This is a genomic window from Brevibacterium renqingii (genome assembly GCF_017808105.1).
Lineage (GTDB): Bacteria > Actinomycetota > Actinomycetes > Actinomycetales > Brevibacteriaceae > Brevibacterium > Brevibacterium renqingii.
In genome coordinates, this window is sequence record NZ_JADBHF010000001.1 from 57,297 (window position 1) to 114,967 (window position 57,671).

49 protein-coding genes, 3 tRNA genes and 1 pseudogene (2 of these 53 cut by a window edge) are annotated in these 57,671 nt (G+C 66.7%); 31 read left to right on the plus strand and 22 right to left on the minus strand.

The annotated features are described in order from the left end of the window. Positions 1-826, plus strand: the 3' portion of a protein-coding gene (locus IHE57_RS00250; protein ID WP_209370023.1) for a PhzF family phenazine biosynthesis protein. Its footprint begins 14 nt before the window's first position; 826 of the gene's 840 nt are visible here — the last part of the coding sequence; its start codon lies beyond the left edge, outside the window; the stop codon is at positions 824-826. An 8-nt stretch (positions 827-834) separates the two neighbouring features. Continuing rightward, positions 835-1,764 (plus strand): methyltransferase family protein, encoded by a 930-nt coding sequence (locus IHE57_RS00255; protein ID WP_366933805.1) that lies wholly within the window; start codon positions 835-837, stop codon positions 1,762-1,764. 16 nt (positions 1,765-1,780) lie between these two features. On the opposite strand, the gene IHE57_RS00260 is transcribed toward IHE57_RS00255, so the two are convergent. Together IHE57_RS00260 and IHE57_RS00265 are read right to left on the minus strand one after the other, a co-directional pair. Next, complete coding sequence (locus tag IHE57_RS00260) at positions 1,781-2,248, minus strand: VanZ family protein (protein WP_209324480.1); 468 nt, start codon at positions 2,246-2,248, stop codon at positions 1,781-1,783. Between the two features lie 91 nt (positions 2,249-2,339). Further along, complete coding sequence (locus tag IHE57_RS00265; RefSeq protein WP_209370027.1) at positions 2,340-4,136, minus strand: bifunctional 3'-5' exonuclease/DNA polymerase; 1,797 nt, start codon at positions 4,134-4,136, stop codon at positions 2,340-2,342. 91 nt (positions 4,137-4,227) lie between these two features. Between IHE57_RS00265 and IHE57_RS00270 the strand changes: the two genes are divergently transcribed. From IHE57_RS00270 to IHE57_RS00300, 7 genes are all read left to right on the plus strand, one after another. Further along, positions 4,228-5,598 (plus strand): FAD-binding oxidoreductase, encoded by a 1,371-nt coding sequence (locus tag IHE57_RS00270; RefSeq protein WP_209324478.1) that lies wholly within the window; start codon positions 4,228-4,230, stop codon positions 5,596-5,598. A 143-nt stretch (positions 5,599-5,741) separates the two neighbouring features. Then, complete coding sequence (gene mvk, locus IHE57_RS00275; RefSeq protein WP_209370029.1) at positions 5,742-6,713, plus strand: mevalonate kinase; 972 nt, start codon at positions 5,742-5,744, stop codon at positions 6,711-6,713. After that, positions 6,710-7,684, plus strand: coding sequence for a diphosphomevalonate decarboxylase (gene mvaD / locus IHE57_RS00280; protein WP_209370031.1), 975 nt, complete (start codon positions 6,710-6,712; stop codon positions 7,682-7,684). Before mvk ends, mvaD begins: the two co-directional genes overlap by 4 nt. Further along, positions 7,681-8,775 (plus strand): phosphomevalonate kinase, encoded by a 1,095-nt coding sequence (locus IHE57_RS00285; protein ID WP_209370033.1) that lies wholly within the window; start codon positions 7,681-7,683, stop codon positions 8,773-8,775. The genes mvaD and IHE57_RS00285 overlap by 4 nt, the downstream gene beginning before the upstream one ends. After that, complete coding sequence (gene fni / locus IHE57_RS00290) at positions 8,765-9,910, plus strand: type 2 isopentenyl-diphosphate Delta-isomerase (RefSeq protein ID WP_209324474.1); 1,146 nt, start codon at positions 8,765-8,767, stop codon at positions 9,908-9,910. Before IHE57_RS00285 ends, fni begins: the two co-directional genes overlap by 11 nt. Continuing rightward, complete coding sequence (locus tag IHE57_RS00295) at positions 9,907-10,974, plus strand: hydroxymethylglutaryl-coenzyme A reductase family protein (protein ID WP_209324473.1); 1,068 nt, start codon at positions 9,907-9,909, stop codon at positions 10,972-10,974. Before fni ends, IHE57_RS00295 begins: the two co-directional genes overlap by 4 nt. Beyond that, a complete protein-coding gene (locus IHE57_RS00300) occupies positions 10,971-12,185 on the plus strand; it encodes a hydroxymethylglutaryl-CoA synthase family protein (RefSeq protein WP_209324472.1) in 1,215 nt (404 codons plus the stop codon). The genes IHE57_RS00295 and IHE57_RS00300 overlap by 4 nt, the downstream gene beginning before the upstream one ends. Before the next feature lie 115 nt (positions 12,186-12,300). Here the strand turns inward: IHE57_RS00300 and IHE57_RS00305 are convergent. Beyond that, a tRNA-Leu gene (locus tag IHE57_RS00305) sits at positions 12,301-12,384 on the minus strand. A 307-nt stretch (positions 12,385-12,691) separates the two neighbouring features. Between IHE57_RS00305 and IHE57_RS00310 the strand changes: the two genes are divergently transcribed. The 8 genes and pseudogenes from IHE57_RS00310 (at position 12,692) to pknB (ending at position 22,379) form a co-directional block, all read left to right on the plus strand. Continuing rightward, positions 12,692-13,564 carry a DUF3662 and FHA domain-containing protein gene (locus IHE57_RS00310; RefSeq protein WP_209324471.1) on the plus strand — a complete coding sequence of 291 codons (873 nt, stop codon included), beginning with the start codon at positions 12,692-12,694 and terminating at the stop codon, positions 13,562-13,564. Further along, entirely contained in the window at positions 13,561-14,067 is a 507-nt protein-coding gene (locus IHE57_RS00315) for an FHA domain-containing protein FhaB/FipA (protein ID WP_209324470.1), read from the plus strand. Before IHE57_RS00310 ends, IHE57_RS00315 begins: the two co-directional genes overlap by 4 nt. After that, a complete protein-coding gene (locus IHE57_RS00320; RefSeq protein ID WP_209370035.1) occupies positions 14,064-15,488 on the plus strand; it encodes a PP2C family protein-serine/threonine phosphatase in 1,425 nt (474 codons plus the stop codon). The genes IHE57_RS00315 and IHE57_RS00320 overlap by 4 nt, the downstream gene beginning before the upstream one ends. Beyond that, positions 15,488-17,032: an FtsW/RodA/SpoVE family cell cycle protein gene (locus tag IHE57_RS00325; RefSeq protein ID WP_209370037.1), complete on the plus strand. Its 1,545-nt coding sequence runs from the start codon at positions 15,488-15,490 to the stop codon at positions 17,030-17,032. Before IHE57_RS00320 ends, IHE57_RS00325 begins: the two co-directional genes overlap by 1 nt. After that, positions 17,029-18,498: a peptidoglycan D,D-transpeptidase FtsI family protein gene (locus IHE57_RS00330; protein ID WP_209324467.1), complete on the plus strand. Its 1,470-nt coding sequence runs from the start codon at positions 17,029-17,031 to the stop codon at positions 18,496-18,498. The genes IHE57_RS00325 and IHE57_RS00330 overlap by 4 nt, the downstream gene beginning before the upstream one ends. Continuing rightward, a pseudogene (locus IHE57_RS16825) lies at positions 18,495-19,262 on the plus strand (serine/threonine-protein kinase); the annotation flags it as partial. The gene IHE57_RS00330 and the pseudogene IHE57_RS16825, both read left to right, overlap by 4 nt. 498 nt (positions 19,263-19,760) lie before the next feature. After that, positions 19,761-20,366: a hypothetical protein gene (locus IHE57_RS16830; protein WP_436627475.1), complete on the plus strand. Its 606-nt coding sequence runs from the start codon at positions 19,761-19,763 to the stop codon at positions 20,364-20,366. Positions 20,367-20,465: 99 nt separating this feature from the next. Then, entirely contained in the window at positions 20,466-22,379 is a 1,914-nt protein-coding gene (gene pknB / locus IHE57_RS00340; protein WP_209370041.1) for a Stk1 family PASTA domain-containing Ser/Thr kinase, read from the plus strand. A gap of 36 nt (positions 22,380-22,415) precedes the next feature. Here the strand turns inward: pknB and IHE57_RS00345 are convergent, their stop codons facing one another. From IHE57_RS00345 to IHE57_RS00360, 4 genes are all read right to left on the minus strand, one after another. Next, entirely contained in the window at positions 22,416-22,928 is a 513-nt protein-coding gene (locus IHE57_RS00345; protein ID WP_209324464.1) for a GyrI-like domain-containing protein, read from the minus strand. 79 nt (positions 22,929-23,007) lie between these two features. Next, positions 23,008-23,652: an anthranilate synthase component II gene (locus IHE57_RS00350; RefSeq protein ID WP_209370043.1), complete on the minus strand. Its 645-nt coding sequence runs from the start codon at positions 23,650-23,652 to the stop codon at positions 23,008-23,010. Then, positions 23,649-23,816 (minus strand): hypothetical protein, encoded by a 168-nt coding sequence (locus IHE57_RS00355; protein ID WP_166968632.1) that lies wholly within the window; start codon positions 23,814-23,816, stop codon positions 23,649-23,651. The genes IHE57_RS00350 and IHE57_RS00355 overlap by 4 nt, the downstream gene beginning before the upstream one ends. Position 23,817: 1 nt before the next feature. Continuing rightward, the gene (locus tag IHE57_RS00360) at positions 23,818-24,612 is read right to left on the minus strand and encodes a class E sortase (RefSeq protein ID WP_366933806.1); all 795 of its coding nucleotides are present in this window, start codon (positions 24,610-24,612) and stop codon (positions 23,818-23,820) included. Between the two features lie 497 nt (positions 24,613-25,109). On the opposite strand from IHE57_RS00360, the gene IHE57_RS00365 reads away from it, so the two are divergent. After that, a complete protein-coding gene (locus tag IHE57_RS00365; protein ID WP_209370045.1) occupies positions 25,110-25,745 on the plus strand; it encodes a cell division protein CrgA in 636 nt (211 codons plus the stop codon). Positions 25,746-25,987: 242 nt separating this feature from the next. Here the strand turns inward: IHE57_RS00365 and IHE57_RS00370 are convergent, their stop codons facing one another. Continuing rightward, a complete protein-coding gene (locus tag IHE57_RS00370; RefSeq protein ID WP_209370047.1) occupies positions 25,988-26,701 on the minus strand; it encodes a rhomboid family intramembrane serine protease in 714 nt (237 codons plus the stop codon). A gap of 30 nt (positions 26,702-26,731) precedes the next feature. After that, positions 26,732-27,274 (minus strand): peptidylprolyl isomerase, encoded by a 543-nt coding sequence (locus tag IHE57_RS00375; protein ID WP_209324460.1) that lies wholly within the window; start codon positions 27,272-27,274, stop codon positions 26,732-26,734. A gap of 174 nt (positions 27,275-27,448) precedes the next feature. Here IHE57_RS00375 and IHE57_RS00380 point away from each other — a divergent pair, with 174 nt between their 5' ends. Next, positions 27,449-28,213, plus strand: a complete 765-nt coding sequence (locus tag IHE57_RS00380; RefSeq protein ID WP_246475775.1) for a hypothetical protein — start codon at positions 27,449-27,451, stop codon at positions 28,211-28,213. A gap of 82 nt (positions 28,214-28,295) precedes the next feature. Here the strand turns inward: IHE57_RS00380 and IHE57_RS00385 are convergent, their stop codons facing one another. Further along, a complete protein-coding gene (locus IHE57_RS00385) occupies positions 28,296-29,588 on the minus strand; it encodes an MFS transporter (protein ID WP_366933807.1) in 1,293 nt (430 codons plus the stop codon). Further along, entirely contained in the window at positions 29,585-31,324 is a 1,740-nt protein-coding gene (gene argS / locus IHE57_RS00390; protein ID WP_209370049.1) for an arginine--tRNA ligase, read from the minus strand. Before argS ends, IHE57_RS00385 begins: the two co-directional genes overlap by 4 nt. 88 nt (positions 31,325-31,412) lie before the next feature. Between argS and IHE57_RS00395 the strand changes: the two genes are divergently transcribed. Beyond that, a complete protein-coding gene (locus tag IHE57_RS00395; protein ID WP_366933808.1) occupies positions 31,413-34,694 on the plus strand; it encodes a S41 family peptidase in 3,282 nt (1,093 codons plus the stop codon). Positions 34,695-34,817: 123 nt separating this feature from the next. Here IHE57_RS00395 and IHE57_RS00400 read toward each other — a convergent pair whose 3' ends face one another. After that, entirely contained in the window at positions 34,818-36,875 is a 2,058-nt protein-coding gene (locus tag IHE57_RS00400) for an HNH endonuclease signature motif containing protein (RefSeq protein WP_209370053.1), read from the minus strand. 229 nt (positions 36,876-37,104) lie between these two features. On the opposite strand from IHE57_RS00400, the gene IHE57_RS00405 reads away from it, so the two are divergent. The 3 genes from IHE57_RS00405 (at position 37,105) to IHE57_RS00415 (ending at position 39,559) form a co-directional block, all read left to right on the plus strand. Next, a complete protein-coding gene (locus IHE57_RS00405; RefSeq protein ID WP_209370054.1) occupies positions 37,105-37,494 on the plus strand; it encodes a DUF488 domain-containing protein in 390 nt (129 codons plus the stop codon). After that, complete coding sequence (locus IHE57_RS00410) at positions 37,491-38,024, plus strand: DinB family protein (protein ID WP_209370056.1); 534 nt, start codon at positions 37,491-37,493, stop codon at positions 38,022-38,024. The genes IHE57_RS00405 and IHE57_RS00410 overlap by 4 nt, the downstream gene beginning before the upstream one ends. Positions 38,025-38,185: 161 nt before the next feature. Then, positions 38,186-39,559, plus strand: a complete 1,374-nt coding sequence (locus IHE57_RS00415; protein WP_209370058.1) for an NAD-dependent succinate-semialdehyde dehydrogenase — start codon at positions 38,186-38,188, stop codon at positions 39,557-39,559. Between the two features lie 78 nt (positions 39,560-39,637). Here the strand turns inward: IHE57_RS00415 and IHE57_RS00420 are convergent, their stop codons facing one another. The 10 genes from IHE57_RS00420 to dnaA all read right to left on the minus strand — a co-directional run bounded on the left by IHE57_RS00420 (position 39,638) and on the right by dnaA (position 52,582). Continuing rightward, positions 39,638-41,077 (minus strand): MDR family MFS transporter, encoded by a 1,440-nt coding sequence (locus tag IHE57_RS00420; protein ID WP_209370546.1) that lies wholly within the window; start codon positions 41,075-41,077, stop codon positions 39,638-39,640. A 322-nt stretch (positions 41,078-41,399) separates the two neighbouring features. After that, positions 41,400-41,472: transfer RNA gene (locus IHE57_RS00425), tRNA-Ala, on the minus strand. Between the two features lie 170 nt (positions 41,473-41,642). Further along, positions 41,643-41,716: transfer RNA gene (locus IHE57_RS00430), tRNA-Ile, on the minus strand. A gap of 112 nt (positions 41,717-41,828) precedes the next feature. After that, entirely contained in the window at positions 41,829-42,626 is a 798-nt protein-coding gene (locus IHE57_RS16630) for a DUF3566 domain-containing protein (RefSeq protein ID WP_343071823.1), read from the minus strand. Beyond that, positions 42,623-45,178 carry a DNA gyrase subunit A gene (gene gyrA, locus IHE57_RS00440; RefSeq protein ID WP_209370060.1) on the minus strand — a complete coding sequence of 852 codons (2,556 nt, stop codon included), beginning with the start codon at positions 45,176-45,178 and terminating at the stop codon, positions 42,623-42,625. The genes IHE57_RS16630 and gyrA overlap by 4 nt, the downstream gene beginning before the upstream one ends. Positions 45,179-45,284: 106 nt before the next feature. Next, on the minus strand, positions 45,285-47,282 hold the full coding sequence (gyrB, locus tag IHE57_RS00445; protein WP_209370062.1) for a DNA topoisomerase (ATP-hydrolyzing) subunit B: 1,998 nt from the start codon (positions 47,280-47,282) through the stop codon (positions 45,285-45,287). A gap of 235 nt (positions 47,283-47,517) precedes the next feature. Then, positions 47,518-48,030, minus strand: a complete 513-nt coding sequence (locus IHE57_RS00450; RefSeq protein WP_209324450.1) for a DciA family protein — start codon at positions 48,028-48,030, stop codon at positions 47,518-47,520. Then, complete coding sequence (gene recF / locus IHE57_RS00455; RefSeq protein ID WP_209324449.1) at positions 48,027-49,163, minus strand: DNA replication/repair protein RecF; 1,137 nt, start codon at positions 49,161-49,163, stop codon at positions 48,027-48,029. The genes IHE57_RS00450 and recF overlap by 4 nt, the downstream gene beginning before the upstream one ends. Then, positions 49,164-50,303, minus strand: coding sequence for a DNA polymerase III subunit beta (gene dnaN / locus IHE57_RS00460; protein WP_209370064.1), 1,140 nt, complete (start codon positions 50,301-50,303; stop codon positions 49,164-49,166). Between the two features lie 548 nt (positions 50,304-50,851). Further along, a complete protein-coding gene (gene dnaA / locus IHE57_RS00465) occupies positions 50,852-52,582 on the minus strand; it encodes a chromosomal replication initiator protein DnaA (RefSeq protein WP_209324447.1) in 1,731 nt (576 codons plus the stop codon). A gap of 440 nt (positions 52,583-53,022) precedes the next feature. On the opposite strand from dnaA, the gene rpmH reads away from it, so the two are divergent. The 8 genes from rpmH to IHE57_RS00505 all read left to right on the plus strand — a co-directional run. Then, positions 53,023-53,160, plus strand: a complete 138-nt coding sequence (gene rpmH / locus IHE57_RS00470; RefSeq protein ID WP_166975345.1) for a 50S ribosomal protein L34 — start codon at positions 53,023-53,025, stop codon at positions 53,158-53,160. Positions 53,161-53,162: 2 nt separating this feature from the next. Then, positions 53,163-53,528 (plus strand): ribonuclease P protein component, encoded by a 366-nt coding sequence (gene rnpA, locus IHE57_RS00475; protein WP_209324446.1) that lies wholly within the window; start codon positions 53,163-53,165, stop codon positions 53,526-53,528. After that, complete coding sequence (gene yidD / locus IHE57_RS16230) at positions 53,512-53,868, plus strand: membrane protein insertion efficiency factor YidD (RefSeq protein ID WP_366933809.1); 357 nt, start codon at positions 53,512-53,514, stop codon at positions 53,866-53,868. Before rnpA ends, yidD begins: the two co-directional genes overlap by 17 nt. Positions 53,869-54,003: 135 nt before the next feature. Beyond that, positions 54,004-54,957, plus strand: a complete 954-nt coding sequence (gene yidC / locus IHE57_RS00485) for a membrane protein insertase YidC (protein ID WP_209324444.1) — start codon at positions 54,004-54,006, stop codon at positions 54,955-54,957. Between the two features lie 8 nt (positions 54,958-54,965). Next, positions 54,966-55,511, plus strand: coding sequence for a Jag family protein (locus tag IHE57_RS00490; protein ID WP_209324443.1), 546 nt, complete (start codon positions 54,966-54,968; stop codon positions 55,509-55,511). Next, a complete protein-coding gene (rsmG, locus tag IHE57_RS00495) occupies positions 55,504-56,166 on the plus strand; it encodes a 16S rRNA (guanine(527)-N(7))-methyltransferase RsmG (RefSeq protein WP_209370067.1) in 663 nt (220 codons plus the stop codon). Before IHE57_RS00490 ends, rsmG begins: the two co-directional genes overlap by 8 nt. 66 nt (positions 56,167-56,232) lie before the next feature. After that, the gene (locus IHE57_RS00500; RefSeq protein ID WP_246475774.1) at positions 56,233-57,129 is read left to right on the plus strand and encodes a ParA family protein; all 897 of its coding nucleotides are present in this window, start codon (positions 56,233-56,235) and stop codon (positions 57,127-57,129) included. Continuing rightward, a protein-coding gene (locus tag IHE57_RS00505) for a ParB/RepB/Spo0J family partition protein (protein WP_366933810.1) crosses the window boundary here: on the plus strand, positions 57,122-57,671 show its 5' portion. 1,370 nt of this gene lie beyond the right edge of the window; the window shows 550 of its 1,920 coding nt (coding positions 1-550); the start codon lies at positions 57,122-57,124; its stop codon lies beyond the right edge, outside the window. The genes IHE57_RS00500 and IHE57_RS00505 overlap by 8 nt, the downstream gene beginning before the upstream one ends.

Here is a 57,671-nt window from a genome sequence, read left to right on the forward strand (position 1 = left end):
AGCATTCGCCCAAGTCGACGTCTTCTCCAGCGAGCCCTACCGCGGCAATCCCGTCGCCGTCGTCCTCGACGCCGAAGGGCTCAGCGACACAGAGATGGCCGCAATCGCGAACTGGACGAATCTGTCGGAGACGACGTTCGTCCTCCCTCCCACCGACCCGGGCGCCGATTACCGCCTGCGCATCTTCACCCCGTCCCGGGAGCTCCCCTTCGCCGGCCACCCCACGCTCGGTTCGGCGGCGGCCTGGCTCGATGCCGGCGGAGTGCCGCTGAGCGACGGCGAGATCGTCCAGGAGTGCGGGGCCGGACTCGTCCGCCTGCGCCGAGGCGGGGCCACCCTCTCCTTCGCCGCTCCCGAACGGCTGCGCACAGGTGACCTCGACGAGGCCTACGTGAGTGAGATCGCCGACGCACTCGGGGTCGAGCGCACGGACATCCTCGGCCACCAATGGGTCGACAACGGCCCCGGATGGGCCGCTGTGCGGCTGGCCAGCGCAGCCCAGGTCCTGGCTCTCGAACCGGATTTCTCCGCCATCGCCGACACGAAGCTCGGCGTCCTCGGCGCCCACCCCGACGGCTCCGAACACGAATACGAGATCCGCGCCTTCGTGCCCGGAGTCGGCGTCGCCGAGGACCCGGTCACCGGCAGCCTCAACGCCTCTGTGGCCCAGTGGCTCATCGGAGCCGGCCTCGCCCCGACCTCCTACACTGCCACCCAGGGCACCGCGCTGGGCCGGTGCGGAGTCGTCTCGATCTCGGCCGAGGAGGACGAGATCTGGGTCGGCGGCGCCACGACCGTGTGCTTCCGCGGGACGGCGTTCGCATGAGCCGGCATGTGACGAGCGTGAACAAGCCCAAGAAGCGGCTGCGGATCTTCCACGGCCGCATGTACTTCGCACTCCAGGCCCTCGCGGGAGCCGCCTGGTGGCTCGGCATCAGCACGATTCCCGCGCTGCAGACGGCCACGCTGGGCGGCATCGACCCGCTGCTCATCGCGTTCGTCGACATCCCGCTCTTCGTCATCGCCTCGGCGCTGGCCGCCCTCGACCTCCGCTGGGCCGTGTGGATCGCCACGGGCTGGACAGTGCTCGTCGCGCTCGGCATGGTCATCTACGCCACCGCCACCACGGAGGCCGGTCTCGGGGCCGTGCTCATGGTGCTCGCCGCCGTCGGCAGCGTCCTCTTCGGCGCTCTCGTGCTGCTCGGGCGCATCCCCTCCGAGTGGATCCTCATCGGCCCCTTCGCCTTCCACAGCTCGAACACGCGTGTGCGCTCCCACCTCCTGCTGCGCACGACGATCCAGGTCGTCATCTTCTGGGGCGTGTTCCTCATCATCGTGCCCGTGATCATCAATGCCTTCGAGGACCGGTGGAACCTCTCCTACAAGTTCCCGATCCTGCTGGCCGTCGCGGGCTTCGCCCTGCTCGCCTTCTCCAGCGTGATCGGCGTGTGGTCGGCCCGGACGATCGCGAACTTCGGCTCCGGCACCCCGCTGCCCGCGCAGATGGCCCACCATCTGGTCTCCCGCGGCCCCTACGCCTTCGTCCGCAATCCCATGGCCGTCGCCGGCCTCGCCCAGGGCGTCTCGATGGGTCTGCTCATCGGCTCCTGGCTGGTCGTCGTCTATGCGCTCATCGGTTCGCTGCTGTGGAACTGGCTCATCCGCCCCCACGAGGAGGCCGATCTGCTCGAACGCTTCGGCGAGGAGTACCGGGAGTACGCCGGGAGCGTGGGCTGCTGGTGGCCGCGACTGGCCCGTTCCTGACGGCCCACCTGACGACTCACCTGACGACGCGGTCGGCCGAGCCCGCATCCTCGCGCGGCGGGAAGGCCGCCATGACGAGCAGGGCGAGAACCGCGCCCAGGCCCGCACCGATCGTGTTCGTCACGAAATCGCTGAGAGTGGCGAAGCGCGTCTGCGTGAACACGGTGCCCTGGACGCCTTCGATGACGCCGGAGAAGGCGGACCCGATGACCCAGCCCCACCACCAGCGCTTTCTGCCCAGGTGCAGGGCGAGCAGCAGCCCGAAGGGGACGAACATGCCGACATTGGCCAGCATCTCGACCCGCTCATAGCTCAGCCACTGGGTGAGCCGGTGGGAGGCGAGGAAGGCCAGCAGCCGACCGATGAAGCTCTCGGGGCTCGTGTCGAGCTGCCGCGGCGTCAGCGTCACGAGGCCGATGAAGATCGTGTAGAAGATCAGCAGCACGAGCGGAGCGTCGCCGAAGCGGTGATCATGCTCCCTCATAGGATCTCCTTGTGCTCGAACTCGGAAGGCCGGGCCGCATCGTCCAGCAGGCCAGTCTATTCCATGCGCGCTGCCGCATGCGCGTACGAGTTCAGCCCTTGATCGCCCTCTCACCGATGCTCAGATCGAGCGGGAAGTCGACAGGGGCGTTCCCGAAGAGGAGCCTGCCCGCCGAGGCGGCCGCCTCCCTGATCGCGGCGGCCGCCTCCTCGGCCTGTTCGGCCGGAGCATGGACGATGACCTCGTCGTGGAGGAAGAAGACGAGATGCGCCCGCGAAGAGAACACCGGCCCCGAGGCGGTCGCCGGCCGGGCATCGACGGCGGGCAGTCGGGCCAGGCGCAGCCGCAGATCGGCCAACCAGGCCAGCGCCCATTCGGCCGCGGTGCCCTGGACGACGAAATTGCGGGTGAATCGTCCCTGGTCTCCGGCGGCACGTCGGGCCCTCTGCTCATCGGCGCCGCTCGCATCGAAGCGGTTCGCCGCCCTCTGCAGGCGCTGCCAGCCCTCGCTCGGCACCGGGGAGGTCCGCCCCAGCCAGGTGGACACGACTCCCCCGCGCAGGCCCACCTCGGCGGCGGAGTCGACCAGCTGCATGGCAGCGGGGAAGTTCGTGCGCAGGCGGGGCACGAGCGCTCCGGCCTCACCGGTCGTCGACCCGTACATCGCTGCGAGCACGGCGATCTTCGCCTCGGCCCGTGTGGCCACGATCCCGGCCTCGACGAGCCCCGAGTAGAGGTCTCGGCCGCGCCCGGCCGCCGCCATCGCCGAATCGCCGGACATGGCGGCGAGCGCCCGGGGTTCGAGCTGGGCGACATCGGCGGCCACGAGCCGCCAGCCTTCGTCGGCGCGCAGCGCCGGGCGCAGCTGCCGCGGGATCTGCAGGGCCCCGCCCCCGCTGGCCGCCCACCGTCCGGTGACGACCCCGCCGGGCACGTAGACGGGACGGTAGCGGCCGTCTGCAACCCATTCGTCGAGCCAGCGCCAGCCGTTGGCGAACAGCAGCCTCGCCATCTTCTTGTACTTAAGCAGCGGTGCGATCGCCGGATGATCGCTGCCGGCCAGCTCCCATTTCGAGGTCGAGGCGACGTTGATGCCGGCATTGCGCAGGGCCGCCAGCAGACGGTTCGGGGAATCGAGATCGGCCCGCGGGTCCTCGAGTGCGGCACGCACCTGTTCGGCCACGGCGAGCATCTTCGCCGGCTTCCCATCGCGCAGCGGCCGGGGACCGAGGGCGTCCGTGAGGATCCGGTCGTGTGCGACCTCGTCCCAGGGGACTCCGGCTGCGCGCATCTCAGCGGCCACGAGTCCGCCCGCCGATTCCGCGGCCAGCAGCAGCCGCAGCCGCCCGGGATCGCTCGCGGTGTCCACGGCGGCCCGCTGTCGAGCGGATTCGGCCAGCGCCGCCGCGATGTCATGCGGCACCTGCCGGACATGGCCGCGACCGGAATCGACCTCGAAGAGCGCAGCGGCCCCTGCGTCGGCGCTGTCGTCCGCGGGTGCCGCGTCCCACTCCTCGGCGGCGCGGATCGGCCCGGGAGCGGTGACGAGTTCGGAGCGAGCGAGGATCGCGTGCGCCAGCCGCAGGTCATGGCAGCGTCCGATGCTCACCCCCGCCGCCAGCAGAGTCGGATACCACTTCGGGGTGTCGCTGAAGATCCACCTCGGCCCGGAGGCATTCGCCCGGCCTCCCCCAGCCCCGACGCTCGCGGCCGCATCCTCACGGTCACAGGCGAACTCGGGCAGGTCCGCCTCGGCGAGGTCGAATCGACCGATCTCCGCACCTGTCCTATCGAGGTCGACGATGCCGATCCGAGACCCCTCGATCCCGGAGCCGGGAATGGTCCCGAGCACGCAGGCGGCGGGCGGCTGGTCGGGGGCGACGGTCATGAGTTCAGACTACGCCGTGAGCTCCCGAGGGCTGGTAATGTCGGGAGCGGACTCCGGGTGCCGAACTCCGCGCGAAAGGCTCGATCACAACATGGATGTTGTCTCCTCCCTCACCTCCGCCCTGCCGGCCTCGGCAGTCATCACCGATCCCGATTCGATGGACGCCTACCGCTGGGATCGGGCGAACGATCCCGACGCCGGAGTGCCGCTGGCGGTGGTCCGAGCGAATTCGACCGAAGAGGTGCAGACGGTGGTCCGCATCGCCGCCGAGGCGAAGGTTCCGATCGTGCCCCGCGGAGCCGGCTCCGGACTCTCGGGCGGCAGCTCGGCGATCTCCGGGGGCATCGTGCTCTCCCTCGATCGGATGCGCGAGATCAGCATCGATCCGATCACCCGGATGGCCGTCGTCCAGCCCGGCGCGTTCAACGCCGAGGTCAAGGCCGCCGCGGCCGAGCACGGCCTGTGGTACCCGCCGGACCCCTCCTCCTTCGAGTTCTGCTCGATCGGCGGCAACATCGCCACGAACGCGGGCGGCCTGTGCTGCGTGAAATACGGGGTGACCACGGACTATGTGCTCGGTATGACCGTCGTCCTCGCCGACGGCCGGGCGGTCGAGCTCGGCGGCCCCCGGCTCAAGGACGTTGCGGGCCTGCCCCTGACGAAGCTCTTCGTCGGCAGCGAGGGCACGCTCGGTGTGATCACCGAGGTGACCCTGCGCCTCATCCCCGCCCAGCTGCCGCCGACGACCGTGGTCGCGATGTTCCGCAGGCTCGACGACGCCACGAAGGCCGTGCTCGACATCGCCCGCGAGATGCGGCCCTCGATGCTCGAATTCATGGACCGCGCCTCGATCAACGCCGTCGAAGACGAACTGCGCATGGGTCTCGACCGTGAGGCCGAGGCGATGCTCGTCATGCAGTCCGACGAGCCCGGCGAGCATTCGGGGGTGCAGGCGGCCCGGCTGCAGGAGATCTGCTCGCTCAACACGGCCTCCGAGTGCTATCTCACAGAGGACCCCGATGAGGGTGAGGCCTTCGTCACCGCCCGCCGCATCGCGATCCCCGCGGTGGAGAAGAAGGGCGCGCTGCTGCTCGAGGACGTCGGGGTGCCGCTGCCGAAGCTCGGCGACCTGGTGCTCGGCATCGAGAGGATCGCCGCCGAACGCGAGGTGACGATCGCCGTCATCGCCCATGCCGGCGACGGCAACACCCATCCCCTGCTCGTCCTCGATCCGAAGGACGAAGAGCAGCAGAAGCGTGCGCAGATCGCCTACGGCGAGGTCATGGACCTGGCCACCGGCCTCGGCGGCACGATCACCGGCGAGCACGGCGTCGGCCGACTCAAGGCCCCTTGGCTCGCGCCCTACCTCGGCGAGGACGTCATGGAGCTCAACCACCGGATCAAGCAGGCCCTCGATCCCGACAACATCTTCAACCCCGGGTCGGTGTACACAGGACTGTGAGAGAGCGTCCGCACCCGCAGATCATGTGATCTTCCTCGCCGCGCGGGGGTCCGAGCCGAGACCGAGGTCACCTCGTCTTCGGGATGGGCCGGGGTACGGCATATGATGGTGGAATCATTCCACAGACCCCGAAACGCTTCTGCATGCACAATTCCTCTCAGACCGATCCGCCTCCGACCGCTGCGGGCACCGCCCAGGGCTTCGCCCATGCGAAGGCGATCCTGTTCGGCGAACACGCAGTCGTCTACGGCTCGCCCGCCGTGGCCGTGCCGCTGCACGGGCTCGGGGTGCAGGCCGATATCCGCCGGTCACCCGCTCAGGAGACCCGGATCGAGAGCCAGCTCTTCTCCGGCACCGCCCAGACCGCACCCGAACCGATGGGGCCCGTCGTCGCGGGTCTGAGAGCCGCCCTCTCGGCCGTCGACGACCCCGACGCCGAGGTGGAGCTGCTCATCCGCTCAGCGATCCCGCACAGCCGGGGACTGGGGTCGAGCGCGGCCGTGGCCACCGCCGTCGCCCGAGCCGTGGCGAACCTCGAAGCCACCGTCTTCGCCGAGGAGACCCTCCACGAGATCGTGCAGGCCGCCGAGGCCGTCGCGCACGGCCGGCCCAGCGGCATCGACGCCTGGGCCGTGGCCAAGCCCGCCCCGATCCGGTTCCAGACCGGGTGCGCCGAGACCATCGACGTGGGCGAGCGGCTCGTCTTCGTCCTCGCGGACTCCGGCCATCACGGCTCCACCGCCGAGGCGGTCGGAGGGGTCCGTGCCCGCCGCGATGCGGATCCCTCGCGCATCGGGGCGACCATCAGCCGGCTGGCCGAACTCACCGATGCCGCCGTCGACGACATCCGCTCCGGCGATCGGGTCACGATCGGCTCGCGCATGCTCGAGGCCCACGGTCTGCTCGGCGGCCTCGGGGTCTCGACCCCGACCTTGGACGCCCTCGTCGACGCAGCCACCGCGGCCGGAGCCCATGGTGCCAAGCTCACCGGCGGCGGCCTCGGCGGCTGCGTGCTGGCTCTGGCCGATGACGACGAAGCCGCCGAGGAGCTGGCGGAGGCGCTGCGCGCCGCGGGAGCACCGCGCACCTGGACGACGGAGGTCAGACCGACATGAGAACGACGACGGCGCGGGCCTACCCGAACATCGCCCTGGTCAAGTACTGGGGCAAAGCCGATGAGGACCTGATCCTGCCCGCAGCCGGCAGCCTCTCGCTGACCCTCGACGAGTTCGCGACGACGACCACGGTCACCCCGGCCCCGGGCGCCGAGGCTGATGTCCTCGAACTCGACGGCGGCCTCGCCGATGCCGGTCAGACCGCACGCATCTCGGATTTCCTCGACCACGTGCGCGTCCTGGCCGGACGTGATGACCGGGTCCTCGTCCGTTCCCGCAATTCGGTGCCCACCGGCGCCGGCCTGGCCTCCTCGGCCTCGGGATTCGCGGCTCTGGCCACCGCCGCGGCCGCAGCCTTCGACCTCGACCTCGGCAGCCGCGACCTCAGCCGGCTGGCCCGCCTCGGCTCCGGCTCCGCCTGCCGCTCCATCGCCGAGGGCATGGCCGTCTGGCATGCCGGCGACGACGCGTCCTCCTTCGCCGAATCCGTCGCCGCCCCGGACATGCGGATGATCATCGTCACTGTCGACCGGGCGCGCAAGGCAGTGTCCTCCCGCGAGGCGATGCGGCTGACGGCCGCCACCTCCCCGTTCTACCCCGGCTGGGTGTCCTCGACCGAGGACTACCTGCAGCAGATGCTCGCCGCCTGCCGCGCGGGCGACTTCACCCGCATCGGCGAGATCACCGAATCCCACGCCCTGCGCATGCACGGGCTCATCCAGTCCACCGTGCCCCCGATCCGCTTCCTCAATCCGACCAGCCATGCGATCTTCGATGCCGTGGCCGAGGCGCGCGAGCAGGGGCTCGAGGCCTATTCCACCGCCGATGCCGGCCCGAACGTCGCCGTCATCGTCCGGCCCCATGAGGCCGAGGCGCTGGCGGGCAGGCTCACCGCGTTCGGCGATGTGCGCATCGTCGGCCCCGGGCCCGGCGCCCACCTGCTCACCGCGGACGAAGGCGGCCGGGCATGATCGTCACCCGGGCGCCCGGAAAGCTGTTCATCGCCGGTGAGTACGCCGTCGTCTCTCCGGCGGAGCCGGCCGTGCTCGTGGCCGTCGACCGGTGCATCACGGTGCGGCTGACCGAGAGCGAGAACGCCGGACGCATCCATTCCTCCGAATACGGTCGAGCCCCGCTGGTGTGGCGGCGGGAGCAGGGCGGCGAGGCCATCGTCGTCGAGCACCGGCCCGCCGACTACGTGCTCTCGGCGATCTCGACCGTCGAGGAGCTGTGCGCCTCCCGCGGCGCCTCCCCCCGCTACTTCGATCTCGACATCTCCAGCGAACTCGACGACGCCGACGGCCGGAAGTTCGGGCTCGGATCCTCGGCTGCGGTGACCGTGGCCACCGTGGCCGCCCTCGACGAGTTCTACGCCCTCGGCCTCAGCGCCGCCGAACGCTTCAAGCTCGCCCTGCTCGCGACCATCGCGATCGCCCCCAACGCCTCGGGCGGGGATCTGGCCGCGAGCACCTTCGGCGGCTGGATCCGCTACTCCTCCCCCGACCGTGCGGCGCTGCGCGCCCATCGCGAGGCCCATGGGGTCGCCTCGGCGCTCGAGTGCAGCGAATGGGCGGGCTCCGGGGTCAGGCGGATCACCCCGCCGGAGTCCCTGCGGCTGCTCGTCGGCTGGACGGGATCACCGGCCTCGACCGAGCACCTCGTCAAACGCGTGCACACACCGGGCGAGGCCAAACCGCGCCCCTTCACCTCCTTCGCCGCCGAGTCCCGCAGCCTCGTCGACGACCTCGTGGCCGCCTGCGACGCCGACGATCCCGAGAAGGCGCTCGAGACCATCCGTGCGGCCCGCACGCTGCTCCAGCGCCTCGGCGAATCCTCCGGCAGCCTCATCGAGACCGAGGCGCTGGAGCACCTGTGCGAGATCGCCGAGGCCCACGGTGCGGCCGCGAAGCCCTCGGGCGCCGGCGGCGGGGACTGCGGCATCGCCCTGACCCGGGAGGTCTCCGGCACCACAGAGGCCATCCTGACCGGCTGGGCCGCCCACGGCATCCGGCACCTCGGCCTCGGCACCCACCGAGAGGAAGGCGATATCGATGAGTTCTGAGACCCCTGGGGCCTCGACCTCCCGCGCCGCGCGCAAGGACGACCATGTGCGCCTGGCCTCGGCCCAGCAGACCGAGGGGCCGCGGCGCACGGACTTCGACGACCTCGAGTTCGTCCACCACGCCCTGGACGGCACCAGTCCCGAGAGGGTGGACCTGTCCGTGACCCTCGGTGACTGGACCTGGCCGACCCCCTTCTACGTCAACGGCATGACCGGCGGCACCGAGACGACCGCGAAGATCAACCGGGATCTGGCCATCGCCGCCGCCGAGACGGGCCTGCCCATGGCCTGCGGTTCGATGAGCGTGGCCCTCGACGACGACCAGGCCGCGAAGGGCTTCACCGTCATCCGTGAGGAGAACCCGAACGGCTTCGTCATGGGCAATCTCGGTGCCGGTCGCAGCGCCGAGGACGCCCGCCGTGCCGTCGAGCTGCTGGGCGCCGATGCCCTGCAGATCCACGTCAACCCCGTGCAGGAGACCGCGATGCCCGAGGGCACCCGGGACTTCTCCGAATGGCTCGGCGGCCTCGCCGAGATCGTCGCGGCCTGCCCTGTGCCGGTCATCGTCAAGGAGGTCGGCTTCGGGCTCAGCCGCCGCACGCTGACGCGGCTGTCCGAGATCGGCGTCGGATTCGCCGATGTCTCCGGTGCCGGCGGCACGGACTTCCTGCGCATCGAGAACGATCGGGCCGGCGCACACGACTTCTCGATGCTCACCGGCTTCGGACAGTCGGCCCTGGCCTGCCTGCTCGACGCCCCACCCGCCTGGACCAACCCACCCGCCGGAACCGCCGACAGCGAACCGGCCCCCGTGCTGCTCGCCTCCGGCGGGGTCCGCAACCCCTATGACGTCGTCAAGGCGCTGGCCTGCGGGGCCCGGGCCGTCGGAGTCGCCGGCACCTTCCTGCAGACCGTGCTCGATCATGGTCCGGCGGGGCTCGTCGAGCTCATCCGCACCTGGCAGACTCAGACGAGGGCGCTGTTCGCCCTGCTCGGTGCGCAGCGGTCCACCGATCTCACGGGCACGGATCTGCTCGTGCGGGGCCGCCTCGGCGAGTTCTGCCGCCTGCGCGGAATCGACGTCGTCGCCCTGGCGCACCGCACCGATGTCCATTCGAGGAGGAATCAGCAGTGAATCAGCAGACCACGATCACCGGGATCCCGACCACCTGGGTCGGTCCCCTGCGGGTCAGCGGCGAAGCGCTGGTCCCGGCGGGCACCCACACCGAGGTGGCCGTGCCCCTGGCGACCTACGAGACCCCGCTGTGGCCCTCCGTCGGTCGAGGAGCCTCGATCTCACGCGAGATCGACGGCGGCATCCGCACCGTCATCGTCGATGAGCGGATGACCCGGTCCGTCCTCTTCGTGGCCGAATCGGCCATCGGCGCCGAGGCGGCCGCCCAGACGATCCGCCACCGTATGCCGGAACTCGAGGAGCTCGTGGCCGCCGGCAGCGCCCATGCCCGGCTCATCGAGATCCACCCGGAGATCGTGGGCAATCTGCTCTTCGTCCGCTTCGCCTTCCGGACCAACGACGCTTCGGGCCACAATATGGTCACCCAGGCCTCGGACACGCTCATGGAGCGCATCCTGTCCTGGAAGCTCGGACTCGACTACGGATCGGTCTCGGGCAACTACTGCTCGGACAAGAAAGCCACCGCGGTCAACGGGATCCTCGGACGCGGACGCAATGTCGTCGCCGAGATCCTGCTGCCCCACGAGGTCGTCGAGCGCCGCCTGCGCTCGAGCGCGGAGAAGATGGCCGAGATCGTCATCCGCAAGAACCTCGTCGGCTCGACCATCGCCGGTGCCCTGCGCTCGGCGAACGCACACTATGCGAACATGCTGCTCGCCTTCTATCTGGCCACCGGCCAGGACGCGGCGAACATCGTCGAGGGCTCCCAGGGCATCACCTATGCGGAGAACCGTCCCGAGGGACTGTACTTCTCGACCACGCTGCCCCACCTCATCGTCGGCACCGTCGGCAACGGCAAGGACCTGCCGCACGTGGACGAGGCGCTGGAGCGGCTGGGCTGCCGCGACGACCGCGAGCCGGGGGCCAACTCCCGCCGCCTGGCCGCGCTCATGGCCGCCACCGTGCTCTGCGGCGAGCTGTCCCTGCTCGCCGCGCAGACGAATCCCGGCGAGCTCATGGCCACCCACATCGAGATGGAACGCAGAGAGGACGGCGAGGCATGAGTGCGATCGGCATCGACGACATCGAGTTGGCCACCACCCATCATGTGGTCAGGCTCGAGGACTTCGCCGAGGCGAACGGGACCGATCCGGACAAGTTCCGCCTCGGCCTCGGCCAGGACGAGTTCAGCGTCCCGGCCCCCGACGAGGACATCGTCACCATGGCCGCGGCCGCGGCCGCACCGATCGTCGAGCGCTGCGGCACCGAGGGTCTGCGGACCCTCATCGTCGCCACGGAGTCGGGCACCGATCAGTCGAAGGCCGCGGGAATGGCCGTGCACAGACTGCTCGGGCTGCCTTCGCGCATGCGCGTCGTCGAGATGAAGGAAGCCTGCTATTCGGCCACGGCGGCCCTGCAGGCTGCCGTCGGCATCGTCACCCGCTCGCCCGACCAGCGCGTGCTCGTCATCGCCGCGGACGTCGCCCGCTATGAGCTCGACTCCCCCGGTGAGCCCACGCAGGGAGCCGGGGCCGTGGCGATGCTCGTGACCGCCGAACCGCGGCTGCTCGAGATCGAGCCGCTCTCGGGTCTGAACTCGGCAGATGTCGACGACTTCTGGCGGCCGAACGATTCGACCACGGCGATCGTCGACGGCGCGCTGTCCGTCACCGCCTACCTCGATGCGCTGACCGGCGCCTGGACGGATCTGCAGGAGCAGGGAGGACCGGCCATCGATGAGATCGACCGCATCCTCTACCACCAGCCGTTCACGAAGATGGCGAAGAAGGCCCAGCTCCACCTCGCGGGACTGACAGGAGTCGAACTCGACGACCGGATCGTCGCGAGCCCCGCAGACTCAGCAGGCGAAGGACCTGCAGGCGAAGGCCCGCGGGACACGGGGCTGGCGACGAGCACCCTGTACAACCGCCGCCTCGGCAATTCGTACACGGCCTCGCTCTACGCCGGCCTGTGCTCACTGCTCGACCACGACGAGGATCTCGCGGGCAAGCGCATCGGGCTCTTCAGCTACGGATCGGGCAGCGTCGGCGAATTCCTCACCGGACGCGTCGTGCCCGGCTATGAGCGGCACGGACGTGTGCAGGCCGTGACCGAGGCCCTCGATGCGCGGGTGCCGCTGTCGATGACCGACTACCGCGCACTCCACGCGGCCGAGCTGCCCAGCTCCGAGGACCACACGACGCCGCGCGTGAGCACCGGAGAATTCCGCTTCGCCGGCATCCGCGGACGCGCCCGCCTCTACGAACGCGCCTGAAGCGGCGCCGGCAGCGCAAGGCGTCGACCGCGCGCCGGCAGCCGCTGGCAGCCGGGCACGAAGAAGCCCCTCATCCGACTTTCTCAGGTCCGGATGAGGGGCTTCTCGTTCGCTGTGCGCGAGGGGGGACTTGAACCCCCACGACCTTGCGGCCACTGGCACCTGAAGCCAGCGCGTCTACCAATTCCGCCACTCGCGCGAACAGAGAAGACTCTAGCATCCGTGCGGGCGAAACATGAAACCGAAGACCGCGAAACCGCCCAAACGTGTCGACCCTCACATCTCGGCAGGCTCCACGCCCCCGCCGTCTTCCCTGGACGCGGGCCGGGAATCCGAGCACAGCTTGGCCCCGAGAACACGCGTGACGTGAGTTGAGAGCCTCACCGCGTTAGGATTGGGTGTTGATGTGCCCAGACTGTGCTCGGCCGGGACCGCCTGGTCAGGGACCACAGCGATGCGTGGCGAACGGTTCGTCTACGAACGGCAACACCTGATGAGGAGGTGCCATGGGGATACTCGATCGCTTCGAGAAGGGGCTGGAGAACGTCGTCAACGGCGCCTTCGCCAAGGCCTTCCGCTCACAGGTCGAACCCGTCGAACTCGCCGGCGCGCTGCGTCGCGAGGCCGACAACAAGGCCGCCGTGGTCTCCCGCGGCCGCACGCTGACGGCCAATCACTACGTCATCGAGCTCTCCCCGACCGATCATGAGCGCCTCTCCGGACTCGAGTCCGAGCTGCGCTCCGACCTGAGACAGGTCATCGGCGATCACGCCGTCGAGCAGGCCTACAGCTTCGTCGGCCCCGTGTCCGTCGAATTCGCCCTCGCCGACGACCTCGACACGGGCATGTACCGCGTCGTGTCCTCGACCGAGCGCCCCGACGGCTCCCCGGCCGCGCAGCCGGCCAACCGCGGCGGCTACGACCCCGTCTCCCGGGCCAATCCGATCGTCGGCGAGTCACCGAACTCCGGGGCCCGACCCGCGGCGCCGCGCCGCAGCGCCGAACCGGCCCGACCGGCCACCTCCTCACGCCCGAATCCCACTGTCCGCCCGGCCGCGCACGAACCGCCGCCGCGCAGCCGCACCATCGAGGCCAGCGTGAGCATCGACGGTCGCACGCAGATGCTGCGTCAGGGGACGAACACCTTCGGCCGCTCCTCGTCGAGCTCTGACTTCGTCATCGACGATCCGGGCGTCTCCCGCCGCCACTTCGAGATCATCGTCGAAGGCGACCACGCCGTGGCCAATGACCTCGGTTCGACGAACGGCACGCTCCTGCACGGACGCAAGCTCACCTCAGCGAACCTGGCCGATGGCGACGTCCTGCTCGCCGGTGAGGCCGAAGTCCACTATCACGAGAGCGAGCGGGACGCCCAGTGAGCGAATTCACCGTCACCGTCTTCCGGTTGGCCTTCTTCGTCCTCCTCTGGCTCTTCGTGTTCGGAGTCGCCGGGGTGCTGCGCCGGGACATCTTCGGTCCCAGACGCGGCCGCAAGTCCCGCCGAGGCGGCTCCAAGTCCGCCCCCGCACCGGCCTCCCGACCGGCTCCCGCGCCGCGCCAGGCCCCGGCGGCCGCCCCCATCGCGCACGCCCACCCGGGCACCATCCGCGTCACCGACGGCCCTCTTGCCGGCACCTCGCTCATGCTCTCCGGGGCGCCCGTGACCTTCGGCCGGGCACCGGACAACACGATCGTCATCAATGACGACTTCGCCTCCAGCCACCACGCCCGGATCTCCGCGCAGAACGGAGCCTGGCTGCTCGAGGACCTCGGCTCGACGAACGGCACCATCGTCGACGGCTCACCCATGACCGGCCCCGTGCGACTGCGCATCGGCACACGGATCACCATCGGACACACGACCCTGGAGACCCGATCGTGACGACCGACGGAACCATCACCCTCCGCTCGGCAGCCCGGTCCCACACCGGGCTGGTGCGTAAGAACAACCAGGACTCCGGCTATGCGGGTCCGAACTTCCTCCTCATCGCCGACGGCATGGGCGGGCACGCCGGCGGAGACGTCGCCTCGGCGATCACGGTGGCCAGGCTCGCCGAGCTCGACCGCGAACCCGGCGGCGAGGACTCCCTCGAACTGCTGCGCACCTCGATCCTCGAGGCCAATGATCGGATCTGCCGCGGAGTCGGCGAGCAGCCGGAGCTCGCGGGCATGGGCACAACGGTCACCGCGGTGCTGCGCGCGCCGGGCAACCGCTTCGCCCTGGCCCATATCGGCGACTCGCGCGGCTATGTGCTCCGCGACGGCCGACTCCAGCCCATCACCCACGATCACACGTTCGTGCAGATGCTCGTCGACGAGGGCAGGATCACGGCCGAAGAGGCCGAGACCCACCCGCAGCGATCCGTGGTCATGAAGGTCCTCGGCGATGTCGGCGCCTCTCCCGACCTCGACCTGTCCCTGCGTGAGGCCCAGATCGGCGACCGCTGGATGCTCTGCTCCGACGGTCTGACCGGGTTCGCCGACCTCGATGACATCACCCGAGTGCTCACCGAGGTGTCCGACCCAGACGAGGCCTGTCGTCAGCTCATCGACCTCGCCCTGGCCGGCGGCGGCGCCGACAACGTCACCGTCGTCGTCGGCGACGTGCTCGAAGGCGAGGTCGAGACCCCCGCCGGCGTCTCCGTCGGTTCCGTCCATCTCAACCCCCGCTATGCCGCGATCGGGGAGAACACCGAGGCCGAGTCCCCAGCCGACACCGAGACGCATTACGGCGACGGGGATGTGCCCACCGACACCGTGCCGCTGCAGGCCGTGTCCGGAGACGATGATCCGAAGGCCCGCGACGGCGCCACTCAGCCGCTGCGGACCGGGCCCGGCGACGAAGAGGAGGAGGACGACCTCGACGAAGAGGTCGGCAAAAGATCCTTCCTCGGGTGGATCATCACGGGGCTGGTCATCATCGCGTTGGCCGTCGGAGGATTCTTCGCCTACAACTATGTGAGCAGCCAGTACTACGTGGCCGCCGATGAGGGCAAGGTCTCGCTCTACCGCGGCATCGACACGACGCTCGGCCCGATCGAGCTCAGCCGTCTCGAGGACACCACGGACATCGAGGTCGGAAGCCTCAACAGCTATTCGCAGGACCGCCTGCGCGGGTCCATCCCCGCCGGTTCGCGGGACGAGGCCGATCGCATCATCGACAACCTGCGCAAGGAATCCGAGCGCTCCAGCGGCGTCTCGGGCAATGTCGAGGACTCGACGAGCCCGACCGACCCGGCGCCGTCCCCTCCGAGCTCGACCTCCGCCGACCCCAGTGACGCCATCACCCGGGAGTCGCAGTGATGTCCCAGGCTCCCTCCCAGGTCGCGCGCCCCAGAACCTACCGGCTGGCCGAGCTCGGCCTCATGATTCTCGCTATCGCCGTCGCCACCAGCGCCTATGCCCTCGTCGGCCTCGGTGTCGAGGACACGGTCCCGGCCAACGTCTACGGTTACGCGGGCTGGCTGGCGGCCCTGGGCCTCGTCCTCCACATCATCGTGTGGATCAAGGCGAAGTACGCCGATCCCGTGCTCGTGCCCATCGCGGTGCTGCTCAACGGACTCGGCCTGGCCATGATCTACCGGGTCGATCTCGGGCGCGACGAGTACCAGGGCTCGGCCATGACCCAGCTGGTCTGGATGACGCTCGGTGTGGGTCTGGCCATCGCGGTGATCTTCGTCGTCAAGGACCACCGCTGGCTGCGCCGCTACACCTTCGTCTCCGGTTTCGCGGCTCTCCTCTTCCTCCTGCTGCCGCTGGTTCCGGGTCTCGGCAAGACGGTCAACGGCGCCCGCATCTGGATCGGCGTCGGCCCCATGTCCTTCCAGCCCGGCGAGATCGCGAAGATCCTGCTCGCCATCTTCTTCGCCGGCTACCTCGTCAGCTACAAGGACCAGCTCGTGGCCGCCGGACCGAAGATCCTGGGCATCCGGTTCCCCCGCCTGCGCGACTTCGGTCCCATCGTCATCGCCTGGGTCGCCAGTGTCGGCATCCTCGTGTTCGAACGCGACCTCGGCACCTCGCTCTTGTTCTTCGGCCTGTTCGTGGCCATGCTCTATGTGGCCACCTCGAAGGTCTCGTGGATCATCCTCGGCCTCGGCTTCTTCTCGGCCGGCGCCGTCGCCGCGACGTTCATCTTCTCCCATGTGGGCCAGCGTGTGTCCGGTTGGCTCAATGCGCTCAGCCCCGAGGAGTACAACAAGACCCCGGGCGGCTCCTACCAGCTGGTCCAGGGGCTGTTCGGGATGTCCAACGGCGGACTCGTCGGCACCGGCTTCGGTGAGGGCCGCCCGAATATGGTTCCCTATGCGGAATCCGACTTCATCTACGCGAGCTTCGGCGAGGAGATCGGCCTGACCGGCCTCTTCGTCATCCTGCTGTGCTACCTCTTCATCTTCCAGCGCGGCATCCGCACCGCCCAGCAGCTGCGCGACGGCTTCGGCACTCTGCTGGCCACCGGGCTGTCCTTCACGATCGCCCTGCAGGTCTTCGTCGTCGTCGGCGGCGTCACCCGCCTCATCCCGCTGACGGGTCTGACCACGCCGTTCCTCGCGCAGGGCGGTTCCTCGCTGATCGCGAACTGGATGATCATCGCCCTGCTGCTGCGCATCTCGGACAACGCCCGCCGTCCCGTCGAGGACTTCCACACGGGCGTGCTCAAGATCACCGAGGATCCGGAGCCCGGCTCCGCCGGTGCCTCCGTTCAGGCGCACAACACTGACGAACGGACGCGCAGATCCGAGGAGCCCGCGCGCAGATCCGAGGAGGAGGCGCCGACCACGACCCTCGGTCCCGCCGATGAGGACGCACCGACTGACTACCTGGGACCTGCCGGAGGTGAACGATGAAGAAGCCATTGACACATATCGCGGTCGTCGGATTCGTCATGTTCGCGCTCCTGTTCGGATCGACGAGCTGGGTGCAGTACGTCACCGCGGATTCGCTCAACCACAATCCGCTCAACAACCGTCAGGTCCTCGATCAGCTCGCCCGCGACCGCGGTCCGATCCTCGTCGACGGCACTCCGATCGCCTATTCGGAGCCCGTCGACGACAAGTACAAGTACCAGCGCAAGTACGGCTCCGAGGGTCTCGATCCGCGCGCCTATGCTTCGCTCACCGGCTACTATTCGGTCGTTTCCGGCGCCTCGGGCATGGAGCGCGCTGCCGGGGACTACCTCTCCGGCGACTCCGACGCCCTGTTCTATGACAAGGTCGGCAGCTTCTTCACGGGCGAGCAGCCGCGAGGTGCGGCCGTGGAGCTGACGATCGACCCGAAGGTGCAGAAAGCGGCCTGGGACGGCCTGGGCAACCAGAACGGTGCGGCCGTGGCGATCAATCCGAAGACCGGGAAGATCCTGGCTATGGCCTCGACCCCCGGCTGGGACCCGAACGCCTTGGCCAGCCATGACACCGACGAGGCACGCTCGGCCTTCGAGAACCTCGAATCCGCCGAGGGCAAACCCGCCTACAACCGAGCCATCGGCGGCAACCTCTACCCGCCGGGATCGACCTTCAAGGTCCTCGTGGCCGCGGCCGCCCTCGAGTCCGGTGACTACACACCGGATTCCAACCTCAACGGCCCGGCGGCACTGGACATGCCGCAGACGAACCTGCAGATCAAGAACTCCCATCCGGGAGCCTGCCGCAACGGCGGCAAGCCGACCCTGGCCGATTCGCTCGCCGAATCCTGCAACACCTCCTTCGCCTCACTCGGCATGGACCTCGGCGAGGACACGATCCGCAAGCAGGCGGAGAAGTTCGGCTTCGGCAAGGAGCTCGAGATTCCGCTCAATGTCACTCCCTCGACGTTCCCGACCGACCTCGATCCGCCGCAGCTCGCGTACTCGGCCATCGGTCAGTACGACGTCAAGGCCACCCCGCTGCAGATGGCGATGATGACCGCGGGCATCGCCAACGGCGGGAAGATGATGAAGCCCCAGCTCGTCGACCGGGTGCTCAACGCGAACACCCTCGAACCGATCTCCGAGACGCGCCCGAAGGAGCTCTCCCGCCCAGTCTCCGGCGACACGGCCGAGCAGCTCACCCAGATGATGACCGGGGTCGTCGACAACGGCACCGCCTCGGTGGCGAAGATCGACGGCATGAAGGTCGCCGCGAAGACCGGCACCGCCCAGCACGCGAAGGGCGCGGCACCCCACGCCTGGTTCATCTCCTTCGCCCCGTCCGACGATCCCGAGGTGGCGGTCGCGGTTGTGGTCGAGAACGGCGGAAACGCGGGCAGCGAAGCTTATGGAGCGACGGTCGCCGGGCCGATCGCCAAGAACATGATGGAAGCGGTGGTCGAGAAATGAGACCCGTTGAAGGCACCCTGTTGGGCAACCGATACAAGCTCACCTCCCGAATCGCCGTCGGCGGCATGGGCGAGGTCTGGAAGGGTGTGGACTCCGTGCTCGGCCGTGAGGTCGCGGCGAAGATCCTCAAGGACGAATACCTCTCCGAATCGACGTTCCTCGCCCGCTTCCGCGCCGAGGCGCAGAACATGGGGCGGGTCTCCGATCCCGGCATCGCCGGAGTCTACGACTACGGCGACGAACAGGGCTCGCCCTACCTGGTCATGGAGTACGTTCCCGGTGAGGCGCTGTCGGCCATCATCGAACGCAGCGCGCCACTGTCAGAGACCGATACGCTGAGCATCGTCTCGCAGGCCGCGCAGGCGCTGGGGGCCGCGCACAAGGTCGGGGTCATCCACCGCGACATCAAGCCCGGCAACATCCTCATGACCCCGGACTTCCGGGTCAAGATCACGGACTTCGGCATCGCCCGGGTCACCGATCAGGCCCCGCTGACGAAGACCGGCCAGGTCATGGGCACCGCCCAGTACCTCGCTCCCGAACAGGCGACCGGAAAGGGCTCGGGTCCCGGTTCGGACCTCTACGCACTCGGCATCATCGCCTATGAGGCGCTGGCCGGGCAGCGTCCGTTCACCGGTGATTCGCAGGTCGCGATCGCCATCGCTCAGGTCAACCAGCAGCATCCGCCGCTGCCGGACACGGTCTCCGAACCGCTGCGCCGCTTCGTCGACTGCCTGCTCGAGAAGAAGCCCGACCGCCGGCCCTCCGACGCCATGAAGGTGGCCAAGGCCGCCGAGGCGCTCTCGGGTGGCGACGTCGCCGGAGCCGAGGAGCTGCTGCCGCAGATGCGGCACGGCAATGCCGCCTCCGAGGCGCTCACCCAGGTCTTCAACAATCCCGAGCCCGTGGCCACGACGAAGGCCATGCCGATCACCGCGTCCAATGACGCCACCCAGGTCTACCCGAACGGGGCCGCGGCCGGCGCTGTCGGTGCCGCGGGTGCCGGTGCCGCAGGCGCCGGAGAACTCGACTCGAACGACCCGCAGAAGACGGGCGCGCTGAACACGGACCCGGACAAGGACAAGCAGTCGAACAAGGGCCGGGTCCTCATCTGGATCCTCGCGATCATCGCGCTCATCGCGGTCGGCTCGCTGCTGTGGTTCTTCCTCAGCGGCGGCAATGCCGAACCCGAACCGGAGCCGACCACCTCGGCGCCGAGCTCGGAGGCGAAGAAGACGATCGAGATCGATCCGAACGACTACATCGGGCTCACCGAATCCTCGGCGACGCAGAACCTCGAGAACAAGGGCCTCGAGGTCGAGACGACGACCATCGATTCGAGCCGGGCCGCCGGCACCGTCGCCGATGTCGGCGAGGGCGACAACGGCTACACCTTCGAAGAGGGCGACACCGTGACCCTCTTCATCTCGGGTGGTCCCGCCGAAGCCCCGGAGGAGCCGGCCTCGGACTCCGGGTCCGATCCCGGCCTGGGCAATGACTCGGAGTCGAGTTCCGACTCGGGCACCTCGAGCTCCTCGGGTTCGTCGAGCTCCTCGTCCCGGGGTTCGGGCTCCGGATCCGATTCGAACGGCAGCGGGTCGAACTCGGACTCGGGCTCCGGATCCGATTCGGCAACCTCTGATTCCGGCAGCGAGTCCGGCAGCGAGGCCGGTTCGGACAGCCAAAGCGGTTCGGACGGCTCCTCGGAGTCCGGCAGCGGATCCGACAGCGGTTCCGGTTCAGGCAGCGGTTCGGGCAGCGGCTCGGAAGGCGGCGACACCGGCTCCGGAGGCGGATCGGGCTCCTCGGGCAACGCGAACAGCGGCGAGGCCAGTGGGAACTCGGGCGGGAACAACGGCAGTGAATAGGCTCTGAACGATCAGGCGAGAGTTTGCAATACTGAGAACTCGACCCGGGCTCGGGTGAGAAGGAACCCATGAACCGGGTGAGACAAGCGGAGGACATAGATGACTGAACCCAAGGTGCTGTCGGAGCGTTACGAAGTTCGTGCGCTCCTCGGCCGTGGGGGCATGGCAGAAGTGCACGAAGGCGTCGACAATCGGCTCGGCCGCCGGGTGGCGATCAAACTTCTGCGGTCCGATCTCGCCCGCGACCCCTCGTTCCACACCCGGCTCAAGCGCGAGGCCCAGTCCGCCGCCGGTCTCAACCATCCCGGCATCGTCTCCGTCTACGACTCGGGTGAGGAGGAGTTCGTCGAGTCCGGCGGCTCGTCGGTGTCTGTGCCCTTCATCGTCATGGAGTACGTCGAGGGTCAGACCCTGCGCGAGGTTCTCAACGATCACGGCACGCTCACCGTCGACGAGGCGCTCAATGTCATCGCCGGCGTGCTCGCCCCGCTCGAGTACTCGCACCGCAACGGCATCGTCCACCGCGACATCAAGCCCGCGAACGTCATGCTCACGCCCGAGGGCGACATCAAGGTCATGGACTTCGGCATCGCCCGCGCGCTCAAGGACAACTCGGGTCTGACGCAGACCCAGTCCGTGGTCGGCACCGCACAGTACCTCTCTCCCGAGCAGGCCCGCGGTGAGGTCGTCGATGCGCGCTCCGACCTCTATTCGACAGCCTGCCTGCTCTATGAGCTGCTGGCCGGTCGGCCGCCCTTCGTCGGCGATTCCCAGCTGGCCGTGGCCTATCAGCACGTCGGAGAGACCCCGCAGCCGCCGAGCACGTTCAATCCGAACATCCCGCCGGCCGTGGACCGGCTCGTCCTCCATGCGCTGCTCAAGGACCGGGACGCTCGCTACCAGGACGCCTTCACCTTCCGCGAGGATGTGCTCGCCGCCCGCGACGGTCGTCCCATGAGCTTCGAGGACGATGCGGACGCCACTCGGGCCTACCCGATGGCGGCCCCGCCGATGACCGCGCCGATGCCCTACGCCTCCGACGCCGAGGCGGCTCCCGAGACCGGTCCCATGTCCTCGATCATGGCCACACAGGAGGACAGGCCCCCGCAGAAGCGCTCCCGCGCCTGGATCTGGATCGGCAGCATCTTCGTCCTGCTAGCCCTGGCGGGCGTGGCCCTGTGGGTCTACGAGATCAACAAACCCGAGCCCATCCCCCAGGTCGAGGTCACGGATGTGGCGGGCATGGACGCCGACGAGGCCGAGGCCGCGCTCATCCAACAGGGTCTGAGGGTCGACACGGCCGAGAAGTACAGCTCCGAGGTCGACGAGGGCAAGGCGATCGAGACCGATCCTCCCGGCGGTCAGAGGATCGACAAGGACAGCATCGTCAAACTCATCGTCTCCTCCGGCCCCGAATCCGTGAAGGTCCCCGACGTCTCCGGCAAGACAGAGGAGGAGGCGCGGAAGATCATCAACGACGCGAAGCTGCAGGCCGGCACTCACATCTCGCAGAACTCGCCGGATGTGGAGAAGGGTGTGGTCATCGAGACCAAACCCGGCGACGGCCAGGAGGTCGATGTCGACTCGAACGTCGATCTCGTCGTCTCCTCCGGCATGGTCGAGGTCCCCGATGTCACGGGCAAATCCGCCGATGAGGCCTGCAAACTCCTCGAGGGCGACGACTACCAGCTGGGGTGCAAGACCGAAGAGGTCGAGACCGACGAGCACGATGAGAAGAAGGTCTTCGAACAGTCGGCCACCGGCGGCAGCGAGGTCAAACAGGGCACGGAGATCACCGTGAAGGTGGCCAAGAAGCCGCCGGAGCCGTCACCGACCATGCCTTCGGTGCCCGGTGGCATCCCGACCTCTCCGTCCGATGACGCAGGCAGCGACGGGGGCGACGGCGGCGACGACGGCAAGGACAAGGATAAGGACAAAGACAAGGACACCGATTCGATGGGCGGCGGAGGCGGCCTGTTCGACGGCTGGGCCGATGTCTCGGGCCGGGACTGATCCGGAGTCGGGCGCACTCGAGCCCGGTCTCACGCCTCAGTCGAGGGTGAGGAACAGGTCAGTGCGCAAGTGCGCCGGATCCGCCTCGGGCCCGGGTTCGGTGACATAGAGTTCGATGAACGGCAGACCCGGGTGATGCCCGGCGGCCGCAGCGTCTTCGAGCAGCTGTGCCCAGGCCTCGCCGAGTCCGTCATAGCCGCCGGTATGGCTGCGCACTGCCATCGACCCGGCAGGCAGCTCCGAGGGGATCACGATGTGACCGCCCCCGATCGGCTGGGCCCGGGTCAGCCCCGCTGAGATCGGCAGGCCCACCTGCAGATCCACCGTCTCGCTCGGCTGCTTCGTGTAGAGGGCGAATGCCGGGCCCACGGGTTCGGCTCCGGTCTCGGACAATGCCGGGAAGAGGCCGGCGAAAGTGCGGTCGAACAGCGCCGGCAGGTCTTCCATGGCCACGTCCCGCGCTTCGACGACGGCGGTCGGAGTCGCGGGCACTTCGATGACGGTGAGTTCGGTGTACGGATCGTCGCTGAAGTAGCTCGGTTCTGACATGACGGGTCCTCTCAGATCGCTGTGCACACGATCCTAACGATCGGCCGCCTCGGCGAACACCCTCAGAGCGCGAACAACCTCAGGAGATCGCGGTCGCCAAGGGCGACATCTGCGCCGCCGCTTCGGCGGCACCGTCGAGCCCGCACACCTCGAGCCAGTTGCCGAGCATGAGGTAGCCGCATTCGGTGAGGACCGATTCGGGGTGGAACTGGACGCCGAACAGGGGCTTCTCACGGTGTTCGATGGCCATCACGATGCCGTCGTCGGTGCGGGCGGTGACCGTGAATCTCTCGAGGTCGAGGGTCTCGTCGACGATCGCCAGCGAGTGATACCGGGTCACGGTCAGCGGGCTCGGGCAGCCGAAGAAGATGCCCTCGCCGTCGTGGGTGATGGTCGAGGTCTTGCCGTGCATGAGCACGGGGGAATGGGTCACGGTCGCGCCGAACACCTCGCCGAGGGCCTGATGGCCCAGGCAGACCCCGAATACCGGCATCTCGGCGGTCTCGGCCCAGGCCAGCAGCGACGGGCAGACGCCGGACTCGGCCGGGACGCCTGGTCCCGGGGACAGGAGAACACCGTCATAGGCGCTCACGGCGGCAGACAGCTCATCGGCCGGGATGTCGTCGTTGCGGACGACGTCGACGGCCGCGCCGAGTTCGCGCACATAGGACACGAGCGTGTAGACGAAGCTGTCGTAGTTGTCGATGACGAGGATCCTGGTCATTGTCCACCATCCGTCACGGTTGCGTTGTTGAACGGCATATAGGGCGCGATGACTGGGAAGACGTACTGCATGAGCAGCAGCACGACCGCCGCGATGAGGATGAGGGCGAAGATGAGCTTGACGAACCAATTTCCGGGAAGCAGACGCCAGATGAATGCGTACATCCTAAGCACCACCGTTCTGACTGACCTTGTCGTATGCTTTCGAATCCTTGATGTTCTTCGGGGGCCCGTCCTGGGCCGGGGTCCAGTCGGTGAGTTCGGCGTAGGCGACGTAGCGCTCCCGGGCCGAGAACATCGGGTTGCACGCCGTCATCGTCAGGATCCGGTCCTTGCCCTTGTACTCGGGCTCATCGGGCACGGGAGAGAGCACTTCGACGGCATCGGGCAGGATGATGTCGAAATTGCGGAAAGTGTAGGTGTAGAAGCCGTCCTTGGTCTGGACGATGATCTCGTCGCCCGGCCGCAGCTTCGCGATCTGGTTGAACGGCTTGCCGTAGGTCACGCGGTGGCCGGCGACTGAGAAGTTGCCGACTTCGCCGGGCATGGCCGAGTTCGGGTAGCGGCCCACGCCCATCCGGTTGAGCACGGGCTCGAGGTCGACGCCCTCGGCGACGGTCCGGTAGTAGTCGTCGCCGAAGCGCGGGATGTAGAAGATGCCGAAGGCGTGGTTCTTCTCCACCGGGTCGGCGACCACGGGTTCGTCGGGATCGTCCGGCAGTTCGTTCGGGTCCTGGTTCGCCCAGTCCTGGGTCAGTTCGTCGGCGAGGACCTCGTTGTCGCGGTTGGCCTGGATGTCGGTCCACCACAGCTGCCAGACGACGAAGAGGATGAGCACGAGGCCCGCGGTGATGCAGAGTTCGCCGAAGGTCCGCACCGTCCCGCGGATCGGTCCGAGCGGCTCACGCTGCCGGGACTGCCCTCGCCGTCGCCGACCTGTGACGTCCTGGCTCGAGTGCACGGGCTCCTGCTCCGCGTACATGGGCGGGGCATCGGAGTAGACGGCGGTCGGCTGTCCGTGAGCCGCTGCGGCCTCGGCCTCACGGCGGCGCAGTTCACGTCGGCTGGGCAGCGGCTGTTCACCGTGAGAGCTGTGAGCGTTCGCCGAATCGACGGAGCCCGAGTGACCGGTGGAGTGAGATGAGGGAATCTGTCTCTGCGCAGGACGGATAGTGGGTCGCGAGGGCGGATTCGCGCCCGGCTCGTTACCCGAGGAGGAACTATTCACCACTTCTGCTCCGTGACTGTCACTGCATTGTCGGGGCTCGTCCACAGGACGAGCGGGGACACCCCTATGCACTTTATCCTATGAGAATCCCCGTTCGGGGCGCTCTCGGGCCGCTTTCAGGCTTGTCGGAGTTTTTCGCTGCGACCCCCGTCGCGAGTAGACTGGGCACCGATTGTCCCCAACCATTCACTCGGCGGCCCCTGCAGCGGTCGACCGTTAAAGGAGTACTCGTGGCCAAGTCCAAAGGACGGACCCAGCGCCCCCAGCGCACTTCTCGCACATCATCGGCGGCCGAGAGCAAGCAGACCGGCGACGAGGTCGAGGCAGTCGAGACCGAGTCGACAGCGACCGAGTCGACCGAGACTGAGACGTCGGGCACCGAGACGACCGAGACCGAGAGTCCTGCCGACGTGACCGCAGCCGACGAGGCCGCGAAGGTTTCGGACGAGGACGTGGACTCGAAGAAGAAGCCCGCCGAGGCGAAGGAGTCGTCGAAGTCCTCCAAGACCTCAGGTTCGAAAGCCTCGAACTCCAAGGCCTCGAGCGCGAAGACCTCAGGCTCGAAGACCTCAGGCAGCAAGGGCAAGACCGCCAAGCGCACCTCCCGTTCGGGCAATCCGGCCAAGCGCTCACAGGGGCGCAAGACCGCGAGCTACACCTCGACCTCGGGTCAGCAGACGATCAAGCCGAACCCGAGCTGGTTCCTGCCCGTGCTCATCGGCCTCCTCCTCATCGGCCTGATCTGGCTGGTCGCCTTCTACGTCTCGCAGGGCGCATTCCCCGTCGAGGCCTGGGGAAACTGGAACATCCTCATCGGCTTCGCCTTCTTCGTGGCGGGGCTGATCATGTCCACCCGCTGGCGATAGCGTCGACAATCCACAAGGCACAAGTTATACCCAAGCCGGGTGCGTCTCCTGTGGATAACTTATTTTAGGCCTCTGGCCTGCGGAAATACATCAGTGTCAGTTATCCACCATGTGGATAGAGGCTGTGGACAACTATTTTTCCACCGCTGAGTGCACACAAATCGCCTTTGGTCTGGTAAAAATGTCTTTTCGGTTCGGAACCCGTCCGGTCCACAGCTCGTGCGATTCACAGCTCGTGCGATTCACAGGCCCAGGCCGAACAGACGCCATGCCCCGGCCGCCAGCATGATGAGCACGAGACCCACCGCGGTCGCCGCGAACACCGCAGTCGCCGCAGATCTCGAGTTCCTGGTGCGCTGAGGGACGAGCAGCGCCGCACAGCCGAGCACGAAGCCCGTGAGCAGCCCGCCGAGGTGGGACTGCCAGGAGACTCCCTCGACGAGGAAGCCGTAGCCGAAGTTGAGCGCCACGAAAGCCACGACGCCGGCGATATTGCGATCGAGGCGTCGCGTCGGCACCAACAGGACGCCGATGATCGCGAACACCGCACCGGAGGCGCCGATGTGGTTCGTCACCCAGTCGCGGCTGAAGGGTTCGGCGAGGACGAGGACCATGGCCGAGCCCCCTGCCGTGCCGATGAGATAGACGGCGAGGAAGCGCCCATGGCCCAGCGCGCGCTCGACGAAGGATCCGAAGAAGAACAGGCCGATCATGTTCGCGAGCAGATGGAACGGTGAGGGCTGTGCGTGGACGAGTGCCACAGTGAGCACCCGCCACGGCTGTTCGAGAGTGAGCGCGGGTACGAAACTCAGGCGGTGGAGCAGGTCCAGGGCCGGCAGCAGCTCGGCCAGGAAGGCCACGGCGGTGACGATGAGGATCGTACGGGTGACCAGCGGCGGGGATGCGGAAAGGGCCCGGCCGGTTTCCCGCGCCGAGCCCTTCTCCGGTGTGTCCATCACACCATGGTACTCACTGCTGAATGGTGCTCACTGCTGAGTGATGTCCACCTTCTCGATGACGACGGGCTCGGCCGGCTTGTCCATCGCGCCGGTGGGCACGCCCTCGATCTCGTCGACGACCTTCTGGCTCGCTTCATCGGCGACCTCGCCGAAGATGGTGTGCTTGCCGTTGAGCCATGGGGTCTCGGCCGTGGTGATGAAGAACTGCGAACCGTTGGTGCCGCGTCCCATCTGCTTGCCGGCATTCGCCATGGCCAGCAGGTACTTGCGGTCGAACTGGAGCTCCGGGTGGATCTCGTCGTCGAAGGTGTAGCCCGGTCCGCCGGTGCCGGTGCCGAGCGGGCAGCCGCCCTGGATCATGAAGTTCGAGATGATGCGGTGGAAGCCGAGCCCGTCGTAGAAGGGACGCTTGGTCGGCTCACCGGTCGAAGGATCCGTGAACTCACGCTCACCCTGGGCCAGCTCGACGAAGTTGGCCACGGTCTTCGGCGCATGGTTGCCGAAGAGGTTGATGGTGATGTCACCGTGGTTGGTGTGCAGGACTGCTGTGTGCGTAGAGACTGTAGTCATGCCCTCATTCTTCCACGCCGAGGCGGCGAATGCAGTTTCACACCGGTCCCATTGCCGACTCTGTCAGACTATCCGCAGACAATTCGATGACGCCCGCCTCCCATGCCCTTGCCCGGAGGCCGTAGACTGGGCAGTGATCACCTGACCACCGACATCTAAGGATTGGGAATGTTCATGTCGAAGAACCCAACTCGAGATCAGCTCACTTCGAAGCTCGATTCCGCGAAGCAGACGTCACTCCGAGTCCTGGCCGATGCCAGCGAGAACGCGGCGCCCAAGCTGCGTGACGCCGCTGACAAGGCTCGCCCTCAGGTCGAAGCTCTGGCCGGCAAGGCCGAAGAGTTCGCCGAGAAGGCACGTCCCCAGGTCGAGGCCCTGGCCGACAGGGCCAATGATCAGGTCCATGCTTGGGCCGACAAGCTCGAGGCCTACCGCCCCGAGGCGACCGAGCGCGCCGGCAAGTTCGCATCGAACGCCGCGAACTCCCTCGCCAACGTCGAGACCCCGAAGCTCATCGACGACCTCGCCGTCCGTCTCACCGGTGACAAGAAGGCCATGAAGAAGGCCCGCAAGGCTCTCGCCGGTGCCGGGAAGAGGATCGAGAAGGACACCGCGCGCAAGTCCGGCGGCGGCAAGGCCGCAGTCGTGTGGACCCTGGTCATCGGTTCGGCCGCGGGCATCGGCTACTACGTGTGGAAGAAGGCGCAGCCGGTCGAGGATCCCTGGTCGACCCCGCTGCCGAACAACCGTCCCGCCGATGCTCGCCCCGTCGGGTCGACCCCGGCCTCGCGTCAGGCCACCACGCCCCAGGTCTCACAGACCTCGGTGCCTGCGACCAAGGCCGATGAGAAGGACGAGACCCCGGCTCCGAAGCCGGCCGTCAAGCCCGCCGAGGCTCAGGCCGGACAGTCGGACGAGGACGCGAACGCCAAGCACTGAGCGAACTGCGAATCCTGCGCCGAGGCGGCCCACCATTGCGGTGGGTCGCCTCGGCGCTTCTGTGGCCGGTTCCCACTGAGGCCTAGTCATCGAGGATCTCGCGTGCGCCGGCTCCGCCGCGGGGGAAGCGACCGGCCCGTCGGGCGGCCAGGAGGCCCGTGATCGTGAAGGCCAGGGTGGCCGCCAGGACGAGGAGCAGCGGTGCCGTCCATCCGGATGTGGCGGTGTTGAGCCAACCGGCGAACGGCGGGGCCAGAGTGGCGGCCAGGTAGCCGCCGCCCTGCACCCTCGCCGAGGCCGAAGCTGTCTGAGAGTCGCTGCCGGCGGTCCGCGCGATGATCGAGAAGATCGCAGTGAAGCCGCCGCCCTGGGCGATGCCGCCGGTGATCGCCCACAGTCCGTAGGCTCCCGGTGCCAGCAGCAGGCCCACCGGCAGGGACAGCCAGAGGAGGGCGACGATCGCCACGGGCGTCCACGGCTGCGATCTCGCGGCCAGCAGCGGCACACCGAAGGCACCGAGGATCGCCGCGATCTGGAACAGGGAGGCCGTGCTGCCGGCCGCGGCCGGAGCGAGGCCGATCGTGTCGGCCAGATAGCTCGGCAGCCAGGTCGTCGTCACGTAGTAGGCGATCGACTGTCCCGAGAAAGTGACGATGAGCAGGGCGGTGATGCCGCGGAAGGCCGCCGGCGCCTGACTCCAGGGCTGTTTCGCCGCAGGGGCGCTGCCTTCACCGGGAGGTCCTGCCTCCGCCGGAGAAGCGGCTTCCGCTGCCTGCGCGGCCGCGCCTTCGCGGCGCATCCGAGTGCGGATGAGGCCCGACCAGAATCCGAGGCCGATGACGGCGAGCACGCCCCAGATCGCCAGCGCCCAACGCCAGCCGAAGGCCGCCGCCAGCGGCCCGGTGCCGATGAGGGTGCCCATCGATCCGATGTTCATCATCGCCGAGTACAGCCCGGTGACCATCGACACCTGTTCCCAGGGGACTTCGCGGCGGATGATGACGGGCACGACGATATTGCCCAGCGTGATCGCCAGACCGATGATGCCCGTGCCCACGAGCACCAGCCAGGGCGGACCGATCGACCGCAGCACGGTGCCGAGCAGCACCCCGGACAGGCAGGTGAGCACCGTGACCTCGGCGCCGAGGCGAGTGATGAAGCGCCCGGCCAGCGGGGTGGCGAGCGCGAAGAGCAGGACCGGCAGTCCGGTGAGCAGACCGAGCCCGGCCGCGCTGAAGCCCGTCCCTTCCTGGATCCGCGGCAGGATCGCCGTCGGCGCGATGATCGGGGTGCGCAGATTGAGTGCGAGGAAGACGATGCCCAAGACCATCCAGGGCAGCATCCCCCTTGCCGGGGTGCGAGCGCCGATGCTCACATCCTCTCGGGCACGCGGATGCCGAGCACCCCGAGACCGGCTTCGAGGACCTCGAGCACGATCGCGGACAGCCGCAGGCGAGAGTCCCGCAGCCCCTCGGTCTCGGCGATGAGCACGGGGCACTGCTCATAGAACGAGGTGAAGGCCTGGGCGAGGTCGAACAGGTAGGTGCACAGGCGGTGCGGCTGGGAGCCGGCGGCCGCCTCGGCGAGGACATCGGCGAATCCGAGGATCGACAGCGCGAGTTCGCGTTCGGCCGGTTCGCCGAGGCTGATCGGCGCGCTCTTCACCCGATCGGCTGCGATGCCCTCGGCCTCGGCCTTGCGGCCGATGGAGCGGATGCGCGCGCCCGCGTACTGCAGGTAGGGGGCCGTGTTGCCGAAGGGGGCGAGCATGCGGTCGAGGTCGAAGGTGTAGGAGGTGTCGTGGGCGACGGAGAGGTCGGCGTACTTGACCGCACCGATGCCGACGATGCGGGCGACCTCATCGGACTCCTCGGCGGTGAAATCCGCACTGGACTCGGCCAGCGTCGTCTGCGCCCGGGACACTGCCTCCTCGAGCAGTTCGGCCAGGCGCAGCGGGGCACCGGAGCGGGTGCGCAGGATCTTGCCGTCGGATCCGAGCACATTGCCGATCTTCACGTGCTCGGCGCTGACGTTCTCGGGCAGCCAGCCGGCCTCGCGCGCGACGGTGAAGACCATCTCGAAGTGCATGGCCTGCGGGGTGCCGACGACGTAGAGTGCCCGGTCGACGCCGAGGTTCGTCGCCCGGTTGCGGATGGCGGCGAGGTCGGTCGTGGCATAGCCGTAGCCGCCGTCCGACTTGCGGATGATGAGCGGCAGGGGCTCGCCCTCGCGACCGGTGAAGCCTTCGGGGAACACGCACAGGGCTCCGTCGCTGATCCGGGCCAGCCCCTTGGCCTCGAGTTCGTCGCAGACCTCGGCGAGGACGTCGTTGTACGTGCTCTCACCGGCCAGGTCCTCATCACGCAGGGTGACGTCGAGGAGGGAGTAGATGCGGTTGAAGTAGTCGCGTGAGTACCCGACGAGCGTGGTCCACAGCTCCAGGGTCTGCTCGTCGCCGCCCTGGAGGCTGACGACACGGGAGCGGGAGCGGGTGGCGAAGGCCTCGTCGGCGTCGAACTTCGACCGGGCCGCCTGATAGAAGGCATTCGGGTTCTCGGACACCTCGGCCGCGGCCTCGGAGCCGACGCCGACGTCGAGGAGGTGCTCGATGAGCATGCCGAACGGAGTGCCCCAGTCGCCGATGTGGTTCTGGCGGATGACCGTGTTGCCGAGGAACTCGTGGGTACGGGCCAGGGCGTCGCCGACGACGGTGGTGCGCAGGTGGCCGACGTGCATCTCCTTGGCCACGTTCGGGGCCGAGTAGTCGATGGCGATGGTCTGGGGCTCGGTGTTCTCGGGAGCTGTCGCCGCATCGCCGGCTTCGAGGGTGCGGGCGAGGAATTCGGGCGTGAACTTCAGGTTGATGAATCCGGGGCCCGAGATCTCCGGGGGCTGGCAGATGTCAGCCAGGTCCAGGTTCTCGACGATCTTCGCGGCGACGTCGCGCGGCTTCGACTTCAGCTCCTTGGCCAGCGGCAGGGCCACGTTGGCCTGGAAGTCCGCGAACTGGCTGCTTCTGATGACCGGGTCGCGTCGTGCGAAGTCCTCACCGAAGGCGCGGGAGAGGGCGGCGGCGAAACGGACGCTGAGCACGGAAGTCAAAGATGGCATGGGGCCATTCTATTGCCGCGTGCAAGTTGCCTGGGCATCGGTTCTTCGGCTGCGGCCGGGCGGCACCTTTGCTTGTAATGTGGGTCACGTGACTTATCTGCGCTATCCCCACGTCCATGCCGATCTCATCACCTCCATCGCCGACGACGATGTCTGGCTCGTCGACTCCTCCGGAGGCCGTGCCTGGCGGCTGACCTCGGATCATGTGCCGGTCCGCTCGCCGCGGTTCTCGCCGGACGGAGCGCATGTGGCCTTCGTGTCGTTCCGGACCGGCCAGCCCGAGCTCATGGTCGCCGAGGTGGCCACCGGTGCCCTGCGCCGGCTCACCTGGCTGGGGTCGACGACCATGACGATGCTCGGCTGGCAGGACGCCTCCCACGTCCTCGTCGCGGCGAATGCCGGTGAGTTCGAGGTGCGCAGCCATGTCGTGCGGTCCGTCGGTCTCGACGGATCCGTCGAACGCCTCCAGCTCGGTCGTGCCTCGGGCCTGGCCCGGCATCACACGGGCGTGACGGCCCTGACGACGCCGTTCAGCCGGCCGCCCGCCCATTGGAAGCGCTACCGCGGCGGCACCGCGCCGAGGCTGTGGCTCGACCGCGACGGCGCTGACGACGGTTCCGGGGCGAGATGGCAGCGGATGCTGCGCGAGGAGCCTGCTTCGCTGACGGATCCGCTGTGGGTCGGCGATTCGCTCGTGTTCACCTCGGACCGGGCCGCGAGCTTCCCGCACCGGGCCGGAGAGCAGGCGAACCTGTGGATCGTCGACGGTCTGGCGACCTCCCAGGCCTTCGAGCCCCGCCAGCTCACCCATCAGGGCGAGGCCGAGGGCTATGTCCGCGATGCCGCCACCGACGGCACCCGCATCGTGTGGCACAGTCGCGGGCAGATCAAGATCCTCGACAGCCTCGATGCGAGCGTGCGCACCCTCGAGGTGACCCTGCCGGGCACGCAGGTGCAGCCGCTCAGCCTCGATCCGAAGACCGGGATCTCGCGCATCAGCCCGGACCGGGAGGGCAATGCCTCGGTGCTCGAATGGCGCGGCAAGACCTTCTGGCTGGCCCACCGCGAGGGTCCGGCCCGGGCCCTGTGCGCGGACTCGTCGATCCGCACCCGCGAGCCCGTCGTCCTCGGTGCCACCGGGCAGGCGGCCTTCATCACGGATGTCGAGGGTGAGGACGCGATCGAGGTCGCGTCCCTGTCCGGGGACAAGCTGCCTCGGCGGATCGGGGCCGGTGCCCTGGGGCGGGTTCTCGACCTGCAGGCGGACCCGGCGGGGAAGACGCTCGTCACGATCTCCCACGACGGCTCGATCCGCCTCGTCGACGTCGGCAACGGACGCACCCGGCTGGTCGGGCATTCGGGCTTCGGCGAGGCCCGCAGCCCGCGCTTCTCACCCGATGGCAGGTACCTCGTGTGGTCGCAGCCGACGCAGGGCGAGGAGCTGCTGGCCCGGCTGATGATCGTCGATGTGAAGTCCGACCGGCAGGCTCAGCCGCTGACGACGGGCAAGTACAACGACTTCTCGCCGACGTTCACTCGCGATGGGAAGTATCTTGCGTTCCTCTCGGACCGCACTTTCGACCCGGCCTACAACCAGCATTCGTTCGACCTGTCCTTCAACGGCGTCACCCGGCCCTGGCTGCTGCCGCTGACCGCCGACGAAGCAGCCCCCTTCGGCCCGAGCGCCTCCGGCTGGGCGATCGGCGAGGTCGCCGACGATGCGAAGACCGAACGGACGCGGGGCGAGAAGCCCGTGACCACCGCCGAGCTCGAAAACGAGGGAGCCGAGGAGCGGATCCTGCCGTTTCCCGTGTCCTCCGGGGTCTTCCGCGACCTCGAGGCCGTCGAGGGCGGCGTGCTGTGGATGCGCAAGGGAGATGCCGAGGGCGGAGAACTCGGCTCCAAGCATGCCGGCGATGCCGGTGAGAAGCCTGCCGAGGTCATCCAGTTCTTCGATTTCGCCAAACGGAAGCTCACCACCGTCGTCGACGCGGTCGATGACTATGAGGTGTCCGGGGACGGCAAGCTCATCGTCGTGCGCACCGACGATGAGATCACCGTGGTCCCGGCGAACCGGAAGGTCGAGGCCGATGACGATGACAGAGTCATCGTCGATGTCTCCCGACTGCGCTTCGAACTCGATCGGCGGGCCGAATGGCTCCAGATGTTCGAGGAGAACGCCCGGATCATGCGCGACCACTACTGGCGTGAGGACATGAACGGAGTCGACTGGGAGTCCGTGACCCTGCGCTGGCGGGCCGTGGCTGCGAAGGCGCTGACCCACGACGACCTCGTCGACATCCTGTGGGAGACCGTGGGCGAGCTCAACACCTCGCACGCCTATGTCTCCCCGCCCACCGGCCCGGGTGACCAGTCGAAGAAGCTCGGCTTCCTCGGCGCGGATCTGGCCAAGACCGCGCAGGGGTGGACGATCACTCGCATCCTGCCCGGTGAGAGCAGCGAACCGAACGCCAGGTCGCCGCTGCGGCAGGCCGGCGTCGGGGCACAGGCCGGCGATGTCATCGTCGCCGTCGACGGTCAGCCGGTCGACGAGGCGACCGGGCCCGCCGCACATCTGCAGGGTGCCGCGGACAAGATCGTCTCGCTCACTCTGCGCCGGGGCCGTCGCAGGGACCGCACGGTCGCCGTCATCCCCCTGGCGAGTGAGGAGACCCTGCGCTATCAGGACTGGGTGCGCTCACGGCGGGAGTACGTGGCCGAGAAGTCTCAGGGACGCATCGGCTATGTCCACATCCCCGATATGACCTCCTACGGCTGGGCACAGCTGCACCGCGACCTGCGTCAGGCCATGAGCTGCGAAGGCGTCATCGCCGATGTCCGGTTCAACCGGGGTGGGCACACGAGCTCGCTCGTGGCCGAGCGCTTCGCCGATCGGGTCATCGCCTGGAGCGCGGCCCGCAGCTACGATCGGATGATCCCCGACCCGGAGGACGCACCGCGGGGGCCCGTGGTCTTCGTGGCCAATGAGTTCTCCGGCTCCGACGGCGACATCATCAACGCCCGTGTCCAGGCCAGGGGAATCGGCCCGGTCATCGGCGTGCGCACCTGGGGCGGTGTCGTCGGCATCGACGGCCGCTACGAACTCGTCGACGGCACCGAGGTGACCCAGCCCCGCTATGCCTTCTGGCTCGAGGGCAAGGGCTGGGACGTGGAGAACTGCGGCGTGGACCCCGATATCGAGGTCGAGCACGATCCCGGGCAGCTCTTCGCCGAGGACGATCCGCAGCTCGATCGCGCCATCGCCGAGGTGTTCGCCGGCTTGGAGACGACGCCTGCCGCCCAGCCGCCTCAGTTCCCGCCCCCGCGGGTGCAGCCGCTCGGGAAGGGCGAGGCTCCGGCCGAGGACTGACGCTCAGTCCGGGACCAATGCCCACCTCGCGAAGGCGAGCACCACGAAGCCGGCACCGATGAGCGCCCTGCCCTCCGCTCCTGCGTCCATTCTTGCACCGTCGAGACCGGAGGAGGCCTCGATTCAGAACGGCGGTGGGTCGCCGGAATCCCATCTAATGGTGCCGATCCGTGAGCTGGACCAGGGATCGATCGTCTGCTCCGGCCGACGATCTGGACGCCCTGTCACGCGCTTCCGGCCGTGTCGGCCCTTCCGGTTCGGTGCACGCTGCCGGAGCTGTCGCACCGGCGGAGGACCGAGATCCGCGAAGAGTTCGGCGTGCCGAGCGTTGATCGGATCGTCCGGCGGCGCCGCCTCGGTGGTCACACCATGGGAGAATACGTACTCCACCGGCCCGTCCGAGGTCTTCCGGATGCTGAATTTCCTGTCTGTCTTCGCCTGGTGGTGCGGCCGGCACAGAGGGTGGGTGTTCTCGAATGAGGTCTGCCCGCCGGCTGCGGGGCTGTCATGGTCGAAGGGGATGATGTGGTCGACTTCGGACGTCTCCGCATCACGAGTGCAGCCCGGCATGGTGCATCCTCGCCATTTTGCGGTCAATGGCAGTCGCACATCCACGGGGATGCGATAGCTCTGCGCCCGCGCGTCGAGCGGAGTGCCTGTGACTGGGTCCGTCATAATCCGCGTCCAGGTCGAGCACTGCCCGGCGATCGATCGGGCCACAGTGGCGGGGATCGGTGCCCCATCGGAGAATATGCCCGGCAGCTGCGACTGGTCGGCGAGAGTGAGGAACGGCACCGTGACCAGCATCTTCGCCTGTTCCCGGATCCACTGACCGTGCGTGGGCATGACGAGCTTGACGACTGTTGAGGCCTCTGTGCGACCACTGCCGGCTGGCTGATCGACCCGATCGCCGGCTGTCTCACCGGCCGGCGCGGCAGTTGCGGTTGCGGTCCCGGCCGATGCCGCGTCTTCGGCTTCTGCCTGTGCGGCGGCCGCCGCATCGTTGACGAGGCTGACGATCCTGGCCGCGGTCGGAACGCCCTGGTCGGGCAGCTCTAGAGGGATCTCCTTGACCGATGATGTCCCGTTCTCCGTGTCATGGGAAGTGACTTCGATGGTCAGCTGCGGAGTCACACGGGTCGCGATGTCGAACATCAGCGAATCGATGCTGCCGAGAGCGCTCACATCCACGTCGCCGGGGTCTGCCGCGGTGAGGGACGCGATGTTCCCATGCCTGATCGCTCGCGCAAATGCCTCGAGCCGCTGGTGGAACGCCTTGAGCTCCGCAGCGGGACCCGTGAGAGTCACCGAGGCGGTCCCGTCCTCATAGGTCGTGATCGACACCCTGCGGCGCCTCGACGCCAGCGCGGACCTGTCGTCTTCGTCCTGCATGGAAGCGGCCTTCATCGCCAGCGACTTCTTGAAAGTCTCGATCGTGACATCGGCCCGCCGCCTTCCCAGATACTCGTCGAGTTCCGGCAGGTCCTCGAACGGCAGGTCCTTGGCCACCCTGGCAGCCGCGTGCACGTGTTCGATGGTGAATTCTCCGCCCTCGCACCGTTTGAGGAACTGCGGCAGCCCGTGCACGAGGGTGACGGAGATGATGATCCTGCCGAACGTATGAGTGGACGTCGCGCCCAGCAGCGCAGACAGTTCGGCCACGTCCTCGGTCTGAGCCAGTTCGTGCACCCACCTGTCGAACGTCTGTCCGAGTCGGAAGCGAGGAAAGTCCGGCATCGCCCTGATCGCCGTCTCCAGCGCGGCTTCGGCGCCGGTCGTGCCACGCACCGGAACTCCGGTCCCATCCGTTCCGGGCTTCGCACGGACTGCCGCTTCGTCGGCGGCGAGGGCGCGGTCGAGGGTCTGCCTGAACGGGGCGTGCTGAGGGACCTCGCCTCCCTCGGTCGAAGCACAGCTGAGACGCTCGACGACCTCGGCGAGGAAGGCCTTGGCGATGGTCTGAAGCTCGGCGAGCTGCACAGTCGTGCTCAGGCTCAGCACCTTTGCCACCGACGCCATAGGGGAATCGGGAGCGATGGCAAGCCGCCTCGGGGAGTCGGGGCCGATGCTCGACGGACGCTGAACGTAACCGATCTGCCCGGAATCGGGCACCGGCCCAGAAGAGGAAGCATTCGAGGCAGGGTCGAACTCGTCGTCGCCCGGATCCTGCTGATCCTTCATCGGTCCCACCTGCCCTTCACGACGCTGTGAATGCTTTTCCTAATTTTACTTCACATAGGAAATCATTGTCCATAGGGTTTCGCGAATAATTCGAACAATCTGTATCGACACTGCTTACGACAGATCGACCTCGCAGAGCCTGGCACGTTCTCGGCAGAAGAATCCATCGGCTCCGCGGCCGCTCACAGTCCTACACTGGGAGTCCGGCCAGCGAAAGGAGTCAGCGACGATGACAGGGAAGAAGGAATCGGCGAACCGGCACATCCAGGTCCGGCGCATCTACGACGACGCCGAGTCCAGCGATGGGAAGCGCATCCTCGTCGATCGGGTGTGGCCCCGCGGGATCAGCAAGGACAAGGCCGAGCTCGACGAATGGCTCAAGGACATCGCCCCTTCGGACGAGCTGCGGAAGTGGTACTCCCATGATCCGGAGAAGTTCGACGAGTTCGCCCGGCGCTATCGCGAGGAGCTCAAGGACGAGAGCCGCGCCGAGGCGCTCGAACAGCTGAAATCTCTTGTCGGCTCGGGGCCGCTGACCCTGCTCACCGCATCGAAGCGCGACGACATCAGCCAGGCCGCGGTGCTCAAGAAGACCTTGGACAGCGGGAAGCACGGATGAGCACGATCGAACCGGATACCAGGGACTGGGCAGCGGTGCTCGACGAGGGATGCGAGGAGTGCGGTTTCACGGGAAACGAGGATCTGCTCGGGGTCCGGACGACCATCGCCGAGGCGGCCGCCGCCTGGACTCCATCGCTCGGTGCGCCGAACGCCTCCGAACGGATCCGAGAGGACCGCTGGTCGACCGTCGAATACGCCGCCCACCTGAGAGACGTCCTCACAGAGTTCCGCGCTCGCACCCTCCTCATGCTCGCCGAGGAGACTCCCACCCTGCCGAACTTCGACGGGGATGCGGTGGCCGTCGAATCCGACTACCGGAGCCAGAACTCCGCTGACGTGCTCGCCGGTCTCGAGACCGCGGCAGCCGCATACGGGGCGACTCTGGCCGACATCGGCGAGAACCAGTGGAGGAGAACGGGTCTGCGCGCCGACGGTCGTCAGTTCACGATCGCCTCGCTGACCCGCTACGGGCTGCACGAGGTCCAGCACCACCTGCACGACGTCACTTCCCGCGACATCACTGCCTGAGGAGTCGATGCCTCCTCTACTCCCGAACCGTCGAGGTGGCCCGGCTGCGAGCAGCGCGCATCCGCTGATTCCAGCCCAAAGGTGGACACAAGTGTTGTGGAATTGCGCGAGACGATAGTTTGTTACCGAGCACAGATCGTCAATCCGTGAAAGGACGTTCCATGAGCAAATTCGCTGTCACCAATGCCAACACCGGTGAGGTCGAGAAGGAGTTCGACTCCGTTCCCGTCGAGGAGATCCCCGACTACATCGATCGCGCCCATGAGGCATTCCTGTCGTGGAAGGACACGCCGCTGCACGAACGCGCGGCCATCCTGCGCACGTTCGCCGACCTCGTAGACGACAACGCCGATCGGATGACCGACATCATCGGTCGGGAGATGGGCAAGATCAAGAAGCAGGGCTTTGCCGAGGTCGACAAGGTCGCCCGCACGGCTCGCTGGATGGCCGACAACGCCGCCGCGAACCTGGCGCCGACCCACCTCGAAGCGGCCGGAGCCGCCAGCAGCTATGTCGAGCATCAGCCGCTGGGCGTGCTGCTGGGCATCATGCCGTGGAACTTCCCGTACAACCAGATCGCCCGCTTCGTGCTGCCCAACCTCATGGTCGGCAACACCATCATGATGAAGCAGGCCTCGATCTGTCCCGAGTCCTCCCAGCTCTTCGAGGACCTCCTCACCGAGGCGGGCCTGCCGAAGGGCGTGTACCAGAACATCTACCTCGACAGCTCACACGCCGAGGAAGTGCTCAAGGACTTCCGCGTCAAGGGCTTCTCGCTCACCGGTTCCGAAGGTGCCGGCGCCTCGGTCGCCGCGATCGCCGCGAAGTACTACAAGCGCGCCGTCCTCGAACTCGGAGGCAACGATCCGGCTGTCGTCCTCGACTCGCAGGACGTGCCGGCACTGGCACAGAAGCTCGTCGGGCTGCGTCTGGCGAACGCCGGCCAGGTCTGCACTTCGCCGAAGCGCTTCATCGTCGTCGACGATCTCTATGACGAATTCCTCGCTGAGACGATCAAAGCCGTCGAGGCGACGAAGATCTCGACCTTCGACGACCCCGAGGTCGGGATGGGTCCGGTCTCCTCCGAGGCCGCCCGTGACGAGATCGTCGAGCGCATCCAGAAGGCCGTGACCGACGGTGCGACCCTGCACACCGGCGGCGAGAAGCTCGACCGTCCCGGCTGGTTCATGTCGCCTGCCGTGCTGTCCGATATCGATCCGAAGTCGGATCTCGGCTGCAATGAGCTCTTCGGACCTGCCGTCATGGTCTACCGCGCCAAGGACGAAGAGGATGCTCTGCGCCTGGCCAATGACACCGAGTACGGTCTCATGAGCTCGGTGTGGACCGATGACCTCGAGAAGGGACAGGCCTTCGCTTCCAAGGTGAACGCGGGCATGACTCTCATCAACGGCCACATGGAGTCCGGCCCCGAATACCCCTTCGGCGGGATCAACCGCTCCGGCTACGGTCGCGAGAACGCCCAGTGGGCCTTCCAGGCCTTCACGAACGAGCATCTCATCCGCGTGCACGCCTGAGCGGCACCACCGGAAAAGGCCCGGCCGGCAGCGAAATCAACGCTGCCGGCCGGGCCTTTTCCGTCCGGTATCGTGCGATCAGTCGCCCGGTGCCGTCTCGACGGTGTCGACCACCTCGGCGGGGCGATCCTCCTGGTCCTCGGGCTTCTTGATGAAGAAGGCGAGGACGACGGGCACGAGCGCGATGATCGCGGCCAGGAGGAACGCCGCCTGAGCTCCCGGAGCACCGGCGTCGACGACGCTGCGACCTGCGGCCTGCCCCGAGTGGAGCGCGGCGGAGTAGATCGAGATGAGCAGGGCCGTGCCTGCTGCACCCGCCACCTGCTGCAGGGTGTTGAGCGCCGCCGATCCGTGCGAGTACAGATGCCGATCCAGCGAGCCCAGCGAAGCTGTGAACAGCGGCGTGAAAGAGGCCGCGAGACCCACCGACATGCCGGTCTGCACGACGACGAGCACCCAGGTGGGTGTGTCCGGGGTGACGATCGAGTAGGAGAACATCGCCGCTGCGATGAGGATCGTGCCGGGCACGAGCAGGGTCTTCGGGCCCATCGCATCGTAGATGCGACCCATGAGGGGGCCGAGCAGACCCATGAGGACCGACCCGGGCAGGAGCACGAGACCCGACTGGGTGGCGTTGAGACCGGCGACGTCCTGCAGGTAGAGCGGCAGCAGGGAGAAGGTGCCGAACATCGCCAATGCCACCACGGCCATGATGACCACGGCGACGACGTAGTTGCGCGAGCTGAAGACGCGCAGATCGAGCAGCGCTCCGTCCCGTCGCTGCAGGACCAGCTGCCGCCATACGAACAGGGCGAGGACGACCGCACCACCGCCGATCGCGCCCCACGCCAGGCCCGCGGTCGAGGCACCGGTCTCACCACCGGAACCGAACTGGCTGAGCCCGAAGACGATGCCGCCGAAGGCGAACGCCGAGAGCACGATGGAGATGACATCGATGGGGGAATGGGTGGATTCGCCGAGGTTGGTCATCCACTTCGCGCCGAGTGCCAGAGCGATGAGGCCGATGGGCAGAACGATGCCGAAGAGCCAGCGCCAGCCGAGGGTGTCGAGCACGATGCCGGACATCGTCGGACCGATGGCCGGGGCCAGCGAGATGACGAGGCCGACACGGCCCATCATGCGACCGCGCGAATGCGCGGGCACGACATTCATCATCGTGGTCATGAGCAGGGGCATCATGATGCCGGTGCCGCCGGCCTGGACGACGCGGCCGACGAGCAGCACCGCGAAGCCCGGAGACAGCAGGCAGATGAGTGTGCCCGAAGTGAAGAGGATCATAGCGGCCAGGAAGATCTGGCGCGTGGTGAACCGCTGGAGCAGGAATCCGGTGGTCGGGATGACCACGGCCATGGTGAGCATGAAGGCGCTCGTCATCCACTGGCCGAGTTCCGGCGGAATGCCGAGAGAGGCATTGAGCTCGGGGATGGCGATGGCCATCGTCGTCTCATTGAGGATCGCGACGAAGGCGGCTACGAGCAGCAGCCAGATGACCCTCATTCCGGCGGGGTCGATGGTCTCAGGCGGCGCGGACTCTGCGCGTGAGTGTGAGCTGTCGCTGGACAAGGAGGTGCTCCGTTCGAAAGTGGATTGTCATCGCCCCGGCCCGGGCGGCGCGATTGTGACGCTGCGCGCAGCAGCCGACGCTGCACTCAGACAGAGAGATCAACGGAAACCTACGCTAGCCTATTCCGCACTCGCACGGACAGGGGGAGAACCCCACTTCGGCGCATGAGGTTCCGCACGCGGATGAAACGACGAAGGCTCCGAACCGCAGTGGTCCGGAGCCTTCGTCACGAGTGCTGTCTCAAAGCTTCTCGAGTGGAGGTAAGGGGACTCGAACCCCTAACCCTCTGCTTGCAAAGCAGATGCGCTACCAATTGCGCCATACCCCCGTGCGGGTTCTCACCCTCACACCGAGTCGGTGTGCTTGGACCATTCGGCCTGAGCGACTTGGTTCTGCCGCCGCCACCGGAAGAACACTCCCAGTCCCACGACTGTGAGACCGCTGAGAATCCATTTCCTCATGATCCTCCTCGAAAGGTCATCCTGTTGTGACAGGACGTGGGCCTACCTGGACTTGAACCAGGGACCTCTTCGTTATCAGCGAAGCGCTCTAACCGCCTGAGCTATAGGCCCTTATCGGGGTGAACCCGATGTAAAACGATACCGAACCCGGACTGACAAATACAAATCGGATACCAGTGACTCGCCTCACATCTTCCTCCCCGGGGTGCGGGGAGGAAGGCGGTCAGTCGTCTGTCAAAGTCAGATTGAAGCCGCCGGCGATGAGGGAGCCGATGTTGTAGATGAACGCGGCCAGGGTCGACAGCGCGGTCATGAGCACGATGTTGATGACAGCGATGATGAAGCCTGCGGCCACGACACGGCCGAAGCCGAAGATCCCGACGATCCGCTCGGCCGATTCGGCGCCGGCGAGTTCGCTCATGGTCGCTTCGAGCCCGCTCATCACACCGGTCGCCTGGAGCACGATCCACAGCACGATGAAGGCGACGATCGTGGCGATGCCGATGGCCACGGACATGAGGAACGACATCTTCATCACCGACCACGGATCGACCGCAGAGACGGTGAGACGAACGGTGCGCGGGCCTTTCTTCTTCTTGCCCTGACCGCTGTCGACCATGTTCTTCACACCCATCTTCACGCTGCCGGAGCTGGCGCGGACGGTGTTCGCGGCGTTCCCCATCACCGAGGTGGCCGTGCGGTTGCCACCCGACGACCCTGTCGCCTGCGACGAGGTGGAGCCTGCGCCGGCTCCGGAGCCGGAGTTCGGAGTCGACCCGGATTTCGGTCCCGAACCGGTGGTGGGAGCGTGATTGGGCTTCGGCGAAGCCTTCGGTGCGGGAGGAGCGACGACGGTGGCCTTCTGTTCGGCCTGACCCGAACCCTGCGCGGAGCCGGTCGACTCCGCGGGCTTCGACTCGCCGGACTTCGTCTCGTTCTTCGACGATCCTGCCGTCAGACGGGTGGAGCCGCTCGACGTGCGTATGATCTTCCCTGAGCCTGGCTTGTTGCTATCGCTCACTCTTCCACATCCTCGCTGCCGGTCTGAGGCTCGTCGACCTCACCTTCCGGGACTTCGGCATCGTCTTCGTCTTCGACCTCGGCCTCGGGACCGCGGGTCACTGCGATAATACGGTCTTTCTTGCCGGGTTTCGCGAACACCACACCCATGGTGTTGCGTCCCTTCGCCGGAACCTCGTCGATACTCGACCGGACGATCTTGCCCTTCTCCATGACGACGAGGACCTCTTCGCCGTCCTCGACGATGAGCCCACCCACCAAGTCTCCGCGCTGCTCGGTGATCTTCGCAACCCGGATGCCCAGGCCGCCGCGGCCCTGCAGCCGGTATTCGTCGACGGGAGTGCGCTTGGCGTAGCCCGCCTCGGTGACGACGAAGACATAGGTGTCGGGCTGGACGACGTCCATCGTCAGCAGCTCGTCGTCGTCCTTGAACTTCATGCCGGTCACGCCTCCGGTGACGCGGCCGAGGGGACGGATCGAGTCGTCATCGGCGGCGAAGCGGATGGACATGCCCTTGCGCGAGATCATCAGCAGATGGTCCTCGGATCCGACGATCCGGGCCGAGACGAGCTCATCGGGCTGGCCCTTGTACTCACGCAGGTTGATGGCGATGACACCGCCGGTGCGGTTCGAGTCGTATTCGCTCAGCCGCGTCTTCTTCACCACACCCGAGCGGGTGGCGAGGATGAGGAACTCCGCTTCCTCGTAGTCGCGGATGGACAGCACCTTCGCGATCGATTCGCCGGGCTGGAGCGCCAGCAGATTCGCCACATGCTGGCCCTTGGCATCCCGTGAGCCCTCGGGCAGCTCATAGGCCTTGGCCCGGTACACCCGGCCGGTGTTCGTGAAGAACAGCAGCCAGTTGTGGGTCGACGTGACGAAGAACTGCTCGACGACGTCGTCGCCGCGCAGCTGAGCGCCCTTGATGCCCTTGCCGCCGCGGTGCTGGGCCCGGTAGAGGTTCGTCTGGGTCCGCTTCGCATAGCCGCCGCGGGTGATGGTGACGACGACCTCCTCCTCGGGGATGAGGTCCTCCATCGACACGTCCCCGTCGAATCCTGCGAGGATCTTCGTCCGGCGGTCATCGCCGTAGCGCTCGACGATCTCGTCGAGCTCCTCGGAGACGATCTCGCGCTGGCGGGCGGGAGTGGCCAGGATGTGGTTGTACTCGGCGATGAGGGCCTCGATCTTCTCGGCCTCCTCCTGGATCTTCAGACGTTCCAGGGCGGCGAGTCGGCGCAGCTGGAGGTCGAGGATCGCGTTCGCCTGGATCTCGTCGACCTCGAGCAGCTCCATCAGGCCGGTGCGGGCCTCGTCCGAGGACGGGGAACGGCGGATGAGGGCGATGACCTCGTCGAGGGCGTCGAGGGCCTTGAGGTAGCCGCGCAGGATGTGCGCCCGCTCCTCGGCCTTGCGCAGGCGGTACTGCGTGCGCCTGACGATGACCTCGATCTGGTGCTTGACCCACAGGCGCAGGAAGGAGTCGATGCTCAGCGTGCGCGGCACGCTGTCGACGAGCGCGAGCATGTTCGCGGAGAAGTTCTCCTGCAGAGAGGTGTGCTTGTACAGGTTGTTGAGCACGACCTTGGCCACCGCATCGCGTTTGAGCACGATGACCAGACGCTGACCGGTGCGGCCCGAGGACTCGTCGCGCAGATCCGCGATGCCCGCGACCTTGCCGTCCTTGACATAGGAGGCGATCTTCGCGGCCAGGGTGTCAGGATTGACGAGATAGGGCAGCTGGGTGACGACGAGACAGGTCCGGCCCTGGATCTCCTCGACCTCGACGACGGCGCGCTGAGTGATCGACCCGCGTCCGGTGCGGTAGGCGTCCTCGATGCCTTTGCGACCGAGGATCGTCGCGCCCATCGGGAAGTCCGGGCCCTTGATGATACCCAGCAGCGCCTCGAGCGCCTCCTCCTTGCTCGCCTCGGGGTGGGACAGCAGCCACTGCGCACCGGCGGCGACCTCGCGGAGATTGTGCGGGGGGATGTTCGTGGCCATGCCCACAGCGATGCCCGCCGAGCCGTTGACCAGCAGGTTCGGGAATCGCGAGGGCAGAACCACCGGTTCCTGGTTGCGCCCGTCGTAGTTGTCCTGGAAGTCGACGGTGCCCTCTTCGATGTCCCGGACCATCTCCATGGCCAGCGGTGCCATCTTGCACTCGGTATAACGAGGTGCGGCTGCGCCGTCATCGCCCGGGGAGCCGAAGTTGCCCTGGCCGGCGACCAGCGGATAGCGCATTGTCCACGGCTGCACGAGGCGGACCATGGCGTCGTAGATCGCCGTGTCACCATGCGGATGGTACTGGCCCATGACGTCGCCGACGACGCGCGAGCATTTCGAGAAGTTGCGGTCGGGGCGGTAGCCGCCGTCGAACATCGCGTAGAGCACGCGACGGTGGACGGGCTTGAGCCCGTCGCGGATGTCCGGCAGGGCACGACCGACGATGACGCTCATCGCGTAATCGAGGTAGGACCTCTGCATCTCGAGGTTGAGATCAACCTGTTCGATCCGGCTGATTTCTGTTCCGATATCGTTCTCGTCGGCCAATGTGGGCTCTTCCCTTGTGTCTTAACCGTGGCCGGCTGGGTCTCAGCCGGGTGCGGCGGCGATTGGTCAGTTCAAAGAGTGCGGGTTCGAGGCATCCGGTGTGCGATCAGATGTCGAGGAAGCGGACGTCCTTCGCGTTCTCCTGGATGAAGCGGCGGCGGGAATCCACGTCATCGCCCATCAGGACGGTGAAGATCTCGTCAGCGACGATCGCATCGTCGAGGGAGACCTGCTTGAGCAGACGGTGGTCGGGATCCATCGTCGTCTCCCACAGCTCCTCGTAGTTCATCTCGCCCAGGCCCTTGTAGCGCTGGATCGCGAGGTCCTTGGGCAGACGCTTGCCCTCGGCCCGTCCGGTCTCGAGCAGGCCGTCGCGCTCCTTGTCCGTGTAGGCGAACTGGTGCGGAGCGTTCGACCACTTGATGCGGTAGAGCGGCGGAGTCGCGAGGTAGACGTATCCGTGTTCGATGAGCGGCTTCATGTACCTGAAGATCAGGGTCAGCAGCAGAGTGGTGATGTGCTGGCCGTCGACGTCGGCATCGGCCATGAGGACGATCTTGTGATAGCGCAGCTTCTCGAGGTCGAACTCCTCGCCGATGCCGGTGCCGAAGGCCGTGATCATCGCCTGGACCTCGTTGTTGCCCAGCGCCCGGTCGAGGCGGGCCTTCTCGACGTTGAGGATCTTTCCGCGCAGCGGCAGGATCGCCTGGGTGTTCGGATTGCGGCCCTGGGTGGCCGAACCGCCGGCCGAGTCGCCCTCGACGATGAATACCTCGGAGATCGTCGGATCCTTCGACTGGCAGTCCTTGAGCTTGCCCGGCATGCCCGAGGACTCGAGCAGGCCCTTGCGGCGGGTGGCCTCGCGGGCCTTGCGTGCGGCCATCCGCGCTTGGGAGGCCTGCAGGGCCTTGCGCACGACGTCCTTGGCCTGGGCCGGATTCGACTCGAACCAGTGCCCGAGTTCGTCGCGGACCACGCGTTGGACGAAGCCCTTGACCTCGGAGTTGCCGAGCTTGGTCTTCGTCTGGCCCTCGAACTGCGGATCCCCGAGTTTGACCGAGATGACCGCGGTCAGGCCTTCGCGGATGTCGTCGCCGGTGAGGTTCGGATCCTTGTCCCGGAGCAGCTTCTGCTCTTTGGCGTAGCTGTTGACCAGGGAGGTCAGGGCGGTGCGGAAGCCCTCTTCGTGTGTACCGCCCTCGTGGGTGTTGATGACGTTGGCGTAGGTGTGCACGGCTTCGGTGTAGGACGTCGTCCACTGCATCGCGATCTCGAGTGCCAGCGTCTGCTCGCCCTCCTCAGCTTCGAAGACGATGACGTCGGGGTGGACGAGCTCGGCCTTCTTCGTCGAGTTGAGGTACTGGACGTAGTCGAGCAGACCATGCTCGTATTCGTAGGTGACCGACCGCGGCTTCCATTCCTGGTCCTCGTCCTCGTCGATCTGGACGTCATCGTCGTCGACCTCGTTGTGCCGCTCGTCGGTGAGGCTGATCTTCAGTCCCTTGTTGAGGAACGCCATCTGCTGGAACCGCGCACGCAGATACTCATAGGAGAAGTCCGTGGTCTCGAAGATCGTGGAGTCCGGCCAGAAGGTCACCGTCGTCCCGGTCTCCTCGGTCTCCTCACCACGCTGCAGTTCGCCGGTGGGCACGCCGCGGAAGAAGTCCATCGTCCACGTGTAGCCGTCACGCTTGACCTCGACCTCGAGCCGCTCGGACAGGGCGTTGACGACGGTCGAGCCGACACCGTGCAGACCGCCGGCCACGGCATATCCGCCGCCGCCGAATTTGCCGCCGGCGTGGAGGATCGTGAGGATCACCTCGACTGTCGGCTTGTTCTCCGTCGGGTGCATGGCCACGGGCATTCCGCGCCCGTCGTCCTTGACTCGGACGCCGCCATCGGCGAGGATCGTCACCTCGATGTGGTCACAGTAGCCGGCCATCGCCTCGTCGACCGAGTTGTCGACGATCTCCTGCACGAGGTGGTGGAGACCGCGTTCCGAGGTCGAACCGATGTACATGCCGGGTCGCTTCCGGACTGCCTCGAGACCCTCGAGTACCGTGATGTCGCCGGCATCATAATGAGGCTGATCCTCGGTCGTCATGTGACTCCTTGTTCGGATGGTCGCTATCAGCTCCCCATTCTACCGCGCCAGAGGCTGAAATGCCCGTAAGCGGCCTGTGAAGGCGGATTTCCCGAATTTTCACGCCGCAGATGTACCCCCGGGCACGCACGACAGCGGCTGTGGCCGTTTGAGGCCCTCTGCGTTCGTCGCAGAAATCCGCCGAGGCGGCCCCGCGCTCACCCGAATCCGTCCCCGCTCATCCGTATGCGGCCCCTCATCCGAAGGTGTCCCTCGGACCGCGGCCGGCCACCGATCGGCGGCCCCTCTTGAAGCTGCGTCCCTGCGGGCCTCTGATCTCGATCTCCGTGATCGTGCGCGAGCCCAGCCCTTCCTCGAGCCTGCGCAGGATCGTCGGCTTGAGCACGCGCAGCTGGGTCGCCCAGGTCGTCGAGTCCGCAGCGATGACGAGCAGCGGGGGCGAGAAGTCGATCGGGGTGGCGTGCTGGGCGACCTGGGGACCGACTAGATCGGGCCATCGCCCGAGCACCTTGCCGATGTCGAGTGAGGACGACCAGCCGCGGTCGGAGATGAGCGAACCGAGCACCGAGGAGACCGACTTCGGATCCCGGCCGTCCCGGCCGGAGCCGGAGTAGACGACTTCACCGCGCAGACGGGACCGCCGCCTGCTGCGGACGAACTTCGCTTCCGTGACCTCCATGCGGCGGACCCGATCGAGTGCTTCGAGGGCGGCGACCGGAGTGGAGAAGTCTCTGGCGATGCCGCTCATGATCCGGGCCCGCCCAGGAGCGTGGCCTCGTCGATCCGCGTCCCTTCGAGACCCTCGGGCAGGTCCGAGTCGACCGCGGCGGTGATGAAGACCTGCTCCGCGGCGGTGATCCGGGACGCCAACCGGCTGCGCCTGCCCGTGTCGAGCTCGGCGAAGACGTCATCGAGGACGAGGACGGGCTGTTCCGCGGCCGACCCTGCATCGGCCGACAGCAGATCCCAGCCGGCCAGCTGCATCGCCAGGGCCAGCGACCAGGTCTCCCCGTGGGAGGCATATCCCTTGGCCGGATGGCTTCCGATGGTGAGCGAGAGATCGTCGCGGCCCGGACCGTGCAGAGTCAGTCCGCGTTCGATCTCCGCAGTCCGGCGCCGGTCGAGGGCTGCGAGCAGCAGCTCCCGGCACTCGGCGGCGGATTCGGCCTGCGCATAGTCGATGCGCGAATCGTATGCGATGTGCGCTCCCTGCCGTTCGAGCCGGGCATCGGCGGCGATGAAGGCGAAGTTCTCCTGCAGCGGCCCGGCGATATCGGCGAGGATCCGCTGCCGGCCGAAGACGAGTTCGGCCGCGGCGTCCGCATAGGCCATGTTCCAGATGTCGAGGGTCGCCTCGAGGCCGGTATCGCGCTCCTCGCGCAGACGCTTGAGCAGGGCGTTGCGCTGCTTGAGTGCGCGTTCGAAGTCCGTGATCACCGAGGAGTAGCGCGGATTGCGGGCCACGACGAGGGTGTCGATCCATGATCGGCGCTCGGCCGGTTCACCTCGGACGAGGCTGAGATCCTCGGGCGCGAAGATGACGCAGGAGACGAGACCGAGAATGTCCTTGAGCTTGACCGCGTTCCGATTGACCCGAGCCCGGTTGGCCCCTTTGGCCTGGATGGTCACCTCGACCGTCGCATGCCGCTGATCCCGATTGACCAGGGCGGATACGGTCGCCGTCGAAGCGCCCTCGTGCACGAGCGGGGCGTCGAAGGCCACTCTGTGGGAACGCTGGTGGGCGAGATATCCGATCGCCTCGACGATATTGGTCTTTCCCGTCCCGTTGTCGGCCACGAATGTGGTGACCCCGGGAGCGAACTCGAGATCGAGCTCCGGATAGGACCGAAAGTCACGCAGGGAGAGTCGGGATATCCACATTCAGATGCGCGTGGGCATGAGCAGGTAGCGATACGACTCGTCGGCGGGGGCGTCGAGTTCCTTCTGCCCGGCGATGATGACCGGCTTCATCGGCTGCGTGAAGGAGAAGTTCACATAGGGGCTCTCGACTGCGGCGAGCCCCTCGGCGATGTAGTGAGGGTTGAATCCCACGGTGATCTCCTCGCCCTGGAGGGTCGCCTCGACGGCCTCGGAGGCCTGCGCATCGTCACCGGTCCCGGCGTGCAGGGTGAGCAGGCCGTCGGTGACCTCGAAGCGCAGCGGGGTGTTGCGTTCGGCCACGAGCGAGACGCGGCGCACGGCTTCGCGCAGCACTGCGGTCTCGACGATCGCGTGGATCGGCACCGAGTCGGGGAACAGCGAACGGACCTTCGGGTATTCGCCCTCGACGAGCAGGGAGGTCGTCACCCGGCCGGCCGAGGTGAACGAGATGAGGTCCTTGCCCGCATCGGTGCTCAGGCCGATGGTGACGTCGCCGCCGAGTGACTTCGAGACGTCGGACAGTGTGCGTCCGCGCAGCAGCGCCACGGCGGAGACGTCCGGGCGACCCGGATTCCATGTGAATTCGCGAACGGCGAGACGGTAGCGGTCGGTGGCGAGCAGGGTGACCTTCTCACCCTCGATCTCGACGCGGACACTGGTCAGGATCGGCAGCGTATCGTCCTTCGAGGTCGCGATCGTGACCTGGGAGACGGCGTTCTGGAACTCACCGGCGGAAACGGTGCCGGAGTCCTCCGGCACCTGCGGCAGCGCCGGGTATTCGGCCACCGGCATGGTCATGAGCGAGAACCGGGAGGATCCGCAGGTGACGTCGACCTTCGAGTCGATCTGCTCGAGAGTGACGTCCTGGTTGGGCAGAGCCTTGGAGATGTCGGCGAGCAGCCGGCCGGAGACGAGGACGGTGCCGGCGGAGGCGACATCAGCGGCGATCTCCACGCGGGAGGAGACCTCGTAGTCGAAGACGGCCAGACGCACGGTGCCGCTGGATTCGGCGGTGATGAGGATGCCGGTGAGGACCGGAGCGGAAGGGCGGTTGGGCAGAGTCTTGGTTGCCCAGGTCACCGCGTCGGCGAGAACGTCGCGATTGACTTTGAACTTCAAGGGGGATGCTTCCGCGTTCACTTTACTCCTTCGGGGTGGCCTCCCGACCTACTCAAGGCATCTGGCACAAGACTCCGGGTTTGCGAGGCACTGGCTCGATACTGCTCGGAAAACTTTACACAGCCTATCGGATTTCTGCCCACCTCAGCAGTGCGCAGCGAAAAGCGGGTGACGACGGGCAGATCTCGGATTCGAGAATCGCCCGAGATGCTGTGTTCGAATACTCTCCGTCTCGTCAACACCTCAGCTGACCGAGTCCCGTGCGCCCTCCGCACCGAGCGAAGCAGTCGATGGCGGTCGCCCTCTTGAGAGTTGAATTCACTTGGCAGAAGTATCAGCACCTGTGGATATTGTGGACAAGTGCTGTCTACCCCTGAGTAATCAAGGGATGAAGCGGCTCACGTGCATGTGGATGCGCTGTGCACCGCGACGGGGGCCGCGGTGGGCGCTTGGGTAAACACAAGCATGTAGTTCACATCCTTCCACCCGATAAGCAGCTCTGTCCACCGCTTCGTCCCCAGCTGTGAGCGACTGTCCCCAGGGTTATCCACAGATGTGCATGACGTGTTCTATAGGCGGTGCTGTTGTTTAATGCGGTTTGTGAGTTCGGTGACCTGTGTGTAGACGGCCCGTCGTTCGGCCATCTGAGTTCGAATCTTCTTATTCGCATGCATCACGGTCGTGTGATCGCGTCCGCCGAAGGCCTGACCGATCTTCGGCAGGGACAGATCAGTGAGTTCGCGGCACAGATACATCGCGATCTGCCGGGCCGTGGTCAGGGTGCGGGATCGGGAGGTTCCGCACAGGTCGTCGAGGGTGAGACTGAAGTAGGCGGCGGTCTGTCCCATGATGTCGGCGGCGGTCACGGCAGGGGTGTCGTCCTGCGTGATGAAGTCCTTGAGCACGGTCTCGGCCAGGGAGGCGTCGATCTGCTGATCATTGAGGTTCGCGAAGGCGGTGACGCGGATGAGGGCGCCTTCGAGCTCCCGGATGTTCGAGGACACACGGGAGGCGATGTACTCGAGCACATCGTCGGGGACGTCGAGGTGTTCGGCCGCGGCCTTGCGACGCAGGATCGCGAAACGGGTCTCCATGTCCGGCGGCTGCACGTCCGTGAGCAGACCCCACTCGAAGCGCGAACGCAGCCGCTCCTCGAAGCCCTTGAGCATCTTGGGCGGCTGGTCGGAGGTGATGACGACCTGTTTGGCTTCGTTGTGCAGGGCGTTGAAGGTGTGGAAGAACTCCTCGACGGTCGCGTCCTTGCCCTGGAGGAACTGGATGTCGTCGATCATGAGGATGTCGACCTCGCGGTAGCGGCGCTGGAAGGCCGGCCGGAGCGCGTTGGAAGTCTTTGAGGAGCCGATCGTATTGATGAAGTCGTTGACGAACTCTTCGCTCGAGACGTATTTGACTCGGATCTCTGGGAACAGCTGCGTGGCGTAGTAGCCGATCGCATGCAGCAGGTGGGTCTTGCCCAGCCCCGAATCACCGTAGATGAACAGAGGATTGTAGGCCTTGGCCGGGGCCTCGGCGACCGCGAACGCGGCGGCATGGGCGAAGCGGTTCGAGGCGCCGATGACGAAGGTGTCGAAGGTGTACTTCGGGTTGAGCTGAGCTACGCCCGGGGCATCGACCGGCGGGACCATGGGGGCGGCGGTCGCCTCGGCGATCTTGAGTTCGCGTTCGGTCATCCGCGAGGTGGCCGGAGCACTCGGCGACGGGGCGGCAGCCGGTGACGGAGCGTACGCCTGCGCCGGTTGCGTCGGCGCGGAGCCGGGGACGGGATGACCGGAATGATCGGTCGGGGCCGAGTCAGTCAGCGGCGCCGCCTCGGTGCGGGGCGGTTCCGTGCGCGGCTGGGGTGCGCTCGGTTGGTCTGCGCCCGGCTGCTGGGGCATCGGGGGCTGCGAATGCAGCTGATGTGCTGCCGTCGGCGCTCCCGTCGTCGAGGTGGAGGTGACGGGATCGATGGGCACCTGCGGTCCCGGGGTCGATTCCCCGATGAGGTCCTCGAAGCGGATGGGCACGTCGAGTTCGGGATCGACGACGAAGCCGAAGGTCACGTCGAAACCGAGCACCTTTGAGAACTCCCTGGTCAGCGGTCCGAGCAGTCGCGTCTCGATGGTGCGGCGAGTATGCTCGTCCCGCACAGCCAGGAGGACGAGGGCATTGTCCACGAGCGCCTTGGGCACGGCCAGGGAGAGGAATCCCTTCTGATGGGCCGTGAGTTCCGGGTCCTGATCCAGGGTTGAGACCACCGTGCGCCAGCGGCTGATGAGCTCATTCTTGGAGTTCGACACCGTCACTTCTCCTCAACTTCCATAAAATTCGTTCTCGGTGCGATCCACACCTGTGCATGACTTCCACATAGTTTTCCACAGTTTGTGGACTCATGCCGACTCGGCCCTGCAATTCTCCACACTCGTGGATAAGCTTGTGGAAAACTACATGGGTGTGACTTGTGGACGAGCCTGGGTATCGCGGCGGTGAGGAACGGCGGATTTCGTGCGGTGGACCGAGGTGGACTTCGGGAGGAAGTGACGCGGAACATGGCGACCGCGTTTGACCGCCAGGATTCGCGCTCGCTATGATTGAGTGTCCTGTGTACCGGGCTTCATCCGATTATCCTGATCATCTTTTGGCTCTCATGCACAGGAGTGCTCGGCGGTCGAGACTCTCACCGCCGTTTTTTGTGAGAACGCACCGGCGTTCACCCGCAACCTAGAAATCGGAGACTGAAGTGAGCAAGCGTACATTCCAGCCCAACAATCGCAAGCGCGCCAAGAAGCACGGCTTCCGTCTGCGTATGCGCACCCGTGCGGGCCGCTCGATCCTGGCCGCACGTCGTCGCAAGGGACGTTCCGAAGTTTCGGCCTGAGTGTGCTCAGCGCGGCACACCGGATCCGCAGCGGCGAAGACTTCCGACGAGTCTTCAGAGCCGGAGTCCGGGTGCGCTCAGAGCATCTCATGGCACACAGCCTGAGAGACACCGATGATGCCCACGCCACTCGCGTGGGTTTCATCGTATCCAAGGCCGTCGGCAATGCCGTAGTGCGCAATCGCACCAAGCGGCGTCTGCGTGAGATCATGCGCGTCCGTCTGGATGAGCTGAGCGCGGGTGAGCTCTTCGTCGTCCGCGCCCTGCCGCATGCGGCCGAAGCGGATTTCTCGTCCCTCGAGGCCGAGGTCGACGAACTGCTCGTCAAGGCCAGGAGGAAGTTGGACCGTCGTGGACGCCGAGCATGATCTCAGACATATCTCTGAGGTGCCCCGCCGTCCCGGAGGCTTCTGGCCCACACTCGGCTGGATCTTGAGGATCGGGCCCAGGATGCCCTTCGTGTGGTTCATCCGGGCCTACCGCCTCGTCGTCTCTCCGCTCTACGGTCAGGTGTGCCGCTACTATCCCAGCTGCTCCATGTACGGCCTCGAAGCCTTCGAGATTCACGGAGTTCTCAAGGGGATGGTGTTAACTGGGTGGCGCATACTGCGATGCAACCCTCTGTCCCACGGCGGCGTCGACCATGTGCCGGGTTCGGCGCGGGAGGCCAGATCGAAAACCATCCACCGCGACGAGGGCCGCAGCTGAATGCTTCCGGACACGCAGTCCCCGCCGAAGAGCGGATCAGCGGACTTCTTCGGGGCACCGGCGTCGTGTCGCGAAGACCTGTGAACAATGGCAAAATGAACGATCGTGAAGAATCGTTGTAACGAGGAGAACTGAATGGGATTGATGGACAAGCTGCTCTACCCGCTGCAGTGGGTAGTTGCTTGGATCCTCGCGATCTTCCACGAGATCTTTACCGCCATCGGCCTGCCCGCCGACAACGGTTGGACCTGGGTGCTGTCGATTGCCGGACTGACCGTGGTCATCCGTGCTCTGCTGATCCCTCTCTTCGTGTACCAGATCAAGTCGCAGCGCAAGATGCAGCTGCTCCAGCCGGAGATCCAGCGCCTGCAGGCGAAGTACAAGGGCAAGAAGGACCAGTACTCCCGCCAGGCGATGGCCGAGGAGCAGATGGCGCTGTTCCGCGACAACAAGACGAGTCCGTGGGCCTCCTGCCTGCCGCTGCTCGTGCAGATGCCGATCTTCTTCTCCCTCTTCCGCGTCATCCGGAATATGCCGCAGGTCGCCGATGGGTCGATGAGTGCCATCGGCGGTTTCACGAGGGACCTTGCGGTGCAGGCGGAGCAGTCCTCGGTCTTCGGCATCCATCTGTCCGCGGTCTTCACCGACCCGGGAATCGGTGTCAAGTTCCTCACTGGTGTCCTCATCGTCATCATGGCCGGCACCATGTTCATCACGCAGAAGCAGATGATGGCGAAGAACATGTCGGAGGCCGCGATGGCCAACCCGATGATGCAGTCGCAGAAGATGCTGCTCTACGTCATGCCGCTCGTATTCGGCTTCGGCGGCATCTACTTCCCGCTCGGTGTCCTCATCTACTGGCTGGTCTCGAACACTTGGACCATGGCTCAGCAGCACATGGTCATCCGCAATATGCCCGCTCCCGGCTCCAAGGCCGAGAAGGAGATGCTTGAGCGCAAGGCTCGCAAGGGCAAGCCCGTGAAACAGGACGAGGTCAAGGGACAGACTGTCGCCGAGGAGGCCCCGAAGAAGACCGGCCAACGGCAGCAGCCCGTGAGCAAGAACCGCAAGAAGAACAAGAAGCGCTGAGGACGATCATGACCGAAGAGAAGACCGAAGAGACCTCCGAACAGATTTCGAAGGAGACCTCGACGAAGCCGAGCCGCGCCGAACTCCTCGAGGAAGAGGGCGAGATCGCCGCGGACTACCTCGAAGAGCTGCTGGATCTGGCCGATATCGATGGCGATATCGACATCGACGTCGCGGATGGCCGGGCACAGCTGTCCATCGTCTGCGAGGACGATGAGGACTCCAATCTGGGCACGCTCGTCGGCAGGGAGGGACGTACCCTCGGTGCCCTGCAGGAGCTCAGCCGTCTGGCCGTGCAGACCCAGACGGGCCAGCGTTCCTGGCTGATGCTCGACATCGACGGGTTCCGCAACAACCGTCGTGACGAGCTCATCAAGAAGGCGAAGCGGGCCATCGAGGAGGTCAAGGACGGGGGCGAGCAGTTCGCCTTCAAACCGATGAACAGCTTCGAACGCAAGATCATCCACGATCAGGCGGCGCGCGCCGGTCTGATCTCGGAGTCCGAGGGTGAGGGCGACGGCCGTCATGTCGTCATCCGGCTCGCCGATGACTGACCTGCCCGACACCGCCGCCGATCTGCCTGAGATCGAAACTCCCCCAACCGGCACCGAGGAGTACTTCGGTGCCGCATTCCCCACAGCCCGGCGGTATGCCGAGCACTTGGCCACCACCGGCATCGAGTGGGGCCTCATCGGTCCGCGTGAGGTCGACCGCCTCTGGACGAGGCACATCCTCAACTGCGCTGTGGTTGCCGAGTTCATCGGTGAGAACGACGTCGTGGGTGATGTCGGCAGCGGTGCCGGTCTGCCGGGAATCCCGATCGCGCTGCTGCGCCCGGAGGCGAAGATCGTTCTCATCGAGCCGATGGAACGACGTGTCGAATGGCTGACCATGGTCGTCCAGGATCTGGGGCTGTCGAATGTGCGCATTGTGCGAGCGCGGGTCGAGGAGCTCGTCGACGAAGAGATGTTCACCGTGGTGACCGCTCGGGCGGTGAAGGCGATGACGACTCTCATCGAGTGGACTCGCGAGGTCATCAGCCCCGGCGGCCGGATCCTCGCCCTCAAGGGCGCCTCTGTCGAGGGCGAGCTGGTCAAGGCGAAGAAGCTGGTCAGACGCTATCGCCTGTCTCAGCCCGAGATCCATGTCGTGGATGCAGACGGTCTCCTCGAAGTCCCGAGTCGTGTCGTCGAGATCGTGAAGAAATAGGACGAAGTAGAGTAGGTCTAGGCTGAATAGAGCTTTGTGAAACCGATGGATGATGGAGTGCGCCCTATGCCGATCATGGATGAGTCGTCTCCCATTGGTGCCGCGATCGCACGGGACAACCGGCGGGCTGATCGACTGTCTCAGACGACCTTTCCACGACCGGACTCGACCCGCATCTTTACGATCGCGAACCAGAAGGGCGGCGTCGGAAAGACCACGACGGCGGTGAACATCGCGGCGGCTCTGGCCAATCAGGGCCTCAACGTTCTGCTCGTCGACATCGATCCGCAGGGCAACGCGAGCACAGCCTTGGGAATCGATCACTACTCCGAGGTGACCAGCATCTATGATGTCCTCATCGACGACGTGCCGATGCGTGAGGCCGTGGCTCAGTGTCCGGACTTCGACACACTCAAGTGTGTGCCCGCGACGATCGATCTGGCCGGCGCGGAGATCGAACTGGTGTCCCTGGTCGCCCGTGAACAGCGGCTGCAGCGGGCATTGGGCATCTACCTCAGGGAAGAGGAGGAAGCCGGTCGGCGCGTCGACTACATCATCGTCGACTGCCCGCCGAGTCTGGGTCTGCTCACCGTCAATGCCTTCGTCGCTGCGCGCGAGGTCCTCATCCCCATCCAGTGCGAATACTACGCGCTCGAGGGACTGAGCCAACTGCTGAAGAACATCCAGCTCATCCAAAAGCATCTCAATCCGGAACTGGCCATTACGACGATCCTGCTGACGATGTACGACGGGCGCACCAATCTCAGTGCCCAGGTAGCCGAAGATGTGCGCACCCACTTCCCAGAACAGGTTCTCGGCACAGCGATCCCGCGGTCGGTGAGGATCTCCGAGGCTCCCAGCTACGGACAGACAGTGATCTCATATGACCCCAATTCCAGCGGCGCCCTCTCGTATCGAGAAGCCGCTGAAGAAATCGCGAATCGAGGAGTAAGTCGTGGCTGAACGCAAGAAACGAGGCCTGGGTCGAGGACTCGGAGCATTGATCCCCGACGCGAACTCCAACGATCGTCCGGTCGATGTGTTCTTCTCCGGTGGCAGTGGGGAGGAAACGGAGAAGGAGCAGAAGACCTCGCGTACTGCACGCAATGATCCGGCTGCGTCCATGCAGTCCTCTCGACGACGCAAGACGAAGGCAGGCGGATCGGCCAAGTCGACTGAGTCGACCGCGGAGAGGACGAAGGTCCCTTCGGCGTCTGGTTCCACCACGTCGACAACGTCGAAGACAAGTTCGAAGACGACAGGTTCCAAGACGGCACCTTCGAAGACGACAGCATCGAAGGCGGCATCTTCGAAGACCGCAGGCTCCGGTTCCTCGTCAGCGAAGACGAGCTCGAGTAAGACGAACGGTGCGCCGACTCCCGCGAAGAGGAAATCAAGCGCATCAGCAGCGTCGAAGAAGACATCGAGCGCTGAGTCGACGGCCGTCAGCAGTGCCGCGAGGGAGAAGGCCCGCATCGCCAAGGATGCAGGTACGAAGGCCGCCG

What these genes read in the sequence shown, in the direction of transcription:
- mvk (WP_209370029.1), top strand. Translation starts at nt 5,742, where the DNA reads ATGCACAATTCCTCTCAGACCGATCCGCCTCCGACCGCTGCGGGCACC.
- IHE57_RS00285 (WP_209370033.1), top strand. Translation starts at nt 7,681, where the DNA reads ATGATCGTCACCCGGGCGCCCGGAAAGCTGTTCATCGCCGGTGAGTAC.
- rsmG (WP_209370067.1), top strand. Translation starts at nt 55,504, where the DNA reads ATGACTGACCTGCCCGACACCGCCGCCGATCTGCCTGAGATCGAAACT.
- gyrB (WP_209370062.1), bottom strand. Translation starts at nt 47,282, where the DNA reads ATGACGACCGAGGATCAGCCTCATTATGATGCCGGCGACATCACGGTA.
- IHE57_RS00370 (WP_209370047.1), bottom strand. Translation starts at nt 26,701, where the DNA reads ATGGACACACCGGAGAAGGGCTCGGCGCGGGAAACCGGCCGGGCCCTT.
- IHE57_RS00270 (WP_209324478.1), top strand. Translation starts at nt 4,228, where the DNA reads ATGGATGTTGTCTCCTCCCTCACCTCCGCCCTGCCGGCCTCGGCAGTC.
- pknB (WP_209370041.1), top strand. Translation starts at nt 20,466, where the DNA reads ATGACTGAACCCAAGGTGCTGTCGGAGCGTTACGAAGTTCGTGCGCTC.
- IHE57_RS00260 (WP_209324480.1), bottom strand. Translation starts at nt 2,248, where the DNA reads ATGAGGGAGCATGATCACCGCTTCGGCGACGCTCCGCTCGTGCTGCTG.
- IHE57_RS00350 (WP_209370043.1), bottom strand. Translation starts at nt 23,652, where the DNA reads ATGACCAGGATCCTCGTCATCGACAACTACGACAGCTTCGTCTACACG.
- argS (WP_209370049.1), bottom strand. Translation starts at nt 31,324, where the DNA reads ATGCCATCTTTGACTTCCGTGCTCAGCGTCCGTTTCGCCGCCGCCCTC.
- IHE57_RS00375 (WP_209324460.1), bottom strand. Translation starts at nt 27,274, where the DNA reads ATGACTACAGTCTCTACGCACACAGCAGTCCTGCACACCAACCACGGT.
- IHE57_RS00355 (WP_166968632.1), bottom strand. Translation starts at nt 23,816, where the DNA reads ATGTACGCATTCATCTGGCGTCTGCTTCCCGGAAATTGGTTCGTCAAG.
- IHE57_RS00450 (WP_209324450.1), bottom strand. Translation starts at nt 48,030, where the DNA reads ATGAGCGGCATCGCCAGAGACTTCTCCACTCCGGTCGCCGCCCTCGAA.
- IHE57_RS00400 (WP_209370053.1), bottom strand. Translation starts at nt 36,875, where the DNA reads ATGAAGGATCAGCAGGATCCGGGCGACGACGAGTTCGACCCTGCCTCG.
- IHE57_RS00410 (WP_209370056.1), top strand. Translation starts at nt 37,491, where the DNA reads ATGAGCACGATCGAACCGGATACCAGGGACTGGGCAGCGGTGCTCGAC.
- IHE57_RS00380 (WP_246475775.1), top strand. Translation starts at nt 27,449, where the DNA reads ATGTCGAAGAACCCAACTCGAGATCAGCTCACTTCGAAGCTCGATTCC.
- fni (WP_209324474.1), top strand. Translation starts at nt 8,765, where the DNA reads ATGAGTTCTGAGACCCCTGGGGCCTCGACCTCCCGCGCCGCGCGCAAG.
- IHE57_RS00330 (WP_209324467.1), top strand. Translation starts at nt 17,029, where the DNA reads ATGAAGAAGCCATTGACACATATCGCGGTCGTCGGATTCGTCATGTTC.
- mvaD (WP_209370031.1), top strand. Translation starts at nt 6,710, where the DNA reads ATGAGAACGACGACGGCGCGGGCCTACCCGAACATCGCCCTGGTCAAG.
- IHE57_RS00490 (WP_209324443.1), top strand. Translation starts at nt 54,966, where the DNA reads ATGACCGAAGAGAAGACCGAAGAGACCTCCGAACAGATTTCGAAGGAG.
- IHE57_RS00265 (WP_209370027.1), bottom strand. Translation starts at nt 4,136, where the DNA reads ATGACCGTCGCCCCCGACCAGCCGCCCGCCGCCTGCGTGCTCGGGACC.
- IHE57_RS00300 (WP_209324472.1), top strand. Translation starts at nt 10,971, where the DNA reads ATGAGTGCGATCGGCATCGACGACATCGAGTTGGCCACCACCCATCAT.
- IHE57_RS00415 (WP_209370058.1), top strand. Translation starts at nt 38,186, where the DNA reads ATGAGCAAATTCGCTGTCACCAATGCCAACACCGGTGAGGTCGAGAAG.
- IHE57_RS00405 (WP_209370054.1), top strand. Translation starts at nt 37,105, where the DNA reads ATGACAGGGAAGAAGGAATCGGCGAACCGGCACATCCAGGTCCGGCGC.
- recF (WP_209324449.1), bottom strand. Translation starts at nt 49,163, where the DNA reads ATGTGGATATCCCGACTCTCCCTGCGTGACTTTCGGTCCTATCCGGAG.
- IHE57_RS00420 (WP_209370546.1), bottom strand. Translation starts at nt 41,077, where the DNA reads ATGAGGGTCATCTGGCTGCTGCTCGTAGCCGCCTTCGTCGCGATCCTC.
- IHE57_RS00500 (WP_246475774.1), top strand. Translation starts at nt 56,233, where the DNA reads ATGCCGATCATGGATGAGTCGTCTCCCATTGGTGCCGCGATCGCACGG.
- IHE57_RS00325 (WP_209370037.1), top strand. Translation starts at nt 15,488, where the DNA reads ATGTCCCAGGCTCCCTCCCAGGTCGCGCGCCCCAGAACCTACCGGCTG.
- IHE57_RS00310 (WP_209324471.1), top strand. Translation starts at nt 12,692, where the DNA reads ATGGGGATACTCGATCGCTTCGAGAAGGGGCTGGAGAACGTCGTCAAC.
- IHE57_RS00345 (WP_209324464.1), bottom strand. Translation starts at nt 22,928, where the DNA reads ATGTCAGAACCGAGCTACTTCAGCGACGATCCGTACACCGAACTCACC.
- yidC (WP_209324444.1), top strand. Translation starts at nt 54,004, where the DNA reads ATGGGATTGATGGACAAGCTGCTCTACCCGCTGCAGTGGGTAGTTGCT.